Source organism: Neptunomonas sp., from assembly GCF_016744175.1.
Lineage (GTDB): Bacteria > Pseudomonadota > Gammaproteobacteria > Pseudomonadales > Balneatricaceae > Neptunomonas.
Genome location: NZ_JADGEV010000007.1, coordinates 57,672 through 112,715, shown reverse-complemented (window position 1 = coordinate 112,715; position 55,044 = coordinate 57,672). Strand labels below are relative to the sequence as shown.

Below are 55,044 nucleotides of genomic sequence, written 5' to 3'. Positions count from 1 at the left end.
GAATTGGCTGATGAGCTAGCTAATCGTGGTGTAGATGAGATTTTAAAAAAGGTTTAATGCAATATGCGTCAGATTATTCTCGATACAGAAACAACGGGGCTTGAATGGTCCCAAGGACATAATATTATCGAAATCGGCTGTGTTGAGATGCAGCGGAGAAAGTTGACAGGAAATCATTACCACCAATATACCAAGCCGGTCCATGAAATTGATAAAGAAGCGATGGCTGTGCATGGTATTACACATGAATTTTTGGATGATAAGCCCCGCTTCAAAGACATAGCTGACGAGTTTCTCGAGTACGTTCGTGGTGCTGAATTAATAATCCATAATGCGACGTTTGATATAGGTTTCCTTGACGCGGAATTAGGTCGTAACGGTTACGACGTTCGCATGGCCGATATTTGTACTATTACTGACTCCTTACGGTTAGCCCGACACAAGCACCCCGGGCAAAAAAATAACCTAGATGCACTATGTAAACGATACGGCATCGATAACTCACACCGTGAACTACATGGCGCTTTATTAGATTCGGAGATTCTTGCCGATGTATATTTAGCGCTAACCGGTGGCCAAACATCACTGTTGTTAAGTGATAGTGATGGCGATCAAGGCCAGGAAGGCGACGAGGTTGTCATTAAGCGGGTGGGGTCAGAGTCATTAAATTTGGCTGTTTTAGCTGCAACAGGTGATGAGCTTGTTGAGCATGAAGCATTTCTTAGTAGGCTTGATAAAAGTGCGGGCGGAGAGTGTTTGTGGCGAAAGGCTGTTGTTGAGCCGAATAGCTAACGAACAATAGAGCAATAAAAAAGCGGGCTAAATAGCCCGCTTTTTTTGTTGTGAAATAACTAGCCTAGCGCAATGTTAACTGCAATGTAGCCGACAATACTCATCACGACAGTGTATGGGAATGCCATAACTACCATGCGACCATACGAAAGGCGAATGAGTGGTGCTAGAGCAGATGTTAACAAAAACAGAAAAGCAGCCTGGCCGTTTGGCGTAGCAACACTTGGAATATTAGTTCCCGTGTTAATAGCAATAGCTAAGGCATCAAAGTGATCACGTGTAATTGTTCCGGCTTCTAGCGCAGCTGCCACTTCATTAATGTATACCGTAGCTACAAATACGTTATCACTAATGGCAGAAAGCAAGCCATTGGCTATAAAGAAGAAGCCAGGTTGATCTTTAAGATCCATCTCAAGTACAGCGTGGATGATAGGTTGGAATAGGTGTTGGTCATGTATAACCGATACTACGGCAAAGAACACAACTAAAAGCGCTGTAAAAGGTAATGCTTCTTCAAAAGCTTTGCCTATTTGGTGTTCTTCGGTAATGCCGTTAAAGGCGGTAAGTAATACGATGATGGTTAAACCGATAAGGCCTACTGCAGCTAGATGAAAAGCCAATGCTAATACAAGAAAAATAGACACGAGTACTTGAACCATAAGTACTGCTTTATCACGCAGCGTACGTTTTTTATCTTCTTCTGCGGCGAAGTCTTCAAGAATATGTCGTACTCTTGAAGGCAGTTCTACTCCATACCCAAATATACGAGTCTTCTCTAATACGAAGCAAGTAATTAAGCCTGCGATTAGAACCGGCATAGTGATAGGGGCCATTAAGACGAAGAACTGTATGAAGTCCCAGCCTGCTTTTTGCGCGATAAGCAGGTTTTGTGGCTCGCCAACCAGTGTACAAACGCCACCGAGAGCCGTTCCAACGGCACCGTGCATTAACAAGCTTCTTAGAAATGCACGAAAATCTTCGAGATCATTTCTGTTTGTTTCTTCAACAGACTCATCATCAGCATGGTCATGATCGTGATCGTAGTTCTTGCCGGAGGCCACCTTATGATAAACGGAGTAAAAACCAACACCGACGCTGATGAGTACCGCTGTTACCGTGAGCGCATCGAGAAAAGCTGATAAGAACGCAGCAGATAATGAAAACAACAATGAGAGCATTGCTTTGGATTTTACCTTTAAAAGAATAATGGTAAAGATCCATAGCAGCATGGTTTGCATAAAGTAGATGCCAGCTACCATAAACATCAACAGTAGGATGACCTCAAGGTTGCTGCTTACTTCATGATAAACTGATTCTGGTGATGCTAGTCCGATGACAATGGCCTCTAAAGCAAGCAGTCCACCGGGTTGTAGCGGGTAGCACTTAAGTGCCAGCGCTAGTGTGAAAATAAACTCAAAAATGAGTGTCCAGCCGGTAACAACAGGGCCTGCAACCATCAATAGGATGGGGTTTAAAATCAGAAAGCCAATAATGGCCTGCTTGTACCAGACGGGAGAATTTCCTAGGAAATTGCGCATTAGCGCCTGAGGAAAGGTGATGGTCATTTATTATTGTCCTAATTGTTAAACAGGTCGTTTACTACAAACGGATACTCAAATGTTGGTGTAGACTAGCAGTAGATTGATAAAACCTGAATAGTTATGCGTGATTATTGGCTAATTAATTCCGCATTATAGTTAGTTTGTGACATAGATCAGTTGGGGGCTGGTACTTGATAAACTTTTAAATAAGTATATCCCCCGATTTCTATAGGAAAATCAATGACAAAAGAGCAAGGAATGACAGTGAAAGGGCATTACGTTGTTGGCTCATCTGGGGCAATGTTTTTAAATAACGAAGGTGGGTACCTGCACGCCACATTAGATGATTTCTCAAAAGAGAACGTTGAGGCTATCTACCCAGTGGGTGACATGAGGGGAGAGCAAATCCATTTAGCTATTTTAAAACGTGGGTCTCCTATTTCTTTTGAAAAAGCAAATCTGAGAGGGTTGCTGTCTGTCTCCCAAGATGAGGCAGAATATGTGAACTTGTCACGGGCCGCGCAATTGATTATTTGGCATAATGAGCATCGCTTTTGTGGGCGCTGCGCAAATGAAATGCAGCATCATAATGCAGATCTGGCAAAGCATTGTGAAAAATGCTCGCTAGTTCAATACCCTCGCATATCGCCCTGTATTATTGTTTTGGTTGTTGATGGTGATCGTTGTATTTTGGCTCGTTCACCTCGTTTTAAACCTGGTATTTTTAGTACGCTCGCGGGTTTTATTGAAGCAGGCGAAACGGCTGAAGCGGCGGTTCATCGTGAGATTAAAGAGGAAGTAGGAGTTGATGTTGCTAATGTACGCTATATTCAAAGCCAATCATGGCCATTTCCGCACTCTTTAATGTTAGGTTTTTTTGCCGATTATGCAGGTGGGGAGTTAATACCTGATGGAGTAGAGATAGAAGAGGCTAACTGGTATCACCGAGATGCGATGCCTGACTTGCCTCCTTCATTTGCGATATCATCCGCACTTATTGAACGTTTTCTTCGGGGTGAAAGCTGAACTAGGTTTTGTTTTTAAATAACTTGCCTAGTTTTGTAGCGAGCATGACATTGCCTTCGGCGCGCAGTTGTCCCTTTAAGAATGCGCTCATGCCATCTTGCTCTCCTGTCACTACTTTAATAAAGGTGTTGGAATCCATAATCAATGTGATAGAAGGGTCTTGGTGCTCGCCGGGTTGGGTTGTGCATTCTTGTTCTTTTATAGAGATGTAGAAATCATCGTCATCTTCCAGTAGAAATTGGAAAATGGCGTTTAAGCTACCGGCGGCATCTGCTTGGAAGCGTGATGGTAGTTTTTCAATAACGCGGGCTACGGTAATATCTGAACTCATTATATATACATTCCTATCACGAAAAGTAGCGTACAGTGGATTCGTTAATTCGCTTTTATGGTACATTACCGCACTTAATACTGATAACTCTTTTTATGGAGAAACCTGTTGTCTGAATTTTTCTTTGAATACGGCCTGTTTGCTGCGAAAGCATTCACTGGATTAGTCGTGATACTGCTTTTGGTAGCAGGCATCATAATGGTAAGTTCGCGTAATCGCCGTGATGATCGAGATGGTGAAGTTGATGTCACCTCTATCAATGATCTTTACGAAGATATGAAAGATGCCGTTGAAGCGGCTGTACTCGATAAAGATGCTTATAAGCACCTGCTTAAACAGCAGAAGAAGCAAGATAAGCTAGAAAGTAAGCAGCGCAAGAAAGAAGCGAAAAATACACCAGCTCAAGAGCCTGAAGATAAAAAACGTGTCTATGTTCTTGATTTTGATGGTGATATTAAAGCCAGTGAAGTGGAATTGCTCAGAGAAGAAATATCTGCAGTACTGACGTTTGCTCGGCCTTGCGATGAAGTGGTTATTAGATTAGAAAGTGCGGGTGGTATGGTGCATACCTACGGCCTTGCCGCTTCTCAAATGGCTCGTATTAAAGACTCTGGGATACCCTTAACGGTATGTGTTGACCAAGTAGCTGCAAGTGGCGGCTATTTAATGGCTTGTTTGGCTGACCGCCTTATAGCAGCGCCTTTTGCACTTGTAGGTTCTATTGGTGTCATAGCTCAGGTCCCTAATTTTAATCGTGTGCTTAAAAAGCATGATGTTGATTATGAGATGTTCACCGCTGGAGAGTATAAGCGCACAGTCACAATGTTTGGCGAGAACACTGAAAAAGGTAAGCAGAAATTTATTGAAGAGCTTGAGGACACTCATGCACTTTTCAAAGAGTTTGTATCTGAATACCGCCCGCAACTGGACATAGAGAAAGTAGCAACAGGCGAAGTATGGTTTGGTAAGAGAGCCTTGGCTGAAGAATTAGTCGATGAGCTGTCGACAAGTGATGATTATCTGATGAGTGCTTGTGATAATGCGGATGTGTTTCGGGTCCGTTATGAAATGAAAAAGACACTTCAGGAGCGCTTGAGTGAGATGGCAATCCAAACTTCAGAGGGTGTTGTTTCAAAAATTTGGACGCGAGTGTCGAATAGCCGATTCATGACACGATAAATATAATTTTTCTATTGCTCATCTATGAGCTATATTTTTCTAATAGAGTGTTTTAAACAAGACGTGAAAGGAGGCATAGCTTGCAGCGGTCTAAAACGGCGAATCAAATATTAAAGGCTGCTGAAGCTTTGTTTTCAGAGCAAGGGTTTCCAGAAACGACAATGCGTCAGATAACGGCGGCTGCTGATGTGAATTTAGCAGCCGTGAATTATCACTTTGGATCCAAGCAGGGTTTAATCGAAGCTGTCTCTGAAAAGTACTTATCCCCATTTTGTGATTACATTGAAAATGCGGTGGTAGAGCGCTTGGGCGGTAGTTCGGATAAGACAGTTACATCCAATGAGTTGATGGAAATGGTTATGCGTGCCTTATTAGAGGTTAGGCAAGGTAACGCTCATGCTTTATCGATGTTTATGCGCTTGCTTGATCTCTCTTATATGAAAAGCCAAACTGTTCTGCGCGAATATATGTTTCATCAGTACCACGAAAAACTTGAGCGGTTTTTGACGCTATTGCGTGATGACGTTTCGCCGATGGAGGATGATGAGTTCTTCTGGCGTTTGCATTTTCTTATGGGATCAATGGTTTTTACTTTATCTAATTTTCAAACGTTAGCTTCAATTGAAAAGAATGAATTTGATAAGGAAGTAGAAATAGAGAATGTTCTGCATCGTATGATTCCGGTGCTTACCGCAGGGTTGCAGGCTCGCTCTGATAAAACTTATTTTTGTCGGCTTTGATTTGTTCTACATATGTCTTTGTTGTTGAATATTGAAAAACAGATTCTGACCTTGCGCTTACCTGGAAGTAGTCGAGACTATAATGTGTCGACTGCGCTTAACGGGGTTGGTGAAACCTCTGGTTCTGGCTGCACTCCACGTGGCTTGCATGCCATTCGGGCTAAAATTGGTGAGCAACAGCCTCTAAACGCGGTTTTTGTTGGGCGTCGATTCACGGGTGAAATCTATTCCTCATTACTATCTGATCAATACCCAAAGAGGGACTGGATACTTACGCGTATCTTATGGCTTAGTGGTAAAGAGCCCGGGCGAAACCGGCTAGGCGCTGTTGATAGTATGCAGCGATATATTTATATACATGGAACGCCTGATACTGAGCCAATGGGTGTTCCGTTGTCTCATGGCTGTATTCGTATGCGAAATGCAGATGTCATTGAGCTGTTTGATCTTGTAGTGGTTGGGACTGAATTATTAATTGAGGAATATTGATGTCTTCTGGGCGATTAATGTTGGATGTGCAAGGGTTGTCTTTGACTCCTGCCGAGCGAGATATGGTCCGTCATCCTGAAGCAGGAGGGCTGATATTTTTTGGTCGTAACTTTCAATGTAAATCACAATTGAGTGATTTGGTTGCTGATATCAAAGAACAAGCACCTGATATTTTATTGGCTGTTGATCATGAAGGCGGGAGAGTACAGCGTTTTCGCAACGAGTTTGTAAGAATTCCTCCCATGCGCGCTCTGGCTAAGCTTTGGACAATAGACACACAAAAAGCTCAGCAAGTGACAGAAGATATCGGCTGGCTAATGGCGACTGAGCTGGTTATGCATGATATAGACATTAGTTTTGCTCCTGTTTTGGACCTTGATTGGTCGCGTAGTGAGATCGTAGGTGATCGTGCATTTGGTAAAAATTCTGAGCAGGTTATTTCTCTTGCTAGTAGTTTTATGAGGGGGATGCATTCGGCGGGTATGGCGGCTACAGGAAAGCATTTTCCTGGTCATGGTTGGGTTGCTGCGGACTCTCATCTTGATATTCCCTGCGATGAACGTAGCTTTGAAGCCCTTTGTGCTGATGATATCAAGCCTTTTAAAGCGCTGATTGATCAAGGGTTAGACGCAATTATGCCTGCGCATATTATCTATCAGCAGTTAGATGATAAAACGGCAGGTTTCTCATCTTTCTGGCTTAAAAATATATTACGTGAACAGCTCGGCTTTACTGGGGTTATTTTTAGTGATGATCTGAGTATGCAGGGTGCTTCTACGGTTGGAGGCTTTGTTGAAAGGACGCAGGCGGCTCTTGATGCCGGCTGCGATATGGCACTTGTTTGTAATAATTCAGAAGGTGCCACGCAAGTGTTATCGTATTTAGATGGTTGTCAGGGGCTTTCAACGGTCCCTATTAGTACGATGAAGCACAAGAAACATGTCTTTGATGAGCAGCGGTTTGAGCGTGTTAAAGAGTTAATCTATCGGCTAGAGGCATAGTTTAGAAATGGATGTTAAAGAGACTATTAATAGTTTTAATGCTTGGTTGGTTCAATACTTCTCGTTAGGGAAAGAGAACGGCTGGATTTTAAGTGTCTTTGTTATTGTGCTGGTAACGCTTATTGCTGTGTTTGTCATGCGAAAAGTGTTTGTCCGTATGGCTACTCAGCTAGAAAAGACCAAAAATGTTTGGGATGATATTTTGCTTAGTTCGGCTCGGCGCCCAGCCATTATGATGATTTGGGTGCTTGGTGGAAGTTGGGCGTTTGATGTTATTGATGCTAAGACAGGGACGGTGTTGTTAGATGTTATCGAGCCCATTCGCAAGGTTGCAGTCATAGTATTATTGGGTTGGTTTCTTATTCGTTTCTTGCGCTCTGCTGAGAAAGCGTTGATTGATCCTGCAGGAATAGATACGACGCTTGATGCAACAACAGTTAGTGCCATGGGTAAATTGCTCCGATTGTCGCTAATCATCACCATTGCTTTGGTTGTACTTCAAAGTTTTGGTTATAGTATTTCTGGGGTGTTGGCATTTGGTGGAATCGGCGGCTTGGCGGTTGGTTTTGCTGCGAAAGATCTTTTGGCTAACTTTTTTGGCGGCTTAATGATCTATATGGATAGACCTTTTAAGGTCGGTGACTGGGTCCGCTCTCCTGATCAAAATATCGAAGGAACAGTAGAGGATATCGGATGGCGTTTAACACGCATCAGGACCTTTGATAAGCGTCCGCTGTATGTGCCTAATGCGACGTTCGCCAGCATTTCCGTTGAGAATCCTTCTCGTATGACTCACCGTAGAATTTATGAAACAATCGGCGTGCGCTATTGTGACCTTAAGACAGTAAAAGGTGTTGTTGATGACGTGCGTGAAATGTTACGCCAGCACCCTGATCTTGATCATACGCAAACGTTGATAGTTAACTTAAATAAGTTTGCTCCTTCTTCTCTCGATTTTTTTGTTTACACCTTCACTAAAACAACTAACTGGGTGCGTTTTCATCAAGTAAAAGAAGATGTGCTGTTAAAAATTATGGATATCGTTGAGCAGCATGGTGCAGAGGCTGCATTTCCTACCAGCACAGTTCATCTTATACCTGAGGGTGAATTTCAGGTTCCTTCGGAGGCTCTTCGTTAGGGGCTAGTTTGCTGTAAATTATCTGGTAAGGTTTTGTGATTTTTTAAAGGGCCGCAGGCCCTTTTTTTATTGCAGAGTTGGCGTGTTAGTTTAGTGGTGTTGCGTAAACAAGGATGCCAAATAACGGATGATCGATGTAATGCGCTTCTTTAGATTTCATGCGTCTCGGCTCGTCTAAGACAGCGGCAATAGTCTTTTGAAATCCATCCTCAAGTATTACGGAGCGGCGCAGTTGTAAGTCGGGTTTGAAGTGTAAATAATGTCCGCGATCAACTGTTATTGCGCCTTCAAGCTCGTAATGCCCGTCAGCCATCATGTTGCCTGCTTGGATGGCAACAGGTTGAGAATTTCTGCTTTTTCTTACGGGTTGGCTCCATGCTTTATGGTAGATGACGCGTAAGCCGCTTGTGTTGCGAATTCTTTTATCTGTACTTTTAAGCATAAAACTACCCGATGAGCGTTCGTTGTAGCCGCCGCCAGATAAGCTGATACCTGAAGCGGGTAGTTTGTCGGGCGTTGGCCAGTATTCGCTATAGGATGAGGCATTATCACGGCTAAAGATGAGGACTTCGATTCCGTAGACTGTTGCTGCTTGTGCGCTACTTTGTAAGGTTAGCGACAGTAGAACGAAACAAAAAGAGATCAGTTTTTTCATGGATGTACCTTACCCAGTTCTTTTAACAAGTTTTCAACAGCTTCAAAGCGTTGTTCAGTTTCTTCCATTTCTAAAGAGAAGCGGAGATGGCTGGCGCCTTCGAGCTTATAAATATTTTGTTGTTTTTGTACCAAGGTTACAAGCGTAAAAGGGTCAACTTTCGTTGCTTGATCGAATTCAAGACGACCACTTTTACTGCCCGCGTCCAGCTTTATAATGCCGAGTAGCTCTGCCTGTAATTTTACCGATGTTAGCCTGAACAGGTTCTTAGTCGATTCTGGTAGTAAGCCGAATCGATCGATCATTTCTATCTGAAGTTCCTTCAGCTCTAAATCATCTTTCGCACTAGAGATACGTTTATACATGATTAGGCGGCTATGTACATCGGGTAAGTAGTCGTCTTTTATTAATGCTGGAATGTGTAAATTGATTTCAGCTCCGTGGTGAAGAGGTCTGTCCATATTGGGCGTTTTTCCGTCTTTTATGGACTGAATCGCTTCTTCAAGCATTTCCATATATAGCGTAAAGCCAATGCCTTGAATTTGCCCACTTTGGTCGTCACCTAATAGCTCGCCTGCACCGCGTATTTCAAGGTCATGAGTTGCTAGAGTGAAGCCCGCACCGAGGTCATCAGCTAAGGCTATTGCTTCAAGTCGTTTAGTGGCATCTTTACTGACACTTTTTGAGGGCGGGGTGAGCATATAAGCATAAGCTTGGTGATGAGAGCGACCTACGCGGCCTCGTAGCTGGTGTAGCTGGGCTAAGCCGAACTTGTCTGCACGGTCAATAATAATGGTGTTGGCGTTCGGGATATCGATACCGGTTTCGATAATAGTGGTGCATAGCAATATGTTATGGCGTTTGTGGTAGAAGTCGGTCATCACTTGTTCTAGCTCGCGCTCGCGCATCTGGCCATGGCCTATGCCTATGCGTGCCTCTGGAACTAGTTCGGCTAATTCTTCTGCTGTTTTCTCAATGCTTTTAACTTCGTTGTGAAGGTAGTAAACCTGCCCTCCGCGTAAAAGTTCACGCAATATGGCTTCTTTAACAAGCGGGGCGTCTGACTCACGTACAAACGTTTTAACCGCCAGTCTTCGAGCTGGTGGAGTGGCAATAATAGAAAGGTCTCGCATGCCAGACATAGCCATGTTGAGTGTGCGAGGAATCGGTGTGGCGGTCATGGTGAGAATGTCGATCTCTGAGCGCAATGATTTAAGGCGCTCTTTTTGCTGTACGCCAAAGCGGTGTTCTTCATCAATAATAACTAGGCCTAAGTTTTTAAATGTGATATCGCCTTGTAGCAGCTTGTGTGTGCCGATGATGATATCGATTTGGCCTGTTTTTAGCTTTTCAATTGCTTCTGTTTGTTGCTTAGCGCTCTTAAAGCGTGAAATCAATTCGACTGTTACTGGCCAGTCAGCAAAGCGGTCTCTGAAATTTTCAAAATGCTGTTGGGCCAGTAGAGTGGTAGGGACAAGGATGGCTATCTGCTTTCCCGAGTTTGCCGCAATGAAAGCTGCGCGCATAGCGACTTCTGTTTTACCAAAACCTACGTCGCCACAGACTAGTCGGTCCATCGGTTGAGGCGAAATCATATCGCGAATAACGGATTGAATAGCTGTTTCTTGGTCGGGGGTTTCTTCAAAGGGAAAACCAGAAACAAAAAATTGATAATCTTCATCCGGATCGCTAAACGAATAACCTTTGCGGGCTGCGCGTCTTGCATAAATATCTAGGAGCTCTGCTGCGGTGTCGCGTACTTTTTCCGCTGCTTTTTGGCGAGCTTTGCTCCATTGCTCTGTTCCAAGGCGGTGTAGTGGGGCCAGTTCATCGCTGGAGCCACTATAGCGGCTAATAAGGTGCAGGGATGCGACAGGTACATAGAGCTTTGCATTATTAGCATAGGACAATGCTACAAATTCATTTGCTTGGCCATCAAGGTCAATTGTCTCTAGGCCAAGGTAGCGCCCAATTCCGTGGTCTATATGCACAACGGGGGCGTTGGGTGCTAGTTCAGCTAGGTTGCGGACGACAAGGTCTGTTTGCCCCTTATCTTTGGCGCGTCGTCTGCGTTGGAATACTTGTCTGCCGAAGAGTTGGGACTCCGAGATGACATGAATGCCGTCATCGGTGCTTAGTCCTCGGTTGATAGGGTATACCGTCAATGCGCAACTGATATCGCTATTAATAAAAGATTGCCAGTTTTCGATAACTACTGGCTTAATATTTGCTTTTGCTAGTAGTTCTTGAAGGGCTTCGCGTCGGCCTGCAGATTCAGCGCAAAATAACACCCTGTCTTTAGGACGCTCCACTAAGAAGCTGGTTAGTAAAGCAAGAGGAGATGATGACTGGGCATTGATCGTGAGCTCAGATGTTTCTTTATACGGAAGGTTTGATCTGCCGGCAGTGCCATCTGCTAAAGAGTCTGAGCTGAATTGAATACGTCGAAATTGCTTAAGGGCGCCAAAGAACTCATCTTTTGGTGTGAAAATAGCGCTGGGTGGTAAAATAGGGCGTTCGATATCATGCCGGCGTTCCTCATAGCGGCCATTAACATCATTCCAAAACTGTTGGCACGGCCTGTCAAGAGATCCATCGGATATTATCAAGGTTTCTTTGGGGAGGTAGTCAAAGAGAGTGGCGGTTTCTTTAAAGAAAAACGGTAGGTAGTACTCAATACCTGGCGGTGCAAAACCGTTGCTAACGTCTTGGTAGGTTGGGCAGCGGCGTTGATCAACATCAAATGTGCTACGCCAGTTCTGCTTAAAGCGTGAGATAGCATCTTCAGTTAGTGGGACTTCACGTGCGGGTAGTAAGCTAATTTTGTCGATTTTGTCGATAGATCGTTGAGACTCAGGATCAAATGTTCGCAGTGTATCGATTTCATCGTCAAATAGGTCAATCCTAAAAGGGGTATCCGCACCCATGGGGAAGAGATCAATGATCGACCCTCTAACTGCGTATTCTCCGTGCTCATTGACAGTATCAACTGCGCGGTAACCTGCATCGCTGAGTTGCTGTCTCAATTTGTCGATATTGAGTGATTGGCCTGTTTGCAGCAGTAATGAATGTGCTTGTAAAAAACTGGACGGTGCAATTCGGTGCATGAGCGTACTGATGGGTACGATAACTACGCCATGCTTGAGTTGAGATAGCTGTTTTAATGTGCTGACACGTGTGGAGGTAATATCTTGGTGGGGTGAAAACGTATCGTAAGGTAGTGTTTCCCAATCAGGAAAAGGAAGGATGTCGAGGTTTTGGGAGGCTGAATAAAAATGGATTTCATTTTCAAGTAAACTAGCCGTGTCACTATTGCGTGTGATGACTAAAGTAAGCTGTTGGTGCTGGAGTGCCGCTTTAGCAATTAACAATCCAGCTGCGCTTTGATGGACTTGGCCAACCCATTTGATATCACCTGGTTTTGTCGGTATTGGGAATATCAAATTAGTCACGAACCCTCTCCTATTTGGCTATGCTAAGAAGCCGCTTATATTACATGTTGGCTGAAAGAAGCGATATAAGTCCTTGAAAAATCATCCGGCTAAAGTACTAGGACTAGAGTGTTTGCCCGCTGGCGTATAAAAGGGGATAATGTTTCGCAAATTTTTAACGTGCGTTGAAGCAAAGTTGGAGAAGCCTGTGAGCCAAGATCAAGTATTCGCTGAATGGAAAGAACGCGAAGCGACAGCGGAAGCAATGATTCCTTTGATCGGTCGTTTGTACCGTGATCGTAATATCGAAACTTCTGTTTATGGTCGTCTGATTGTTAAGCGTTCTGTAATTGATGTGCTTAAAGCACACCGTTATGTACGCCAGATGGAAGCTCAAGAGCTGACCGTGCTAGAAACATACCCTGTGCTTGAAGCACTTGAGTCTCTAGATGTGAGCGGTGCTCATGTTGATGTCGGTAAAATGGCAGCGCAGTTCCGTGAGAGTGGTAATGGCCGCACCATGAAAGAGTTTCTTGAGGAGCAGCTTTCCTCAGTTATTGGTGTAGAAGATCGTCAAGGTACTGATGTTGTGCTTTACGGTTTCGGTCGTATCGGTCGTTTGTTAGCACGCTTGCTAATAGAGCGCACTGGTGGTGGTCAGTCTTTGCGCTTGCGTGCGATAGTTGTACGTAAAGGGAAAGCTGATAATGACCTAGAGAAGCGTGCTAGCCTACTGCGTCGTGATTCTGTTCATGGCTCTTTTAAAGGTACGATTCAGATAGATGAAGAAAATAACACACTGATTGCTAATGGTAATGAGATTAAAGTTATTTTTGCCAACGCTCCGGATCAAATTGATTACACCGAATACGGTATTAAAAATGCTATCGTTATTGATAATACGGGTATGTGGCGTGACAAAGAAGGTCTGTCTTTACACCTTAAATCAAAAGGTGTTGCGCGTGTTTTGTTAACGGCACCTGGTAAAGGTGTTAAGAATATTGTGATGGGTGTTAACCATCATGATATCGAAGATGAAGACTTGGTTCTGTCTGCAGCGTCGTGTACTACTAATGCAATTACGCCTGTTTTGAAAGCGGTAAACGATGTTTACGGTATCGAGAATGGTCATGTTGAAACAGTTCATTCTTATACAAACGACCAAAACTTGATCGATAATTACCATAAAGGTGATCGTCGTGGCCGCGCTGCTGGTCTTAACATGGTTATCACTGAGACGGGGGCAGCTAAAGCTGTTTCTAAAGCATTACCTATCATGGAAGGCAAGTTGACGGGTAACGCTATTCGAGTACCAACACCGAATGTCTCAATGGCAATTTTGAACCTTAATCTTTCAAAAGAAGTTGATCGTGATGGTTTGAATGACTACCTTCGTGAAGCGTCATTGCACTCTCCATTGCAGAAGCAGATTGCTTATAGCAACTCTCCAGAAGCTGTGTCGAGTGATTTTGTTGGGTCGCGTGCTGCGGGAATTGTTGATGCGCTTGCAACTATCGCAACAGGTAATCGTTGTGTGGTCTATGTGTGGTACGACAATGAATTTGGCTATAGCTGCCAGGTAATTCGTATGGCTCAGAAGATGGCTGATGTTACTTTGCCTGCTTTCCCGAAGGCGAATAAATAGTTGATATTTGTCAGGAAAAAAACCGCTTAGTGCGGTTTTTTTTGATTTTTTATTTGATATAACTAAATAGAATTAGCTTATAATAATTACGTCTAGGTGATTTGCCTAACTAAGCCCAAGGTAGCAGCGGTTTACGCAAGTCTCTTTGTAGATATAGGGTGTGACGCTCAGGTATACTTGGAATGTTTTTAGGTGGGGTTATTCGTTTTCTTAAATAAGAAGATCAGAAGTGGGTTTTTTAGCAAAAAGCTAAGCAGATTCATTTATCTGACGTGAAGGAAACTAGATCTCGAAAAATTTAATCGTGATTGGGTGAGGTGTATGATCAAGATCAATAAAGGTCTAGATCTACCGATAACGGGTTCTCCGACACAGGCTGTTAAAAGCGCTGTAGCGGAAGTTCGGTCGGTCGCCGTGATTGGGCCAGACTATGTTGGTTGTAAACCAACAATGGCCGTCAAGGTGGGTGATCGAGTGAAACTCGGTCAAGTGGTCTTTTCCGATAAGAAAACTGAAGGTGTTCACGTAACTGCCCCTGGTGCTGGTGTAGTAACTGAAATCAATCGAGGAGAGCGTCGGGTTCTTCTATCGGTTGTTATTGAGCTGGATGCCGAAGAAGAAGTGATAGAATTTGCACGTTATGACGCTGATAAGTTAGCAGACGTGACGCGCGATCAGGTTGTTGAAAACCTCCAAGCTTCTGGCTTGTGGACGGCGTTTCGTACGCGTCCATTTAGTCGTGTGCCTGCAGGATCAACTGTCCCTGTTTCTATTTTCGTAACTGCAATTGATACTAATCCTTTGTCGCCGGATCCTTCGTTATTCATTAATGAATATGCTGATGATTTCGCCAATGGTTTGAAGTTGCTAACTAAACTGCCTGAGAAAGCCGTTTATCTGTGCAAGGCTCCAGGTACAAAAGTACCGAGCGTTGATGGTGTTACTGTTGAAGAGTTCGACGGTCCTCACCCTGCAGGTAATGCGGGCACTCATATTCACCATCTTGACCCTGTGTCTCGGACAAAAACAGTCTGGACTATTGGCTACCAAGATGTAGTTGCGTTAGGTAAGTTATTTACCGACGGGCGACTATTTGTTGAGCGCTTTGTGTCAGTTGCTGGGCCGCATGTTAATAAATCTTCTATTCTTAAAACCCGTGTGGGCGCTAAGTTAGAAGAGTTAACCGTGGGTCTGTTGCCTACTGGCGAAAACCGTTTAATTAATGGTTCAGTTTGGAATGGTCGGACAGCTAAAGGTCCGTTAGCATATCTGGGACGGTATGCAAATCAGGTAACCGTGTTGACCGAAGGAAATAAACGTGAATTTCTTGGTTGGGTAATGCCCGGCGCTAATAAATTCTCTGTTCTGAACGTGTTTACATCGTTCCTCTCGTCTGGCAAAAAGTTCGATTTCACAACCACCACAAATGGTTCTGAACGAGCAATGGTTCCTGTGGGGCAGTTTGAAGAACTGGTTCCGCTGGATATTTTGCCAACTCAATTGCTACGTGCGCTAGTCACTGGGGATATCGTTGCTGCAATGCAGTTAGGTTGCCTAGAACTCGACGAAGAAGATCTGGCTCTTTGTACTTTTGCTTGCCCTGGCAAGTACGAATACGGACCAATCCTTCGCGATAATCTGACGCGCATAGAGAAAGAAGCCTAAGAGAGGCAGCGTATGAGTATCAGAAATATACTTGATAAAATGGAGCCGCATTTCCATAAAGGCGGCAAGTACGAAAATTGGTATGCGTTGTTTGAAGCGGCAGATACCATTTTTTATACACCTGCAACTGTTACCAAAACAGCGGCACATGTGCGGGATGGTATCGATCTTAAGCGTATGATGATCCTGGTTTGGATGTGTACTTTTCCAGCAGTTTTTGCGGGCTTGTATAACGTCGGTTACCAAGCAAATACAGCAATGGCTGGAATGGGTCTTACTGAGGCTGAAGGCTGGCGTGGTGCGATTGCCGGTGCATTATCTGGGTTTGACGCAAGTAGTGTGTGGGATAATCTTATCCACGGGGCTGTTTACTGGCTTCCTATTTATGTAACAGTCTTTATTGTCGGTGGCTTCTGGGAAGTATTGTTTGCTATGAAGCGTGGGCATGAAGTTAACGAAGGTTTCTTCGTGACCTCAATCTTGTTTGCATTGATTCTTCCACCAACGATTCCACTATGGCAAGTAGCCCTAGGTATTAGCTTTGGTATAGTTATCGGTAAAGAAGTGTTTGGCGGAACAGGTAAAAACTTCCTGAACCCTGCGCTAACTGGCCGTGCATTCCTGTTCTTCGCCTATCCAGCGCAAATGTCTGGTGATGCTATATGGACAGCTGTTGATGGTTTCTCAGGAGCAACGCCATTAGGTTTGGCTGCAGCGGGTGGTGTTGACGCCATTCTTGCGCAAAATCTTACATGGATGGATGCGTTCTTAGGACAGATACAGGGCTCTGTAGGTGAAACCTCCACTATCGCAATTATGATAGGTGGTGCTGTATTACTGATAGCAAAAATTGCTGCATGGCGTATTGTTGCTGGTGTGTTTGCTGGCATGGTTGGATTGTCTGTATTGCTGAATTTGATTGGTTCAGATACTAACCCGATGTTTGCTTTACCGTTCTACTGGCACTTTGTGTTAGGTGGATTCGCATTTGGTATGTTCTTTATGGCTACCGATCCGGTTTCAGCATCGATGACGAATACCGGCAAGTTCTACTTTGGAGCACTAATCGGCATCATGGTGGTGTTAATTCGTGTAGTTAACCCAGCATTCCCAGAAGGGATGATGCTAGCGATTCTGTTCGGTAACTTGTTCGCACCATTGATTGACAACTTTGTCATTCAGGCGAACATTAAACGGAGGATGGCACGTAATGTCGGCTAATAACGATACTATCGGTAAAACGATTACCGTCACCGTATTACTTTGTGTGGTCTGTTCTGTCATTGTATCTGCTGCAGCGGTTCTTCTTAAGCCACAGCAGATTGCGAACAAAGAGTTAGACAGAAAGACAAACATTCTGGCAGCGGCTGGTTTGATGGACTCTTCAAAAACGGTTGAGGAGCTTTTCTCTCAGATCACAACGAAAGTGATTGATTTGGAAACAGGCAAATTCACTAGTGAAGTTGACGCAGCAACATTTGATGCGCGTAAAGCTTCTAAAGACCCTGCTCTATCAAGCGCACTGGATCGTAAGATTGATATAGCATCAATTAAGCGTCAGGCTAAATACCAGACTGTCTACTTGGTTGAGACTGAAGGGAAGCTTGAGAAAGTTATCCTGCCGGTTCATGGGTATGGCTTATGGTCGACACTGTATGGATTCCTTGCTTTAGAAGGTGATCTTAATACAGTCGTTGGTTTAGGTTTTTACTCTCATGCTGAAACGCCTGGGCTGGGCGGCGAAGTAGATAACCCTCTCTGGAAGTCGCAGTGGCCGGGCAAGAAAGTTTATGCTGATGGCGCTATGGAACCATTGTTGGGCTTGATTAAAGGTAAGGTGAACCCTGATGCTGCAAATGCAGCTCATCAAATCGATGGTCTTTCCGGTGCGACGCTTACCAGTGATGGTGTGTCTCGTATGGTGAAGTTCTGGATGGGTGAAAACGGGTATGCGCCGTTTCTTACTAACCTGAAAGCTGGAGGGGTGTAATCATGTCTGAAACTAGAGATATTTTGACGGGCCCTATCGTCAGAAATAACCCGATTGCATTGCAGATTCTTGGTGTGTGTTCCGCTTTGGCGGTAACAACGAACATGAATACTGCGTTGGTAATGACGCTAGCGGTAATCGCAGTAACAGCATTTTCAAATATGTTTGTGTCTATGATTCGTAATCATATACCCAGCAGTATTCGTATTATCTGTCAGATGGTTATTATCGCATCGTTGGTAATTGTTGTTGATCAGATTTTGAAAGCGGTAGCTTATGATGTGTCTAAGCAGTTATCAGTTTTCGTGGGGTTGATTATCACGAACTGTATCGTAATGGGTCGTGCTGAAGCCTTTGCCATGAAAAACCCTCCCGGGATCTCTTTCATGGATGGTATTGGTAATGGTTTGGGTTATGGTGCTGTGCTGATGTTTGTTGCTTTTTTCCGCGAATTATTCGGATCAGGCAGCCTGTTTGGAATCGAAATTCTTCCATTAGTCACTAATGGTGGTTGGTATCAGGCGAATGGTATGATGTTGTTGCCGCCAAGTGCTTTCTTTATCATCGGCGGATTCATCTGGATTATACGTGCCTATGATAAAAAGCAAGTAGAGGCTCCTGAGTTCATCATGTCGCCAAACTCTAAGAAGGGGGCTGTATAATGGAACAATATATCAGTCTTGCTATTAGGGCTATCTTCGTCGAAAACATGGCGCTGTCCTTCTTTCTTGGGATGTGTACTTTTCTGGCTATTTCAAAGAAAGTGCAAACCGCTATTGGTCTGGGTATTGCGGTGATTGTCGTACTTGCGATCACTACACCTATCAATAACTTGCTTTATAACGGCTTGTTGCGTGAAGGCGCATTGTCGTGGGCGGGTTATCCGGAAGTAGATCTGAGCTTTTTGGGCTACATCTCTTATATTGGCGTTATCGCTGCGATCGTACAGATCCTCGAAATGGTATTGGATAAGTTTTTCCCAGTACTATATAACGCGTTGGGAGTGTTCCTTCCTTTGATCACTGTAAACTGTGCCATTATGGGTGCTGCTCTCTTCATGGTAGAGCGTGACTATAACTTTGGTGAGAGTGTTGTTTACGGTGTCGGTGCGGGTGTTGGTTGGGCGTTGGCAATTGCTGCGTTGGCGGGTATTCGTGAAAAATTGAAATATAGCGACGTTCCAGAAGGATTACGTGGCCTGGGCATTACCTTCGTTACTGTTGGTTTAATGTCTCTCGGTTTCATGTCTTTCTCTGGTGTGCAGCTGTGATTCTGCTCAGACGTGATCAACAAAAGGATGGATTAAGCCTATGAATGCTGAAATCGTTCTCGGTGTTGTCATGTTTACCGTTGTAGTGCTTGCACTTGTAGCGGTAATTCTGGCAGCCCGTTCAAAATTGGTAAGTTCTGGTGATGTGACTATTCACATCAATGATGATCCAGAAAAAGCGATCACAGTGCCTGCGGGCGGTAAGCTTCTGCAGACACTCGCAAACGTTGGTATCTTTGTGCCATCGGCTTGTGGTGGTGGTGGTACATGTGCGCAGTGTAAATGCCAGGTTCTTGATGGTGGTGGCTCTATGCTACCAACGGAAGAGTCTCACTTTACAATGCGTGAAGCAAAAGATGGATGGCGCTTGTCATGTCAGGTTGCTGTAAAGCAAGACATGAACATTGAGCTTGAAGAAGAGATCTTTGGTGTTAAAAAATGGGAATGTACGGTTGAATCAAACCCTAACGTTGCTACTTTTATCAAAGAGCTAACATTGCGATTGCCTGACGGAGAGAATGTAGATTTTCGTGCAGGTGGTTATGTGCAATTGGAAGCGCCTGTTCATGAAGTTCATTATAAAGACTTTGATATTGAAGAAGAATATCGTGGTGACTGGGATAAATTTAACCAGTGGAAGTATGTTTCTAAGGTAACTGAGCCAGTTATCCGTGCATACTCTATGGCAAATTATCCTGAAGAGGTCGGTATTGTTAAGTTCAATATCCGTATCGCTTCTCCGCCCCCAGGTAAAGATGATCTGCCTCCGGGTCTTATGTCTTCTTATGTGTTCAGCCTTAAGCCGGGTGATAAAATCACTGTATATGGTCCGTTTGGTGAGTTCTTTGCAAAAGATACTGACAATGAAATGGTCTTCATCGGTGGTGGTGCCGGCATGGCGCCAATGCGTTCGCATATTTTCGATCAGCTCAAACGATTGAAATCTACACGTAAGATTTCGTTTTGGTACGGTGCTCGTTCATTGCGTGAGTGTTTCTACAATGAAGAATATGATCAGCTTCAGGCTGAGAATGAAAACTTCAAATGGCACTTAGCTTTGTCAGACCCTCAACCAGAAGATAACTGGGATGGTATGTCGGGCTTTATCCATAATGTGTTGTATGAAAACTATCTTAAGGACCATGAAGCGCCTGAAGATTGTGAGTTCTACATGTGTGGACCGCCTATGATGAATGCCGCAGTTGTTCAAATGCTGGTAGATTTAGGTGTGGAGCGCGAAAATATCTTGCTTGATGACTTTGGTGGTTAAGCCTTGATAGATGCACTTTATCGTGCCGCTAAATGGCCGGCAGCATTGCTGCTGGCCATTTTGTTTTTAGCGGGCTGTAGTGAAAACAAACAGAAAATTGAAATCGTTTCCTTCTCAGGGGTAACGATGGGTACTACATACACCGTAAAATGGGTGGGTGGTAATGAGGCTCAGATAAGCGCTATTCGTAAGGAAGTAACAACGGCGTTACTCAGTGTTAACCAAGCTATGTCTACTTATATAGCAGATTCTGAGTTATCACTTCTTAATCAGTTGCCGGTAGAAGGTGAAGTAGAGCTAAGTGATTCATTATTCTTTGTATTAAGCCTGGCTCAACGTATTAGTAAAGAAACGCTAGGTGCTTTTGATATTACAGTTGGGCCACTCGTTAACTTATGGGGCTTCGGGCCAGATGGGCGTGCATTAAGAGCACCCACTGATAGTGATATTTTGCTCTTACAGGAATCTATAGGATTTGAAAATTTAGTGCTTAGCAGTACTCCACAAAAAGCGTTGAAGAAAACCGCTTTATACATAGATCTTTCCGCTATTGCGAAAGGCTATGGTGTTGATGTCTTGGCTAGCATTATGGAAAAAAATAATATACGTGATTATTTGGTAGAGATTGGTGGTGAGCTAAGAGCTCAAGGCCATAAGCCGAACAATCAGGACTGGAAAATAGCGATTGAAAGCCCTGTGAAAGGTGAACGAAAAGTACAAAAGGTGCTCAGTATAAGTAATACCGGGATTGCTACTTCAGGTGATTATAGGAACTACTTTGAAGAAGAGGGTATTCGCTATTCTCATACAATTGATCCCAATACGGGTAAGCCGATTGCGCACAGGTTGGCTTCTGTTACGGTGTTGATGCCTACCTGTGCGGAAGCAGATGCAATGGCTACGGCCTTCATGGTTATGGGTGAAGAGCGTGCATTTGAATTTGCAGTTAAGCATGATGTTGATGCTTTTTTTATTATAAAATCTAATCAAAATTTTATTGAAAAAATGACACCGGGTTTTGATAAACGCTTGGTGAAGTGAGGTTTATATGGGTATTTTTATTTTTGTTTTTGCGGGATTGATGTTAATCATTTTGGCTATGTCGGTAGGCGTTATTATGGGAGGAAAACCAATCGCTGGTTCATGCGGTGGCATGGCTAATCTGGGTATGGATACGGCGTGTGATATTTGTGCGGGTGATAAGTCTATTTGTGAAGACGAAGACGAAAAAAATCGTCGTATCGCTGAACTGGCAAAATCAACAGATCTAGCTTATGAAGTTAAGTCTAAAAGCTGATTGTTGTCTGTCCCGTTGTGGCTTATTCTGCACTATGTGGTCCTAAGTAACTGACAATAAAAGTATAAAGATAAACTAAGGGGATATTGATGGCTGTTTATGACTATGACGTTGTCGTGATTGGTTCAGGTCCGGCAGGAGAAGGAGCGGCAATGAATGCTGCTAAGCACGGACGACGTGTTGCGATTGTTGAAGAGCAAGATTCTGTTGGTGGTAACTGTACACATAAAGGGACTATTCCTTCAAAAGCGTTACGTCACGCGGTTAAGCAGATCATCGAGTTTAATACTAACCCAATGTTTAGAGACATTGGGGAGCCGCGCTGGTTCTCTTTTTCAAAAGTGCTGAAACGCGCTGAAAAGGTTATGTCTAATCAAGTTATGTTACGTACTAATTTTTATGCACGTAATCGCGTTGATGTATTTTTCGGAAGAGCCGAGTTTGAGAATAATAACACCATCATAGTAAAAGAAACGGCGAAAGGTGATGAGACTCTGCGCGCCAAAAGTGTAGTTATTGCTTCAGGGTCACGCCCGTATTGCCCACCAGACATTGATTTTACCCATCCGCGTATTTATAACTCAGATACCATCCTTAAGTTAAGTCATACACCGCGAACATTGATTATTTATGGTGCTGGTGTAATCGGCAGCGAATACTGCTCTATTTTCAGCGGTCTTGGTGTAAAAGTTGATTTAGTCGATACTCAGGATCGTTTATTGTCATTTCTTGATGGCGAAATATCTGATGCACTAAGTTATCACCTTCGAAATACAGCTGTTAAGATTCGCCATAACGAAGAGTATGAAAGCGTAGTGGGTGATGAGCACGGTGTTATTCTGAACCTGAAATCAGGTAAGCGTATTCGTGCAGATGCTTTTCTTTGGTGTAATGGCCGAACAGGGAATACGGATAACATGAACCTTGAGGCGAGCGGGCTCAAGGCTAATAGCCGTGGTCAGTTGACCATCGACAAGCATTATAAAACTGACGTGGAAAATATTTATGCCGTCGGTGATGTTATTGGTTGGCCAAGTCTCGCTTCTGCTGCCTTGGATCAAGGTCGATCTGCTGCTGCTGATTTGGTTGGGGCTGATAATTTTCGCTACATCGATGAAGTACCCACAGGGATTTATACTATTCCTGAGATTAGCTCGTTAGGTAAAACTGAAGAAGAGCTAACAGTTGAGCGAGTTCCTTATGAAGTTGGGCAAGCTTTCTTCAAAGACACTGCGCGTGCGCAGATTTCAGCTCAGCCTGTGGGCATGTTAAAAATCCTATTTCATCGTGAAACGTTGGCTATTCTTGGTATTCACTGTTTTGGTGATCAAGCGTCTGAGATTGTACATATCGGGCAGGCTATTATGCGTCAAGAGGGCGAAGCAAATACGATTGAGTATTTTGTTAATACTACGTTTAATTACCCTACAATGGCTGAAGCGTATCGTGTTGCTGCCATTGCTGGTTTGAACCGTATTGCCAATTTGTAAAGGTATTCTGATAGTAAAAAGGCCGAGCTAATTAGTCTCGGTCTTTTTTTTGGATATCGTTCTGATAAAAGCTGTCTTCATAGTACTTGCCTTTGATGTCTAGCTTGTTTTCAATAAAACGATTAAAGCGGCTCCATATTAAAAATGCAGGTGTCATCATGATTCCGATGGCTAGCATAAGGCCACTGCCTTCATAGCCTTCGGGCATTTGAAGGGTTACCCAGTCAATAAATCCTAGGTGGCGGCAGAGTAAATACCAGCCTATTAAAAAGGCAAATCCTACACCTGTGGCTAAATGATGGAGCGTGTTACTGCTCATGGTAAATTATTTCCTGTAAAGATGAATGCGTAAGCTTGGTAAAAAAGGTTCGGGGTCAATAAGACTGTCTGAGCGTTGAGCCCGGCTGCGCACTGCCGGCGGAGTACTTGTCAGTAAATTATGCTCGGGTAATTTCTCTATTTTCAAGAGAGGAACAAGTATAGGTAGGGGGCAATTTTTTGCAATACGCTGCCAGCTATCATTCCCTTTTTTCCATGCTATGTTAGCACGCACAACAGGCACTTGGTTTTGAATCTGCGCTAATATTGTTTTTTTGTGCAATGGCGAAAGTTTTTCTATTTGCCTAACAATGTGTGGTTGAGCAGTATCTAGTTTTAGTAGCATTTGCATTGCGCTTTCAGCCGTAAATTTCTTAATACTACGCCCACTGTTGTACCAGCTGAATCTTATATTGTGGGGTGTGGAATCGACTAATGGTATGTGTCGGTAGCACTGTTTCAAGTGGATGCGCCCTAGCCCATGATAGTTCAGTGTGATGGCCAATGCTCTTGAGCGGTGTTGTAGTTGTTCAGACGCGGTGTTTAATTCAGATTTTGTCAGTTGGCCAACGCTTGCTCTAAGCTGATCCTTCTTTGAATTTAAATTTATAGCAGCGTCAATAATGGAAGTGCTTGCACCGACTAATCCGTAACTAGATTGTGTTCGACGACCATCGGTATCATCGGTATGCCAAATATTGGTGTAATAATGACGAGCTTTTAGCAGTAATTGGTGCTGCGGTAGATCACCATTGCTTTGGCAGGGGAGTGATACGGGGAGTTCTGAAGAGGATAGTTGCTGGTCGAAGTCATGTAAGGACTCAGCGAACTGCTCAAAAGAATTAACTATATCAGTAAGTAAGGCAGGGGTGATTGCCATCTTCTTTACAGACTGTCTTCTGCGATGCGAGGTGGTTGAGTTTGTATTACTCTCTGCGCGATTAACATCCTACAATTTTCAGGCATGCGGTAGAAGGATATTGCTATATGATTATTTTCCTCGTCCTTAATGATTCGCTGAACTTTAGCGTAAAGTAATACTCCTAATAGAGGATTTGAAAAAATCAGTTTGATTTCTAAATAGTCTCCGACACTGTAGAGATTATCTAACGTTTCAAATTGCATCCCCCCTTCGCTTAAATTGACGGATTGTTTTGTTAGCCGCTCAATTTTTAAGCCACTGTTGGCAAGGGTGCGAGTTATTAATTCAATTTTTTTTGTGTGTAGGGTAAATAGTTTTGCTAATAAGGGTTGAGATTCATAAAGCTGAACTAGCAAGTCGGTTTGTTGTTTGTCAATTTCTTGAACATCGGAAAGCAATTCAAAATAAGGAGATACTTCAAATTGGGCAGGTTTACTAGATTGCTCCGCTTCTTCGGGGGTGACCTTTTGTACTTCTAAAGCGACATTTTTTTCGACCCTATAAAATTGCCTACGCTCCTGGCTCATAGTCACCTCCTATTCACTTATATGTGGCTAGAGTATAGCGGAGATTTTCTTAATATTGTTAGAGTTACTAACCCAACTGTGATTTAATCCGCACCCATGTTTAGACCCTTTTCTTTATACGTCGGCTTGCGGTATACCGCAGCGAAACGCAGCAACCATTTCATCTCATTTATCTCCTTGGTATCAATGCTAGGGCTGATGTTAGGGGTTGCTGCACTAATTCTTGTTTTGTCTGTAATGAATGGCTTTGACCGTGAGTTAAAAGACAGAATCCTTGGTATGGTTCCACATGCAACAATTACCGGTTACGAGGCGCCGATACCCAATTGGCAGCAGTTAGCATCGACTGTAGAGCTGGACTCAAGAGTTGTCGCGACAGCTCCTTTTATTAATGCGCAAGGAATGCTGACGCACGCAGGGCAAGTTCGTGGCGTAATGGTTCAAGGGGTTAACCCTGTTGCAGAAAGTAAAGTATCTATTGTCTCTGATCACATGCTGAACGGCGAATGGAGTAACCTGAAAAGCGGTGAGTTTGGTGTGGTTCTGGGTGATTTGTTAGCGCGTTATTTGGGAGCGCGTATGGGGGATAAAGTCACCTTGGTGTTGCCTGAAGCCTCTATAAGTGTTGCGGGAGTTACGCCTAGACTAAAGCGCTTTACTGTCGTAGGTATCTTCTCGGTTGGTGCAGAACTTGATAGTTCTCTTGCCTATATTCATATTGATGACGCTGCACGCTTGAAGCGTATTCGCGAAGGTGTGGAAGGCGTGAGGGTGACATTTAAGGATCTATTTACAGCGCCAGCAGCAGCCAGAGAGATCACATCTACACTCGATGGGTACTATCTTGTTTCAGATTGGACACGCACTCACGGTAATCTCTTTCAAGCTATTCAAATGGAAAAGAAAATGATTGGCTTGCTACTGTTTTTAATCGTGTTTGTCGCTGCTTTTAATATTGTATCTACGCTGGTAATGGTCGTTACAGATAAAAAGTCAGATATCGCAATATTGCGTACGTTGGGAGCAACCCCGGGCATGATTATGCGTATTTTTATGGTCCAAGGAATTGTAATAGGATTTGCGGGCACATTATTTGGTGCAGGTCTTGGTGTACTTTTAGCGCTTACGGTAACAGACTTGGTAGCGTGGGTTGAGCAGGTGTTAGGTATTCAATTTTTATCATCAGATGTTTACTTTATTAGTTACTTGCCATCACGTTTAGATTGGAATGATGTGGGTGTAATTGGCGGCTCCGCTTTATTGATCAGCTTCTTGGCAACGCTTTACCCTGCGTGGAAAGCATCTAGGACTCAACCAGCAGAGGCTTTACGTTATGAATAATGAGTCTGTTATGGTTTGCCGTGATGTTGGTAAGACATATGTGGAGGCTGGAGCTCCTTTAGAAGTGTTGAAAGACGTTTCTCTGAATATCATTAAAGGAGAAAGAATTTCAATTATCGGCACCTCTGGATCTGGGAAAAGCACTTTCTTGAATATTTTGGGAGGACTAGAAGCCCCAAGCCAAGGAGATGTGTGGGTTGGAGGTGAGTCTCTCTACGATGTATCAGAAGAAAAAAGAGCACAAATTCGTAACCGCCAGCTAGGGTTTGTTTATCAATTTCATCACCTGCTACCTGAGTTTGATGCGGTCGAAAATGTTGCTATGCCATTGCTACTGGGCCGTGTTGATATTAAAGAGGCTCGTAGCCGTGCAAAAGAAATGCTTAATGCTGTTGGTTTGTCTGCTAGGTTGTCGCATAAACCTGCACAGCTGAGTGGAGGGGAGCGTCAGCGCGTTGCCATTGCTAGAGCTTTGGTAACAAGGCCAGCATGTGTGCTGATGGACGAGCCAACGGGGAACTTAGATAACAACACTGCTAATGATGTGCAGCGTTTGATGGATAGTTTGAACCAAGAATTTCAAACCTCGTTTATCATTGTGACACACGATTCAGAGTTGGCTCATAGAATGGATAGAGTCTTAGAGTTGCGTGACAATGGTTTGTATGAGGTGTAACTGTATTTGTTTAGTTGTTTCTTCTTTTTGACCATGTTTTTCGCACATGCCAAATCCATAAAGAAGAGACTGTAAAGTAAGAAATTACGCTGAAAACAACGCCGCAAAACAGTGAGCCAGTTAAAAGTGGCCACCATATAGCAGAAAGGTCATGTGATAGAGCTTTATAAGTAAACTCTAATTCCATTTCAAGAATAGGCGTGCCAAGTAGGTAAGTTCCAACTACATAGCTGAAATAAAATATTGGTGGAATCGTAATTGGGTTTGTAATCCAAACTAGGCCAACTGATATAGGTATATTGCTGCGTATAAAGAGAGATAGGATCGCAGCAATGATCATTTGCATAGGTACTGGCAAAAAAGCACAAAAAACACCAACGAGAAAAGCCTTGGCGACAGACTTGCGCGTCAGGTGCCAAAGCGCTGGGTCATGTAAATGACAGCCTAGCCAGCTAAGATGTTTGTGATTACGTAGCGATGACTCATTTGGCATAAACCTTTTGATAAGCTTCCGAGGCATAGGAAGTATACTTCATCAGAAAAAGATAAACGTATTATGCACAGCGTAGCTGTGTAAGCCAACATAGAGATCAAGGATGATCATATATATTGTAGGTTTTTTCGTAATAGCTTGGCTCTCCTCTTTACCGTCCCTTTATTGGCTGCTTGGTTTTCCTATTATATGGGCCGTCTTTTTTTACTGCGCACGAGCATTTCATCTGCCCTTATTGGCATTTATGGCAAGCTGTATTATTTCGGTGTCGTATGGGCATACACAGCTAATGCACCGCTTGCAGCCATCAGATGCTGCTTCTACATGGCGTGTGAAAGGTGTCGTTGTCGGGCTTCCTGAGCAGCGAAGTAAGCATATAAAATTTTACTTACATGTAAACAGTATTGAAAACTCTGTACAGGCTTCGCCCCTGCATAAACCGCGCCTAATAAGGTTGAGTTGGTATCATGCTGATGAGTTGTTTAAACCTGGTGACTTACTTCAGCTCGAGGTGAAGTTGCGCCCCCCTCATTCGTTATGGAATCCAGGTGGTTTTGATTATGAGCAATGGGCTTTAGGGCGGGGAATTGATGCGGTTGGGTATGTAAAAAAGTCATCTGGCCACACGTCTGCTCTTGGTGTGTCGATAGATTTGTGGAGATTTGAGTTTGTTTCTTGGCTTGGCAGCCGCTTTCATGATGAACCGGTTGTTTTGTCAACACTAAAGGCGTTGTTGTTGGGTGATAAAAGTAGTTTGAAGGATTGGCAGTGGTCTTTGCTACGTAACACCGGTACTACTCACTTAATGGTTGTAAGCGGGTTGCATATTGGTATTTGTGTTGCTTTTGGCTGGTGGTTTGGGCGTGCTGGTGCTGCTTTAATGTATGGAGGTCGGGAGTCCACGACTCCTCGTCACTGGTTTTCGGTTATTAGTGCTTTATTACTTAGTGGTTGTTATGTCGCGATAGCTGGCTTCAGTGTCCCCACACAGAGGGCGTGGATCATGGCTGCGGTTTTGCTTGGAGGGCAGCTTGTTATGCGCCGCCCGAGTGTGTGGTTTCGTTGGTGGTTGGCGATGGCTATTGTATTAACTTTACAGCCGCTAGCGGTACATGATATTGGATTTTGGTTGTCATTCTCAGCGGTCGCTACTTTATTGTTCCTTGTCACTATTAGACAACACGCTATGTGGCCATCATTAATTAAAAGCCAATGGTGGATAGGGCTAGCATTAAGTCCATTGATGTTTTTGTTCTTTGGGCAAGTCTCTGTCAGTGCACCTTTTATAAATATTCTAGCTATCCCATTTTTGTCAGTACTTCTTTTGATGACAATTCCATCGATGCTGCTAGAAATTATAGATGTGGATTGGGGGATAGAGCTTATTAGTGTATTGATACAGCTTTTATGGGCAGGTTTAGCATGGGTGGATGGTGTAAGTGAGCATTGGGTTGTTGATTTGCAGGCGCCTAGTAAGCTAGCTTTTGTGTTTGCAGCTTGTGGTGTGATTATGGTGCTCCAGCCGGTAAGCAGTAAGCTGAAAGTGTTAGGCGTTATGTGTTGGCTCCCGATGTTTTCACCACCTATCAAGGTAATCCCTGAGGGACGAATGAGCGCCGTTGTTTTTGATGTGGGGCAGGGTACATCTGTTTTCATAAGAACAAGAGGGCATAGCCTCTTATATGACACGGGTGCTGCGTACCCGAATGGTAATACCGCTTTTGAGAGGTCCGTCCTGCCCTATTTGAAGCTCCAGGGAATTCAATTGTTAGATAAGCTAGTTGTTAGTCATGATGATAATGATCATGCAGGTGGTGTTACTGCCGTAATGAAGGAAATGAAAATTGGTGCATTAGAAAGTGGGATGCCAAATGCTCTTCAAGGTGATGCTCAGCGCTGCCAGACGGGTGTCAGTTGGCTGTGGGACAGTGTGGAGTTTCGTTATATTCACCCTGCGCCTAGGGAGGGTGCAACAGATAATGACCGATCATGTGTGTTAGAGGTGCGAAGTAATGGGTGCAGTTTATTAATAACAGGGGATGTTAGCAGTCGTATTGAAGAAGAAATAGTTACCAGTAATACTTTGCCTGTTCACTGGCTGGTAGCAGGGCATCATGGTAGTAAAACATCGACAGGGTCAGTTTTGCTGGATGCGTATCAACCAGAAAGTGTAATCATATCTGCAGGTTTTCTTAATCGATATGGTCATCCTCATAGCAGTGTTGTTTCTCGTGTCCGAGAAGGTGAGAGTAATATTTATCGTACCGATCAGCAGGGGGCAATAATTTTGAATGAAACGGCTGAAGATGAATGTCGTGTCCAAACATGGCGGCAAAAAGAAAAACGTTATTGGACAACCAATTGAGAGCATATTCCAATGGATTTCAGTATGTTAAAGTAGCTCGATTCTAAAGGAGAACTAAACGTGTTTGAATTGATCGCATCAGGTGGTTGGCTAATGATTCCTATCATTGGTTGTTCGGTATTAGCGCTGGCTATTTGTATGGAGCGGTTGTGGGAGCTGCGAGCAAGTAAAATTGCTCCCCCTGATTTAATGAAGAATGTATGGGGTTGGCTCAAAAGCGGCGCAATGACTGCAGAGCGAATGAAAGAAGTCAAGAGAAGCAGCCCTCTCGGGCGGATTGTAGTTGCTGGGCTTAATAATGCCCGTCATGGTCGAGAGATTATGAAAGAAAGCATTCAGGAAGCTGCAACTCAAGTTATTCATGAATTAGAGCGTTTTTTGACTGCATTGGGCACAATTGCGGCCATAGCTCCTCTGATTGGTTTGCTGGGAACCGTTATTGGTATGATAAAAGTGTTTACTGAAATCATGATCCAAGGAACAGGTAATGCATCTGTATTAGCGGGGGGAATCTCTGAAGCACTTATTACTACGGCATCAGGGTTAGCCGTTGCCATTCCTACCTTAATATTCCATCGACACTTTCAACGTAAGATAGATTCCCTTGTTATTGAAATGGAGCAGCAGGCTGTTAAGTTGGTTGAGGCTGTTCATGGCGAGCGTGATGTTGATCATGATAAATAGCGGAGATTTATTGTGAAATTTCAGCGCCAAAATAGGGAAGAGGTAAATGTAAATCTTACTCCGCTAATCGATGTGGTGTTTTTGTTACTTATTTTTTTTATGGTATCTACTACGTTTACAAAAGAGAGCCATCTTGAGATTGATTTGCCGCAAGCATCTGAAGAAGCCACGGTGCAAGACGCAATCAAAGCGATAGAAATTATTATTGATGAAGAAGGCCAATATAGCGTTAATGGTGCCCCATTAGTCAATACTCAGGAAAAAACGTTGCGCCAAGCAATGCTTAAGCTAATCGAGGGCGATGACAAGCCTGCGTTAGTTATTACAGCTGATGCTAAAACTCCTCATCAATCAGTAGTGACGGCCATGGATGTGTCTGGGAAGCTGGGTTTTGAGAAGCTTAGTATTACCACAAAGCAGTCTGCAGAATAAATGAGTGCACTTGAAAAGGCTTGGTACGATGGTTCTCGTTGGCCATTGCTGCTTTACCCTATAGAAAAACTATTTATTGCAGTTTCAGGGGCTCGCCGTACAAAACAAGAATCAAAGCAATGGCGCGCTCCGGTGCCTGTTATTGTTGTTGGTAATATTAATGTTGGTGGGACAGGAAAGAGTCCGCTGGTCATCGCCTTAATTAGGCAGCTACGTGATATGGGGTATCATCCAGGCGTCGTGAGCCGAGGGTATACAGCCTCTCCTCCCAAATATCCATTTAGTGTACTCCCAAGTTCGATGTCGAAAGAGGCGGGCGATGAGCCGTTGATGATTGTGAGGCGCATGAAAGTGCCGATGGTGATCGACCCAAATCGAGTTGATGCATGTAAGGAATTACTGAAGGTACATGGCTGCGATATAATTATTAGCGATGATGGCTTGCAGCATTATGCGATGGGACGTGATATCGAAATAGCGGTAATTGATAGTAATAGGGGGGTAGGTAATGGGCACTGCCTTCCCGTGGGTCCCTTGCGTGAACTGCCCAGCAGGCTAAAAGAAGTTGATATGGTCGTCGTCAATGGCGACGGTGGTTTTGCTTATGAACAAGCTTTTAGCATGCAGCTGTTAGCCACTGAGTTGGTAGAGATTAATAGTGGTGCAAGCCAAGATATCTCTATGTTAATAAAGACTAATGTTAATGCAGTGGCAGGTATAGGTAATCCAGAACGGTTTTATAGTACTTTAGATGAGCTAGGTTTTACTTTTGCTAAACATAGCTTTTCTGATCATCATTTATTTAAGGAAATGGATATTACATTTGATGATGGCCTTCCTGTTATTATGACAGAGAAAGATGCGATGAAATGCAAAGGGTTGAAAACTAAAAACAGGGTTTACTTCTTGCGGGTCGATGCGCAATTGCCAATTCGGTTTACTCAGCAATTAAGTGAGCTGCTAAGAAATTACAAAGAGAGTGATATTAATGGATAAGCAATTATTAGATATTTTGGTCTGCCCTGTTTCGAAAGCACCAGTAGAATACCATGCTGAAACTAACGAATTAATCTGTCGTACTAGCGGCTTAGCCTACCCTGTTCGGGATGACATTCCTGTTATGTTAGAAAGTGAAGCAAGAACATTAACGTCAGACGAACGATTGAAAGAAAAATAGGATATATCAATGGGATTCAGCGTAATAATACCTGCTAGATTTGCCTCGAGTCGATTACCTGGTAAGCCGCTCGTGGACATTGCGGGCAAACCTATGGTACAGCATGTATATGAGCGTGCACTGAAAAGTGAAGCTGAGCGTGTCATTGTTGCTACAGATGATGAGCGTATTGCTGAGGTTGCTTCAGGTTTTGGTGCTGAAGTATGTATGACAAAGGCTGATCATCCGTCGGGTACCGATCGATTGCAGGAAGTCGTGCATACTTTAGGGTTTTATGCGGACGATATTGTTGTCAACGTACAGGGTGATGAACCATTAATTCCACCTCGGGTTATTAACCAGGTTGCGCATAATTTAAAAGCAGAGCCTGATGCAGGAATAGCAACATTATCTGAGCCTATTGAAGACATTACTAGTTTAATGAATCCTAATGTAGTTAAAGTCGTAACCGACTATCGTGGCATGGCAATTTATTTCAGTAGAGCACCTATTCCTTGGCCTAGAGATGAGTTTTCTATTAGCCAAAATGAGATGCCCTCCAGCTATAAATGGCAGCGCCATATTGGTATTTACGCGTATCGTGTGAAAATGCTAAATGAGTTTGTGCGTTGGTCACCTGCACCTATTGAAGAAACCGAATGCTTAGAGCAGCTTCGGGCTATGTGGAATGGGGCTCGAATACATGTTGAAGTGGCTGATGAATTGCCGCCTGCTGGTGTTGATACGCCAGAAGACCTAGAGCGTTTGCGTGAGTTGTTTAAGTTGCAATAAGCGTTATTGATAAAATGTTGCAGCTTTTTGCGTTTTACTTATTGGCAATGCTTTTGGTCTAACATTTACTGGGCGCTTAATTAAAACCTTAATAAGGAATAATCATGCAGAACACGGCTAGATTTAAGACTTTTGTTCAGGAGTTTACTCGTTTAATTGATGTTGTTGGTCGTGATGAGCAAAAAATCTTTATAGCTGGCAAGGCTCTTCTTCAAAACCTTATTCGCCATGATGACTGGTTACCAGAAGAGTTTTCCGAAGCATCTCCTAATCAATATCAGCAGTTTCTATTGCACTGTGATCCATTGGAGCGCTTCTCGATAGCGAGTTTTGTATGGGGGCCAGGGCAATTAACACCTATTCATGATCATACTGTATGGGGAATGGTAGGCGTTATGCAAGGTGGTGAAATTTGTGAAGAGTTTGCTGTCGATCAAGAAAGTGGGCAGCTTGTTGCTGCCGGTCAGCATACATTGCATGTCGGGGATGTTGATTTAGTTTCCCCTGCTGTAGGTGATATTCATCGAGTCTCAAATGCTTTAAGTGATGATGTGTCTATTAGTATTCATATATATGGCGCCAATATTGGTGTGGTTAGCCGACATACCTATGAGGCCAACTCACAAGAGGTACAGTCTTTTATTTCGGGTTACACAAACCCAGTTTTGCCCAATATTTGGGGTTAAGGCTAATGAGTCAAGAAAGTGTGAGTATTGGATTGAGTAACCCGAAGAGCCCAACGAATGTGGGGGCTGTTATGCGTGCAGCGGGTTGCTATAGAGCAAGTTCGGTTTTTTACACGGGGGAACGCTACTCCCGTGCGGCGAAATTTAATACTGATACCAAAAGTGTGCGCAATAATATCGCTCTAATGGGAGTTGATTGCTTGTTAGAGCATGTGCCTGCTGGCTCAAAAATTGTTTGTATTGAGTTGGTAGAAGGGGCGACTGCATTACCCGAATTTCAGCATCCTGATAAAGCATATTATATTTTTGGACCTGAAGATGGCTCATTGGATCAGCAAGTTGTTGATTGTGCTGATGCTGTTGTATATATCCCGACGGTGGGGTGTATGAATTTAGCGGCTACTGTCAATGTTGTGTTGTACGACAGGCTTGCTAAATCCTCTTCGGTTGTTGCAGGCGATGAATTAATCCGACAAAGCAGAGATACTAATAATAAAGTAAAGATTAGTGCTTTGACTACAGGGTGAAGCTGTATATAATTACCCTAGCTTGAAAGTTCGACTTATATTTATGTGTTCCATTTCGATGTTCTTTGTTGAGTGCTCGTTCTGTTTTCATAAGTAATAGCAAAATTTCCAGCTTCATAGCCTTAGCATTAAGCGACGGCATCCATGATTCATGAATTAACAGGATATTATTATGTCTACAACTACTGGCACAGTAAAATGGTTTAACGAAGAAAAAGGTTTTGGTTTCATCGAGCAGGAAAACGGTCCAGACGTATTTGCTCATTTCCGTGCTATCGCTGGTGACGGTTTCAAAACTTTGGCTGAAGGCCAAAAAGTTGAGTTTACTGTTACTCAGGGCCAGAAAGGTCTTCAGGCAGAAAACATCGTAGCACTTTAATGTGCTATGCAGCCTATGTTGATTTGATATAGGTTGCTCTTCCATTTATTTGGAAAGAGAAAGTAGAGGGTAAGCTTAATTGTCTTACCCTTTTTTTTTGTTTGTTAATTAAGTTAATTAAGTTAATTAAGTTAATTAAGTTAATACAAGTTCATTGGCAATTCGTTTGAGTTTTTTTGTTTGCTGGTTTGGGTAGAAGAGCGTATATGCTACCTTTTTGCTTCATTTCTCCTGCTAGTTTTTCAGCTCTGCTTCCTCTCCCAAAAAACATATCTGCCCGCACTGGGCCATTAATGGCACCGCCAGTATCTTGTGCGAATACCAAGCGTTGGTAGGGTTCTTCAGTGCCTGGTAATGTTGTGCTTACCCAAAGTGGAGTGCCTAATGGGATGATTTTTCTGTCTACGGCAGCGCTACGTTCTGGTGTGAGTGGGACATTAAGAGAGCCTCTAGGGCCAAACTCTAGGTCGTGCCTCATTGTAAAGAATACATAGCTAGGATTTTGGTTTTTTAATGCTTGAGCTTTACCCGGGTTTTCCTTCAGCCACTGATTGATTGTATCTAAAGAAACTTCTTTGCGTGTTAACGCGCCTGTTTCAATCAGTTTTTTTCCAATGGCGACATAAGGGTGGCCATTTTGGTTTGCATATCCTACGCCAACCATACTTCCATCTTTTAGCTGTACTCGGCCAGATCCTTGTATGTGTAGAAAAAAAGCTGCATCGGGATCATCAACCCAAAGTAACTCTTCCCCTTTAAGGGGGGAGTTTTCTTGGTCTATTTCTGCACGTGTGTAATAAGGAATAACAGTATTACCAACAGTGCGACCACGAACGCGTTTTCCTTTTAGTTCCTTGAAGCGTGAATCAAGCTTAATTATTAGCATGTCTTTTGGTGTTTGATATAGAGGATAATTGTACTGATGGCTTGGTTCTAAGCTGCCCTTGAGTGTTGGTTCATAATAACCTGTTATCAGCCCTTCATTTACTCCTGCCGTACCTATGATGTTATGAGGAGTGAAGTTGTCTTCTATGAAGCGGCGAAGCTCTTCGTCTGATGATGATGTTAGAGATTTTGCTGCAGAGCAAATATTATTCCATTCGGGTGTTTTTTTACTGAGTTTTGGGCACTGGCTAAATAATGCAGGAAGCGCTTCTTTAAAAGAGTCCTGTTGCCAGCCATTAAGTTGATTCCAGCAGATAGCTTTATTGATGCCTGGTGGCTGTGGTGTGCTTGAGGTGCAGCCGTACAGTAAGAAAGTTATACAGCTGGCGGTAATTATTTTGGGTGACAGTATGCGGCAGGCCACGCGGGTAAGCATGTGTATATTCCTATAAATCTATCTTAGGCCTGCATCTTGCTTGCTTATTAAACGCTATGCAATAGCGAGCGCAAAAACAACTGGTTGGTTGCCGGCTTTGGTAAGGCGCTTTGTCTATTTGTGTTGTTTTAGCCTGCATGGATACAGGGCTTGTGCGTATTTTAGTGAGCTCAGAGCTTGCAGAAAAAGGACATTATGTTTGCCGTAACTACTTAGGTGGGGCAACTCATGGCCGTTTTTATATTGATATTCTAAGAGGTAGCTAATAATGATAATTGAACAGAGTATGGTCACGATGAGTGCTGAGCATCATAAATCTGAATCAATCAGTTATGTACGGCGGGATAACCTTACCGATTTTGGAGAGCGCTTTACGTTAGCACAGTCTGCTTTACAGGGGGTGCCAGTTCCTGAGGATCAATTGAGTAAGAATGATAGCTCAACAGCACCATCAATTTTAATAATGACTAATCATGGCTTGGAATTTAGAGAGACGCAGAATGAAGAGGCTGCAGAACTGCAGCAAAGTTATACGCAAGCGCGGTTGTTCAAAGCTCTGTTTGAAGCGATTACGGGAAAAGAATTGCCCGTAATAGAGGATGTGCTATCGAGTAGCGAAGGGCTGAGTGCTGATTCTTATGTTGCAGGTAGAGTGCAAAATTCTGCTGCGACAGCGTTTCTGTCTGAAGAAAAAACAATTCAGTTGACTGTTAGTATCTCAGAATCGGTTGAGGAGCATGAGCTAACACGTTTTAGTGCGGCAGGAGTTGTGAAAACAGCAGACGGGGCAGAGATATCGATAAATCTTGATATGTCTATGGAGCGCCAGTACTCGGCAACACGAGAAATGAGCTTTTCGCAGGAAGTTAGGTTTAAAGATCCGTTGTTACTTAATTTTGATGGACAGGCTTCTGAGCTTTCCGAATCCTCATTTGAATTTGATATTGATGCTGATGGAGAGGTGGAGTGGTTAAGTTATCTAGAAAGTTCAAGTGGATGGTTGGGGTTAGATAAGAATGACAACGGTGTTATAGATGATGGTTCTGAATTGTTCGGGGGGCTTACTGGAAGGGGGTTTGAAGAGCTTCGCCAATACGATCAAGATGCAAATGGTTTCATTGATGAAGGCGATGAGATTTTTAAAGACTTATTAGTATGGAACAAAACACTAGAAACAGATGAGCTTCTCTCATTGGCGGAGAGTGATGTTGGTGCAATTTTTACAGGCTCTGAAGAGACACCTTTTGATTTAAAAGGTAAAGATAACAGGGTGCTGGGCAGGGTGGCTGAGACCGGTTTTTATATAGCTGAATCAGGAGGGGTTGGCTCTGTGCAGCAAGTAGATATGGCGGTGTAAGCTTGAGTGAATGTTTCAGGCCTAACGTGAAGTTGTGTACCTGAAAAGCAGATAATCCGGTAAACTCCTTTTGATTGTAATCATAAGGAGTTTTTATGTCGGGTCTATTCAGACGGATGTGCATTTTAGTCTGCTCTAGTGTGGCATTGACGGTACCTTTGCTGACCGCAGCTGAAGAAAATAGGGTGGGTCTTGAGCAAATGAAATTGGCTACTTCAGTTGGGGCTCGCTGTTCGGGGTTCTATGATGGCATGTTTGCTCTGTTGCACAATTTATCTCAAGGGAGTGATGTGCAAGCATTAGGTGTCGTTAAAGGGAATTGGGAAGGGCTAGATAAGCGCTATGTATTTCGACAATCTACATCTGCAATGTTGATGACGGGTATTTTCATTAAGCAGATGAACCAGAAGTTCACGTCTGAGCAACGTTTTTCTTTCCAAAGCTTTAGTCAAGACTATGTATCAAGTCGAAAAGCAGCAATGAGCTGGAAAGATGATGAAAATTACAACACTGAGTTGGGGCAGCAGCGACAGCAGTGCGAGCATATTTTGCAAATAGCTATGCGTAACGGTACTTTAAATAAACAAATGATAGATGGTGCGATGCAGAAAAGGTCTATAGCCTTAGGTGTTGATCTTCAAGCTACAGATTAAAATACGGCAGCTGCCATAGGGAACTGCCGTTTCTTATGGCTTAAGCGAAATGCTTAGCTTCTTCACGGCGAGCATGAGTTGCACCAACGCGACACCCATAAACACCTACCTCACCTTTCCAGCGCGTCCATTCTGCGAACTGGCTGATTGCATCAAATATTTGAGCAATTGAAGATGTTTTTTCTTCTAGCGAGTTGTCGAATGCGCCCATTGCTTGCAGTTCTTCTGCAATACGACGGTCATCATCAGCAATACCAGTGAATTTCATACTCATGATTTAACTCCAGTCAACGATTTTCTTAGACTAAAGTTTACGCCTTTATTGTGCGCCGCACAATAGAAAATTCGTTGTTATTTTAGACCTTCTGCTAATAGAGCATGAATGCCTTCTATATCTTTCTCAGAAAGCTTATCCTCAGGGATTGTATCTTTCAGTCCTTGATTTAAACGGTCAAAAAACTGCTCGGGTTGGTTGTCAGTGTCGGCGATAGCAAGGCTTACATGGCCGAGTAAATAGCTTGAATAAAAGCGTCGGTCATCATCGCCTTGTAGTTCTTGTTGAAGAAGCCAATTGTAAAGTGCGTCACCATTGGTATTTGGCATATTAGAAAGTTTCCATGGATTTTAATTTTAGGGCGTAAACTTTACCATCGCCTTCAATTTGTTTGAGTTTGATAATCATGTAGTCGAGCGAGGGGGCGTACCATATATAGGTTTTTCGGGAAGCTTTTGGGCCTCTATCCATTTCAACTTTAATCGTATCAAATTCGCCTAAAGGAGATTGTATTTTTTCTGAGCCGATAATTTTAAAGTCGTACTCTTTGAGGCGGCCACCGTCGGCTATTTTATAATTAAAGGGGCCTTTCTTTCCTGCTTTAAGGTCTAAGCGCATTTGTAGCTGATAGCTTAGCTTATCTTGGGTATTGGTAGGAATTTCCATTTTCCAGGGTTTATCGTCGACATTATTTTTAACGCTCATTCCAGGCCAGTTAAATGCTAATTTTGCTTCTCTTTTCTTTCCTAAAACTAGCTTTTTGTAATGATATTTTTGTGGCACCACGGAAGAGTCGTTGAAGGTTACTGTGCTTTTCTCGTCTATGGAGGCAATAAAGGCGCTAGCATAAGTGCGAAATAGCCACTGACCATCGGGAGCGCTTGACAATGAGCGTTCCACTTCTCCTTTTAGAGCGATTCCGGCATCCCACTCGGATGCATAGATGGCTTTAAAGGGGGGAACTGGAGGAATCTTGCTTGCCGCTGCTTGTGTTGAGGTGAAAAGCGCTGATACAAGCAATACCCTAAATAAAGAAGGCATAATAATGGTCCTTAAATAAGCTTAAGCTTCGTACCCTAGTCTGAAACCAGAATTGTCTAAAAGTTCATCATCTAGATGTATCCCGTTTTCTGAAAAATGAACTCGGTTCGCACAAATCCATTCAACAGCTAAAGGGTAAGCGACATGCTCGCGCTTATGGACTCTGTTTTGTAAGCTTTCTTCATTATCTTCAGTAACGATAGGTACAACTGCCTGAACAAGTAGAGGGCCGCCATCAAGTTCTTCTGTGACAAAATGAACTGTACAGCCGTGTTCTTTATCGCCCGCTGCAAGTGCGCGTTTGTGCGTATGCAGACCTTTATATTTAGGTAGTAATGACGGGTGTATGTTAAGCATGCGTCCAGAAAAATGTTGTACAAAAGCAGGTGAAAGAATCCGCATAAACCCGGCAAGAATTACAAGATCTGCTTGGTGTGCATCAATGCATTGGCGTACTTCATCATCAAACATTTCTCGTGAGGCGAATGCCTTATGGTCGATGTGCGTCGTTGGGATTCCTGCTTTTGTTGCGCGCTCAAGCCCGTATGCGCAGGCTTTATTGCTTATAACCTGTACGATCTGGCCGTTTATACGGCCAGAGTCGATTGCATCCATTATGGCTTGCAGGTTAGAGCCGCTTCCCGAAATCAGTACTGCAATCCGTTTCAGGGACATGGTTTTACTCCGCGTCGCTTAACTCTACTTGCTCTTCACCATCTTTGGCAGCATCTATACGGCCAATAACCCATGCATCCTCACCAGTCTCTTTAAGAAGATTAATGGCTGTATCAGCATGATCAGCGGGGACGCAGATTACCATACCTACACCGCAGTTAAATGTGCGATACATTTCACGCGATTCAACGTTGCCAGCTGATTGAAGCCACTGGAATACGCCAGGTAATGTCCACGAGTCGGTATTGATTACGGCTTTAGCGTTATTGGGTAATACGCGTGGAATATTTTCAAGTAAACCACCGCCCGTAATATGAGATAATGCATTTACTTGGCCATTCTTTAATAGGTTAAGTACAGACTTAACGTAGATGCGAGTGGGTTCAAGTAAGGCGTCTTTTAGTTTGCTGCCTTCGATATCCTGATTTAGATCTGCATCAGATACATCAATGATTTTTCGAATCAGAGAATAGCCGTTTGAATGAGGGCCAGAAGATGCCAATCCAATGAGTGTATCGCCAACACTAACTTTACTACCGTCAATGATGTCAGACTTTTCAACAACGCCTACGCAGAACCCTGCAAGATCGTAATCATCGCCTTCATACATGCCTGGCATTTCGGCAGTTTCGCCTCCAACCAAAGCGGCGCCAGAAAGCTCACAGCCTTTGCCTATGCCGGTGACGACATCAGCAGCCATGTCGATGTTGAGTTTGCCTGTAGCGTAGTAGTCGAGAAAAAATAGAGGCTCAGCACCTGCAACAATAAGATCGTTGACGCACATGGCGACTAAATCAATACCTATTGTGTCGTGTTTTTGCAACTCCATAGCAAGGCGCAATTTTGTGCCAACACCATCAGTCCCAGATACAAGAACAGGCTGTTTATAGCCCTCAGGGATTTCGCACAGTGCACCAAAGCCGCCGAGACCACCCATGACCTCAGGGCGAGCTGTGCGTTTTGCAATATTTTTAATTCGATCAACTAATGCATTTCCTGCATCAATATCAACGCCAGCATCTTTGTAACTCAGGGGTGTTTGGTCAGAACCAGTAGACATGCAATGCAACCTTCCAGACAGGGTGAAATAACAGTGAAAAAATATGCGCTGCATTCTAACAGGTTGCGGGAGTGGCGGCTATTGTATGTTAAAATTTTCAGTTTGAAAAAAGCGTTTGGTGAAATCACAAGGCATGCAAATCATTCGTAACTACGTTGTTATCTTATTTATAGCGTTGAGTATCTTTACAGCGCCGTTGGCTCAAGCGCAATTAATAGAAAATTTATATCGAACTGAGCTGATAGTGTCTGATCGATTAACACGTCCAGATGAGGCTTCTTTGCGGCTAGGGCTAAAGCGAGTGTTGGTAAAGGTTAGCGGTACAGCATTAGCTACACATATTGTGGATGAGGTGGTCACTGAACCTAAGCGTTATTTAAGAGAGTTTCAGTTTGAGTCTACTTTTCAGGTTCGAACTGATAAACAGGGTAATGATTACCTTGCACAACGTTTATTGTTGATATTTGATCGTGCGGGAATAGTTCAGTTACTACAAGCCAATAAAATGGTTCCTTTAGGGAAGTATAGGCCGCGATTACTTGTGTGGTTATTGGGTGATGAGGATGCCGAGTTAGTAAGGCTTAGGAATGACCTAGAAGATTATGCGCAGAGGGTCCAATTTCCTATGCAGTTATTAGTAGCAAAAGAGTTAGGCCTTAATAAGAGAGAGCAAAGTGGTAAGCCTTTGTTTGAGAAAATACGCACTCGTTCTTTAGCATATGGAACAGCACTAATCATTGTTGTCTTTTCGGATCCGGTTAAAGGATTAGGTTGGTCAGTAATTGATAAATCAGCGTTGAATAAAATCAAATGGAAGTTTTTGGAAGGCGCTTTATCAGAGCAGATATCACTCACTTTTACTGCGTGGATTGAAGCGTCAGGAATAAAAATTGATGATGCAAATAATTTCAATGTAAATTCTCACCAGATAACAGTGACAAGAGTTAAAAATCTGGCAGACTATGCAGCAATTATGGAATATATCCGAGCGTTGCCTTCCATTGAGTCAATACAGGTCACGTCAATGAATAATCAAACTTTGACTTTGAGTTTTCAGAGTCAGCTGGATAGTTCTGCACTATCACGTTTGCTTAGCTTGGATCGGCGCATGTTGTTAATGCGGCCCTTGGAAGTAGAAGTAGCTGATTCTTTACGTTGGGGCTGGTTTGGTACACGAGGTAGGTAGGTTTTAATGGATAAATTTCTGACTTCACAGCGTGTCTTTTTATTGCTGATTGTTATCATCGCAGGGTTTTTATTATATTTATTAGGGCCAATCTTGTCGCCATTTCTAGTAGGGGCGCTGTTGGCTTACTTAACAGATCCACTTGCTGATCGGCTTGAGGATGCTGGAGTAACGCGCACAGTGGCGGTAGTTATTGTATTTGTCATTCTCACCACTTTAGTTACTCTTTTGATACTGTTATTTATACCTAAGCTGAGTCATCAAATTCAAGTGGTGATTCATCAGGTCCCTGCTGTTATTGCGCTTTTCGAAGAGAAGGCTATTCCAGCGATTCAGGCATTTTTAGGGGACGGTATATCGTTTGGTGATATGGAGTCATTTAAAAAGCTTGTTGCGAGCCATTGGGAAAAAACGGGTGACATTATGGCGCAGGTTGCTTCCGGAATTACTCGTTCTGGTTTGGCTGTTGTCGGCTGGATTGCGAACCTAATGCTTATACCGGTAGTGACATTTTACTTATTGCGTGATTGGGACGTAATGATGGAAAAAATTGAGCGCTTATTACCACGAAGTATTGAGCCTGTTGTTTCTCGTTGGGCAAAAGAAAGCGATGAAGTTTTAGGTGCTTTTATCAAAGGGCAGTTGTTAGTGATGATGACACTCGGTGTTGTCTATACGCTAGGTTTGTGGATGGTTGGGCTAGATTTGGCGTTATTGTTAGGAATGCTTGCTGGCCTAGCAAGTATTGTTCCTTACATGGGTTTTTTAGTCGGCATAGTGGCAGCAAGTATTGCTGCTTATTTGCAGTTCCATGATCCTATTATTTTGTTGTGGGTTTTTGCTGTTTTTGGTGTGGGTCAAGCATTGGAGGGGACAGTCTTAACACCTTTGATGGTGGGTGATAAAATCGGATTACATCCAGTGGCAGTAATTTTTGCCATTATGGCGGGGGGGCAGTTATTTGGTTTTGTTGGCGTGTTGATAGCGCTTCCTGTTGCTGCTGTTATTATGGTATTTTTGCGTCATGTTCATGATGGGTATAAAAACAGTCATTTGTATGGTGATACTCCCGTTGATCTAATAGAAGATGAACTATTGCAAGAACAGGATGTAGGCATAGATGAACAGCGCTAGTGCGCCACAGCAGCTTCCTTTGGGTGTAACTCTTAGGGATGATGCACGATTTGAGAATTACCAAACGGGTGATAATGGGCTCGTATGCGAGATGCTCCGTCAGTCGGCAGTAGGTGAAGGCGAGCCTTTTTTGTATATTTGGGGCGCTCAAGGAACGGGTTGCTCTCATTTATTACAAGCAGCATGTCATGCTGCGGAACCTAGAAAAAGAACCGCTGTTTACCTTCCGTTGAATGAGTTGTTAAGTTTAAGTCCTGTTATTCTTGAAGGGATGGAGCATTTAGACCTTGTTTGTGTCGATAACGTGGAGGCTGTTGCAACATTGCCCGAATGGGAAGAAGCTTTGTTTCACTTGTATAACCGGATTCGCCAAGAACAAAACACGTTGATCGTTGCTGCACACTCTGCTCCTAGACAACTGAGTATCAACTTACCAGATCTGGTATCTCGCCTTAGTTGGGGGGCTGTTTTTAGTGTCGTGGCGCTTCATGATGAAGATAAAATCCAAGCCATACAGTTACGTGCAAAAATTCGAGGCATTGATCTAGCAGAAGATGTGGCTCGTTATCTTGTTCATCATGCTAGTCGAAGTATGAATGACCTTTGCCTCATGCTTGATCGTTTGGATAAAGCATCTCTAATGGCGCAAAGAAAAGTCACTATTCCATTTATAAAGCAAGAAATGAACTGGTAACTTTTATTAGTGGTTAGTCATTTAGGTCTTTATTCTCCCGTTTTGATAATTATTAAACACATATTGATTACCAGTAAGGATTGGCGTTATGTCTAACGATGAGAAAAATAAAAAACGTGATTTTTTATTACGTGATAAAGAAGAGCAGCAGGCATTTTTGGAGCAAACATGGTGCGACAAATGCCAAGAAGCTGATTTAGGTATGCATACACCGCTTGAGTATGAACTAGATGGCACTATCTATATTGAAGGGACTTGCTCAAAGTGTGGCGAGCAAGTCTTTACTGAATTAACTGATGATGAGCTTTAGTTAATTATTCCTATTGGTTTTTAATGATAAGGCTTTGATGTGTCGGCATTTGATAATCGTTTTGGTGGCTCCCGTCGTTTATATGGCATAGAGGCTGTTGAGCGCTTCCGTGATTCTCATATATGCGTAGTGGGAATTGGTGGTGTTGGTTCTTGGGTTGCTGAAGCATTAGCGCGCTCGGGTATCGGTGAAATCACATTGATTGATCAAGATGATATTTGTGAAACAAATATTAATCGACAAATCCATGCTTTAGACGGCTCTATTGGGCAATCAAAAGTATCGGTAATGGCTGACCGCATACGGTTAATTAACCCAGAATGCCTTGTTCATGAAGAGCATGCTTTTGTTAACAGTGAAAACATCCCTGATTTAATGCAGGAGTGTTTTGATTATGTGGTTGATGCAATTGATAGTGTTAGAGATAAAGCAGCGCTAATTTCGTACTGTAAGCGTGCCAAAATCCCTATGGTAGTCGTTGGTGGCGCAGGAGGGCAGCTTGATCCTGTTTGTGTCAGTGTGGCGGATTTGTCTAAAACTTATAATGACCCACTGGCGGCTAAAGTACGCTCAGTATTGAGGCGTCATTATGGATTCAATAAAAACGGGAAAAAGTTTGGCGTCGAGTGCGTGTATTCGACAGAACAACTGCGTTACCCACAACCAGATGGTACGGTATGCGGTCAGAAAATGATGTCTGATGGGCAAACTAAATTAGATTGTGATGGTGGTTTTGGTGCGGGAGCGGTCGTGACTGCTTCATTCGGGATGGTGGCAGCATCAAGAGTCCTCAATAAAATTAGACTAAAGGTAAGTACTGCCTAGATTTATTAAAGCTTAACAAAAACTGAAGATAAGACTATAATTCATCATAATTATTGAATTTAGTTCGTTAGCCGTCGTTTTGAACGAATGATGCTGAAGATGTGAATTTACGTCATTTAGCTATTTTGAGAGACTTAATATGCTTCGGTTCAACCACACTTACCATATGCCACGCGCTACTGCTGGGGGCTTTAAAGGGGTCCCCACAAGCAGTATTAACACGTATTGCCTTCTTGACCACAGTGATACTATCAACGATGTTGTCACTGAATCCGAATTGCGGTTGCTTGCTGAATGGTCTGTGCCTGACTTGATTCATATTTTAAACCAACCTGAAGAAAACATTGATAAGCATGCGGATGATTATGTACGTTTTCATGAGCGTGCAGGACGTGTTATTGAAGCTTTATTAGGTAATGTGAAAACGGATTTATTAACCGTGCGTTTTGGTGTCGGTGGAATCGTTTCAGATTTAAATGTTCCGTTTGAACTAAATGAAGAGTTTTTGAGAAGCTTATGGCGACATGAGCGACCTATTAGTCATTGGGTACGAAAAGAATACAATGATTTGATGAGTGTCGCTGTTTTAGGCCGTCCTTATGCTTTGGCTGCTGCGTCGATCGATGTACAGCAAATCAGTGGTATGACGCGAATAGTAGCTATTGAAAATCAATGTTATGACGCATACCTTCGTCAGATTTATTTACGAGCCTTTAACCTTTATGGCGTTTTTCCGCTTGCTCATGATGAACTGGGTATCAGAGGCGTTGATCCTTGGATGCAGGTGGCTGCGGGTAAAGATATATCACCCTCTGCATGTACTGGAAGGCAGCTGCAGTTGTTTGCGCGTCGACAGTTTAGAGATTTTAAGGTTCCATTTGAAGTTTATTCAATTCTAAAACATCTCCCGCTACGACTGGGTATTTCTGAAAGGTTGGCTTTAACTGACTGGGCTAGTTTGTTGCAAGAAGAGTTGTCTGCTTCATGGCTAAGAGGCGAGTCTGGAGACTGGATTGAAAAAGCATTGAATTCAATCACCGACTCAGAAAGCTCAGATGCTCAAGGTTACATGTTCGGAGCGTAACCCTGCTGTTTTTTACTAGTGATTTATTATCGTCATTGTTACGTTATCTTATGTCGCTGTGCTGTTGCTGTTAACGATCTGAGACTCTTCCGCGCATTTCTTTAGTTTTACCTCGCTTGCTTTTGCTATCTAGCCTTCTTGTTTTGGAACCTTTGGTGGGTTTGGTAGGTTTTCTTGCTTTTTGTGGCGTTGTTGCACTTTTAATCAGTTCTAGTAAGCGTGCTAAAGCTGCGTCTTTGTTTTTCTCTTGAGTGCGGTATTGCTGTGCTTTAATCACAACGACACCTTCTTTGTTGATTCTTTGGTCGTTTAGATTGAGCAGCTGTTGTTTGTAATAGTCTGGTAATGACGAGGCTGCGATATCAAAACGAAGATGAATGGCGCTAGATACTTTATTGACATTTTGTCCACCGGCTCCTTGCGCACGAATGGCTGTTAATTCAATTTCATCGTCAGGAATCATGACATGATTAGTTATTTGGAGCACGTAAGCTTGCCTTTAAGAGGTACATGAGATTTGATGACTGATTGTTAATTGCATTCTCCAAGCCGTTTTCCGCTCCATGATGTTTTCATCTCCATTTTCATGCCTTGCATCGACATTGTCATTGTCATGTTGCCCTTCATGCTCGCATTATTTACCTTCATGCTGCCATGGCCTACCATGAGGTTGCCTTCTACGCTGCAGCTCATATCCCATTTAATGTTTTTTCCGCTCACTCGGACACTATCAGCTTTGCAAGTGCCGCCACTTTGTTTTGCGAAGTGTTCAGCGCTGATTGTTTTCTCACGAATACACTCAATATCTTTACTAACAATAGGTTGTGGCATCATTGGCATTGAGGCTTTGCTTGTTATCTCCCATTTCCCTGCATTAAATGGCAGACTTTCTGCCGCATGAGCTTGGCTAGTAAAAGGGATTAAAGCGCTGGCTATATACAGGGGTAGAAGTAATGCTTTCATGGTATTTCCTTATTTTTACTTATCGTGTTGCTGAATTTTACTAGATAGTCGGCAAAAAATCCCAGCCTGCGTTACAGGCGGCTAATAGAAAATTAGTATTAGATTGTATTGCGACCAATTAGCGACAGGTTATATCGGTTTGCGTATAATGGCGCGTCTTTTTTGTCTGAGTTCGGAGAATCGCTATGTCTCATACAGTTGTGTGCGCCCTTTATAAATTTGTTGTGCTTGATGACTACCAGGAACTGCGTGTGCCTTTGTATGATGTTATGAAAAGTAACGGAGTCCGAGGTACGTTACTGCTCGCTCAGGAAGGGATTAATGGCACCGTTTCTGGAACGAGAGAAGCGATAGATGCACTATTAATTTGGCTAAAATCTGATGAACGTTTAGCGGATATTGATTATAAAGAATCTCTACATGAGCGTCAGCCGTTTAAGAGAACTAAAGTAAAACTCAAAAAAGAAATAGTTACTCTAGGCGTTGAGGGCATTGACCCTAGAAGAGTGGTAGGAACGTATGTTGAACCCAAAGACTGGAATGCATTAATTAGTGATCCGGATGTAGTGCTGGTTGATACCCGTAATAACTATGAGGTGCAAGTAGGTACATTCCGAGATGCTGTTAATCCACAGACTGATAGTTTTCGGGAATTCCCAGAATATGTTAAGCAGAACATGAGCCCTACAAAACAGAAAAAAGTAGCTATGTTTTGTACAGGCGGTATTCGTTGTGAGAAATCAACTGCTTATATGAAAGAGCAAGGATTTGATGAGGTTTATCATCTTAAAGGCGGCATTTTAAAATATTTGGAGGAAGTTCCGCAGGAAACATCGTTATGGGAAGGCGAGTGTTTTGTGTTTGACGATAGGGTTACAGTTAACCATCAGCTCCAAAAAGGCCAGTATGATCAATGTAACGCATGTCGTATGCCGATCACAGAAACAGATAAATCCAGCGATCAATACGTATCCGGTGTTAGTTGTCCGCATTGCTACGGCAAACACAGTCCCGAACAAATTGAGCGTTTTGCTCAGCGTGAGAAACAAATGCAGTTAGCGACAGAAAGGGGTGAAGGCCATATCGGTGATGCGGCGGTGATGACGATGCAAGAACGTCGTGACGCTAAACGCGTTGCTCGAGAGCGTATGTTAGCAGAACAAAAAAAATGTAACGGATAACTGCTTGTTAGGAGCTCCGGAAAATTTTTAATGACTTAGTATGAATAAGTTCGCCCTGTTTAAGGAGTTCAATGCAGATTTATAGGTTGCTGGGCACGGTTAATACCTCGCTTGAAAAATGTTACTTAGTAGAAAAATTAACCTTGTTAGGGTGGGTGGTATTAACTCAGAATGAAAATGATGTGTTGCTTAAGAAAGATAAAATTCAATTAAGCATTGAAGGTGAGAGCACGCTTTTATTAAACGCAAGTTTCAAAGGTAAGCCAGAAGATATATCTGAAGTTATTCAATGCTTGGATAGCTATGCTGACTACTATGCATTAGATTTATTTGGTGATTCTGCGCGTCTTGTTAGACGCTTTATTAAGTGAAGGGCGAAAAACGTTAGATTATTTTTAAATAACTGATAACAAGCCTCTTCAGCTGTGCTATAACTTTTAGAAAGTAATTTTAGTTTGGAGATGTAAATGACGGACCCTGAAGATCAGCAGCAGCGTCGCTTCGAGTGTTTGTTATCGGCTGTCGATCAGATAGTCGTAAGCTTAAGTAGCGCCGGTGAAGTGCTTAGAGTTAATGCTGGGGGGGCTACATGGTTAAACGCTGACGCCATGCTTAGAAGAACTTTTTCTTCATTATTTGCAGATGAAATTGCTGCATATATATCAGGTATGATCGAGCAAGCTGTACGCAGTAATCAACCTCAAAAATTAACTATTTCTATGAAGCCAGAGCACTCAATTCATTGGCGTGAGCTTGGTTTAGATAGCGCGCAAGTTTGGGATACTACGATAGTTGCTGTGAGCGACACCGAGTTGATGTGGGTAGCGCGAGATGTTTCATTGTCTAAGCGTAATGAGCAAAAGCTTTTTAAGCAGGCGCAACGTGACCCCTTAACGGGCGCGTATAACCGTAGGTCTCTCCTGACCATTCTTGATCATTCTGTAGCACAAGCACAGCGTTACGATTGGGTGTGTTCCTTCTTATTGATTGATGTTGATAATTTCAACCAGATAAACGATCAATACAATTGGGATGTTGGAGACAAAGTGCTACAGCAGTTCGTTAAAGCTATGCATGGTTTTCAGCGTACGGCAGACTTTTTCGCTCGTTTTTCTGATGACAGATTTGTTATGTTTTTACCGGAAACGAATAGGGAGCAAGCTTTGCTTGCAGCAGAGCGTGTGCGCAAGTTGGCTGCTGAACAACAAGTGCCTTGCATCGCAGCTGACGGAAGTGAGAGCTTTTTGAACTTTACTGTGAGTATTGGTGCTGCTTCATTAATCAATGAGCAGGACACGCCTGAAAGTATTTTAAAAAGAGCGGAAGAGAATTTATTTATAGCAAAACAGAGTGGCACTAATCGAATCGAAGGAGAGTCCAGCTAGTACTTTTGGATGCTTGTCGCTTAGATTATTAAACAATGTTCTCTGGCGTTCTTCTCCGGCGCCAGATCGCTCCACCTGAAAAGATAATCAATGCAACCCAAATCATTGCGAATGTTACAAAATCGCCCTCGTCAAAGGGTTCGTTTAAAATAAGAACCGCGCTTAATAACTGAAGTGTGGGCGCAAGATAGGTCATAAAACCAAGCAGAGTAAGACTAAGCCTGTGCGCAGCGGCTGAAAAAGCTAGTAAAGGTAGCGCTGTAAGTACCCCTGCAAGTACGAGTAATACCCCATCTATATTGAAGCTAAAATGCTGCTCTCCTTGTATCGTTAGCCATATCCAGTAAAGGACCGCAAAAGGGAGTAGAAGTATGGTTTCAAGCATAAGTCCTGTGACTGTATCAACTTGTGTTTTTTTTCGCACTAGCCCATAAAATCCAAAGCTAAAGGCTAACGTTAGAGCAATCCATGGGAACTCCCCCATACCGAAAACTTTGTAAGCGACGCCTAATGACGCTAATAGAATGGCCACTTTTTGATAAACAGCCAGTGATTCTTTAAAGAAAAGAACGCCTAAACATATCGCAACCAGTGGGCTGATAAAATATCCTAGGCTAGCATCAACAGCACGGTTTACGCTGACCGCCCAAATATACAGGCACCAGTTCGCAGCAATCAAAAGCGAAGAGCAGAAAAGTGCTAACAATAAACGGCGATTTAATAAGGCTGCTTTCGCTCGAGACCAATGTTTGGTCAGGGTAAGAATGATGGCGACAAATAGAAAAGACCAAACAACGCGGTGCAGTAATACTTCGGTGGCTGGAATGTGTTTTAACAGGCTGAAAAAGAGTGCAAAGCCGCCCCACATAGAATAGGCAAATAGGGCAAGCAATAAGCCGCGGTTAGACTCTGTCACAGTGAGCATCCCTTTGATTAAAAACGAATTCTAACAGCAATGTCTAATACAGCAAGGAAACAGATTGTTGTCTAAAAGTGCTTTAGACAAATTGTAATATGAAAAAGTCGTACCGTGTAGGAGAGGACACACCTCGCTTGTGCAAGCGAGGTGTCTCGATTATAACGTAATGATGTCAGGGTGACGTTTTAAGCAATCAATCATTGCTTGCATCTCAGTCTCGGTCCCAATGGTGATACGTAAGTGGTTATCAATACCTGGACGACTGAAGTGGCGAATTAAAATTTGGTTAGTCCTAAGAAAACCCATCAATTCGGCAGCTGCTATATAGCGATGTGATGCAAATACAAAATTTGTCTTGGAAGGAATAATCTTAAAGCCTAAGGACTGCAGTTGTTGGTTAGTCCATTCCCGCATTTTGATGATTTTTTGAGTGGTTTCGACAAAGTAGTCATCATCTTTAATAGCGGCAATGGCGGTTACTTGCGCAAGCATATCTAATGGGTAAGAGTTGAAGCTGTTTTTAACACGCTCCAAGCCTTCAATCAATTCACTGTTACCGATTGCATATCCAACACGCATTCCCGCTAATGAGCGAGATTTAGACAGCGTTTGAATAACTAATAAATTCGGGTACTGATCAACCAGTTTGATAGCCGTTTCTGCGCCAAAGTCCACGTAAGCTTCATCGACGACAACGACGGTTTCAGTGTTTTTCTTTAGCAGTGCTTCAATTTTTTCTAGCGTAAGTGCTCTGCCGGTAGGGGCATTAGGGTTCGCAAAAATAATACCGCCATTGGTTTGAGCATAGTCGTCTAGAGCAATGCAGAAGTTATCTTGTAAGGGTATATGCTTTGCTTCAATGCCATAGAGGTTGCAGTAAACATCATAAAAGCTATAAGAGATGTCCGGCATTAGTAGCGGTTCAGACTGGCGGAAAAAAGCCATAAAAGTATGCGCTAGTACTTCATCAGAGCCATTACCCACAAAAACTTGCTCAGTTTTCACATTGAAATAATTAGCCAATGATTGCTTAAGAGCTGATGCGTCAGGATCGGGGTAAAGACGTAGACGGTCAGTATCAAACTGCTGGATTGCTTCTACCACCATGGGAGATGGCGGGAAGGGGTTTTCATTGGTGTTCAGTTTAATAATGTTGCTACCCTTTGGCTGCTCACCCGGTACATAGGGAGTCAGGTTTTGGATCGCTTCACTCCAGTATTTGCTCATGGCAATCACTCATATATAGTGCTGGGGAGCTATTATGCTGCCCGTTAAACAGGAGAGCGGAGCATAGCAAAAAAGCGACACGCTGAACATTGACTCAGGGGTAGTTTTTATTTTTCTAGTTTTCAGTTTCGTTTCAGTTTCAATCTTTAAAGTAAGCCACGTCAAGCAATGATGACGTAGCGATAAAGTACGTAGCAGTGACTCCGTAAGGTTGATGTAGTTGCTGATGGTAAATAAGGTTTGGTGGTCTAAACTCTAGATAACCTAAACTATTGAGAAAATTAGCTTTAGTTGTATGTACATAGTTAAAACGGGACATGCATGAAATAGAGTGAAGTAAAAAAACTAACTCATAGTAACTAAAAACAAAAAATAATTTGGAGCATTTAAAATGAAAAAAGCAAGCTTAACGACAGCATTACTTATTGGAGCATCAGCCGCTATTTTAAGCACAGGTGCGGTTGCAGGCCCTAACAGTCAGCTTAAAGTTTCTGAAACAGCTTCTGCTGAAGTTCAGGCTAAAGTTCAGGGTTGGTTGGCAGGAGACAAGCTTCGTGGCCGTAAAGATAAATGTTTTGGTATTGCCTTAGCAGGTGAGAATGATTGTGCTGCCGGTGCTGGTACAAGCTGTGAAGGTACATCAACTAAAGATTTTCAGGCTAATGCTTGGACATATGCTCCTAAAGGTACGTGCGAGTCTATCGTAACACCTGGTGGAACAGGTTCTCTTGAAAGTTAATGAACAAACCCCGCTTCAGCGATCTGTCTGTGCTGATGCTAATTTAGGTGCCGGCCTGGGTTTAAAGGCTGAGCACCTTGATGATATTTTGGCATTACAGTGTGAGAAAAATGCTTTAGCTGGTAGTCAATTGTGGTTTGAAGTTCATACCGAAAATTATTTTGTAGCAGGTGGCCCTCGATTAGCTTACCTCAGGGCCGTCCGCGAGAACTTTGATCTTAGTTTTCATGGCGTGGGAGGCTCTCTTGGCTATGACCACCAATCTATGCCAGAGCATATTAAGCAGGTAAAAGCGCTAATAAATGAGTTTCAACCTGCGCTTGTCTCAGAGCATGCTGTTTGGTCTCGTGCTGGTGGAGCATATTTTGCTGACCTGATGCCTTTGCCAAGAACTGAAGATGCGCTTCGGTCTTTAATTGAAGGAGTGGATAGATACCAAGCAGGTATTGGGCGACGTATTTTAATCGAAAACCCTAGCAATTATCTGGATTTCATTAGCGAGATGGATGAACCTCAGTTTTTAGTAGAGGCGGCTCAGAGAAGTGGATGTGGGCTGTTAATTGATATCAATAACTTGTATATCAGCAGCAAAAACACAGGTATTGACGCCCGGCATTATTTGTCAATGATCCCTGCTGATCTGGTGGGAGAGATTCACATAGCGGGCCATGACCCTGACCCTGAATTAGGTCAAGCTTTATTAATTGATAGCCATGCCTCTGAAGTAGATATGTCGGTATGGGCGCTGCTAGAGCATGCTCTGTCTATATTTGGACATAAGCCTGTTTTGGTTGAACGGGATGCAAATATACCGCCGTTTGCCGAGTTGATGCGTGAGCGCCAAACAGCACAAGTCTATTTAGATCAGTTGAAAACTAATGTGTTATCTGTCGATGCATGCGTAAAAGGAGGCCGCTAATGGCTGTAAGCTCTTACATTGATGCTTTTTCCGTTTACTTGCGAACAGGTGATGTGAGTAGGATGAACGACTTTTGTATTAACGTTGAAGACTTAAAGCGTATGTCTGTCTACCGTAATGGTTTTTACAAAGGCTGTATTGATGCATTAGCTGCAAATTTTCCTATGTGTGAGAAATCGATAGGGAGTGATAATTTTAAAAATATAGCTCGACTTTATGTCGATCATTACCCGCCAGAAAAAGGCACCTTGGTAGGTTATGGACTGAACTTTCCTGACTTTGTAGAGGATTTTATTGCCGAGTTAGAAAAGCAGCCTGAGGAGCTAAAGCTATCGTCAACCTTGGTTGATTTGGCGCTTTTAGATTATGCATGGTTACTGAGCTTGATGAGTGCTGATGCTACTCAGGCTCTGACAGCTGAAAAAGTCACGTGGCTTATGAATGAAGGCTGCGATTTTACTCAGTCAGTAGTGCAATTAAACGCCAGTGTTGGTCTTCTTCGGGTAAGTGTTGGCACGTTAGATGAGTGGATTGGATTAAAAACTAACTCAAATGAAGTTGCTCAACAAGAGATCAGTATCAGCGAATCAGCGCTAAGTGATAAGTCGTCATTTTCTGATCTAGTGATGTTTTGGCGTGTGCACGGTTCGGTACAGGTACGTGCTCTTTCTGCTCCTGAGTGGGCCGTTATGCATGCTTTGCATGGAAAGGGTGGAGTGCTGGAAGAGGCGTTTGATGCAGCTTTAATGCTGGATCCCAATTTTGATGTGAGTGATTTTTTTTCAGCCTGTATACAAAATGAAATATTAGAAACTGATATGGCCCGGTCTGAGTCGTAAATAATAAATAAGGAATGAGTATGGGTATGGTGTACAAGCTCAGAGAGCTATATTTGAAAATGGGTCAACAGTTAACACGGTATATAGAGCCGCTGGCATTGTTTTTCCTCCGTTTTATGGTTGCTAAAGTATTTTTAGACTCAGGGCTGAGTAAGTGGGATAGTTTTTTAAAGTTCAATGTCGATAAATATGATCTATTTATGTATGAGTTCTTTTGCCCCGATCCGGTAAGGGACGGCGCGTTACAGCTTTGTAACCCTGAAACGCTGGAGTATGTGGAAGGCTCGTTTGTGGTGAGAATGATTGAGCTGTTGGCTGTTTTTGCTGGAATCGCGGAAGTCGTGTTGCCCGTATTGCTCATCATCGGTTTGCTATCTCGTTTTGCTGCGTTTGGTCTTATTGGGATGACAATGTTTATCCAATTAGCAGTGTTCCCGACATGGGACCATTGGATTAACCCTGCATCATGGTGGGCCGTGTCGTTATTGGTTATTGTTGCTCGTGGCCCTGGATTTTTGTCTATTGATAGATTACTTGGTTTAGATGCAAAGCCAACGCTAGCTAAGTGATTTCATGAACGGATAAAAGCACCTGACATATCGTTGTCTGGGTGCATTTTTTCGATTGTGTTGTTAAGGCATTTTATTAAAATAATCTATGTAGAGAGTAAGCCGCGCCCGGTTAACACTTCTTTTACAGCAAACATCCCATTAAGAGCAGCAGGAAAGCCTGCGTATACCGACATTTGCAAAACGGTTTCTTTTATTTCTTCAGGAGAACAGCCCACATTTAATGCTGCGTTGATGTGAACTATTAATTGAGGTCGGCAATTACCCATTGCTGTTAGTGCTGCAACGGTGGCTATTTCCCTTGATTTTAAATCTAAACCTGGTCTTGAATAGATGTCACCGAAAGGATACTCAATAGTGTAACGTGCCAAGTCGGGGCAAATATTCTGCAGGCTTTGGATGACATTATGTCCTGCTTCTCCATCAATCTCTTCCAGTTTA

At 43.1% G+C, this 55,044-nt stretch carries 64 protein-coding genes (2 of these 64 running past the window's edge); 45 read left to right on the top strand and 19 right to left on the bottom strand.

The window, feature by feature from the left end; translation table 11 throughout:
* Positions 1 to 57, top strand: partial view of a ribonuclease HI gene (gene rnhA, locus QZZ55_RS04910; RefSeq protein WP_293265926.1) — the 3' portion only. The gene continues 387 nt to the left of window position 1, outside the view; 57 of the gene's 444 nt are visible here — the last part of the coding sequence; its start codon lies off the left edge, out of view; the stop codon is at positions 55 to 57.
* Between the two features lie 6 nt (positions 58 to 63).
* Positions 64 to 792 (top strand): DNA polymerase III subunit epsilon, encoded by a 729-nt coding sequence (dnaQ, locus tag QZZ55_RS04905; protein WP_293265924.1) that lies wholly within the window; start codon positions 64 to 66, stop codon positions 790 to 792.
* 59 nt (positions 793 to 851) lie between these two features.
* Here dnaQ and nhaB read toward each other — a convergent pair whose 3' ends face one another.
* A complete protein-coding gene (nhaB, locus tag QZZ55_RS04900; RefSeq protein WP_293265922.1) occupies positions 852 to 2,357 on the bottom strand; it encodes a sodium/proton antiporter NhaB in 1,506 nt (501 codons plus the stop codon).
* A gap of 216 nt (positions 2,358 to 2,573) precedes the next feature.
* On the opposite strand from nhaB, the gene nudC reads away from it, so the two are divergent.
* Positions 2,574 to 3,359 (top strand): NAD(+) diphosphatase, encoded by a 786-nt coding sequence (gene nudC, locus QZZ55_RS04895; RefSeq protein WP_293265920.1) that lies wholly within the window; start codon positions 2,574 to 2,576, stop codon positions 3,357 to 3,359.
* A 1-nt stretch (position 3,360) separates the two neighbouring features.
* Here nudC and QZZ55_RS04890 read toward each other — a convergent pair whose 3' ends face one another.
* Positions 3,361 to 3,690, bottom strand: a complete 330-nt coding sequence (locus QZZ55_RS04890; protein ID WP_293265918.1) for an SCP2 sterol-binding domain-containing protein — start codon at positions 3,688 to 3,690, stop codon at positions 3,361 to 3,363.
* A gap of 108 nt (positions 3,691 to 3,798) precedes the next feature.
* Between QZZ55_RS04890 and sohB the strand changes: the two genes are divergently transcribed.
* The 5 genes from sohB (at position 3,799) to QZZ55_RS04865 (ending at position 8,237) form a co-directional block, all read left to right on the top strand.
* The gene (gene sohB, locus QZZ55_RS04885) at positions 3,799 to 4,869 is read left to right on the top strand and encodes a protease SohB (protein WP_293265915.1); all 1,071 of its coding nucleotides are present in this window, start codon (positions 3,799 to 3,801) and stop codon (positions 4,867 to 4,869) included.
* An 80-nt stretch (positions 4,870 to 4,949) separates the two neighbouring features.
* Positions 4,950 to 5,609 carry a TetR/AcrR family transcriptional regulator gene (locus tag QZZ55_RS04880; protein ID WP_293265913.1) on the top strand — a complete coding sequence of 220 codons (660 nt, stop codon included), beginning with the start codon at positions 4,950 to 4,952 and terminating at the stop codon, positions 5,607 to 5,609.
* Positions 5,610 to 5,621: 12 nt separating this feature from the next.
* Positions 5,622 to 6,098, top strand: coding sequence for a L,D-transpeptidase (locus QZZ55_RS04875; protein WP_293265911.1), 477 nt, complete (start codon positions 5,622 to 5,624; stop codon positions 6,096 to 6,098).
* The gene (gene nagZ, locus QZZ55_RS04870) at positions 6,098 to 7,099 is read left to right on the top strand and encodes a beta-N-acetylhexosaminidase (RefSeq protein ID WP_293265909.1); all 1,002 of its coding nucleotides are present in this window, start codon (positions 6,098 to 6,100) and stop codon (positions 7,097 to 7,099) included. Before QZZ55_RS04875 ends, nagZ begins: the two co-directional genes overlap by 1 nt.
* Before the next feature lie 7 nt (positions 7,100 to 7,106).
* Positions 7,107 to 8,237 carry a mechanosensitive ion channel family protein gene (locus QZZ55_RS04865; protein ID WP_293265907.1) on the top strand — a complete coding sequence of 377 codons (1,131 nt, stop codon included), beginning with the start codon at positions 7,107 to 7,109 and terminating at the stop codon, positions 8,235 to 8,237.
* A gap of 85 nt (positions 8,238 to 8,322) precedes the next feature.
* On the opposite strand, the gene QZZ55_RS04860 is transcribed toward QZZ55_RS04865, so the two are convergent.
* On the bottom strand, positions 8,323 to 8,892 hold the full coding sequence (locus tag QZZ55_RS04860) for a CsiV family protein (RefSeq protein ID WP_293265905.1): 570 nt from the start codon (positions 8,890 to 8,892) through the stop codon (positions 8,323 to 8,325).
* Entirely contained in the window at positions 8,889 to 12,344 is a 3,456-nt protein-coding gene (gene mfd / locus QZZ55_RS04855; protein ID WP_293265903.1) for a transcription-repair coupling factor, read from the bottom strand. The genes QZZ55_RS04860 and mfd overlap by 4 nt, the downstream gene beginning before the upstream one ends.
* A gap of 187 nt (positions 12,345 to 12,531) precedes the next feature.
* On the opposite strand from mfd, the gene QZZ55_RS04850 reads away from it, so the two are divergent.
* The 10 genes from QZZ55_RS04850 (at position 12,532) to sthA (ending at position 22,950) form a co-directional block, all read left to right on the top strand.
* Complete coding sequence (locus QZZ55_RS04850) at positions 12,532 to 13,968, top strand: glyceraldehyde-3-phosphate dehydrogenase (RefSeq protein WP_293265901.1); 1,437 nt, start codon at positions 12,532 to 12,534, stop codon at positions 13,966 to 13,968.
* 321 nt (positions 13,969 to 14,289) lie between these two features.
* Entirely contained in the window at positions 14,290 to 15,633 is a 1,344-nt protein-coding gene (locus QZZ55_RS04845) for a Na(+)-translocating NADH-quinone reductase subunit A (protein WP_293265899.1), read from the top strand.
* Positions 15,634 to 15,645: 12 nt separating this feature from the next.
* On the top strand, positions 15,646 to 16,854 hold the full coding sequence (locus QZZ55_RS04840) for an NADH:ubiquinone reductase (Na(+)-transporting) subunit B (protein WP_293265897.1): 1,209 nt from the start codon (positions 15,646 to 15,648) through the stop codon (positions 16,852 to 16,854).
* Positions 16,844 to 17,623, top strand: a complete 780-nt coding sequence (locus tag QZZ55_RS04835) for a Na(+)-translocating NADH-quinone reductase subunit C (protein WP_293265895.1) — start codon at positions 16,844 to 16,846, stop codon at positions 17,621 to 17,623. The genes QZZ55_RS04840 and QZZ55_RS04835 overlap by 11 nt, the downstream gene beginning before the upstream one ends.
* A 2-nt stretch (positions 17,624 to 17,625) precedes the next feature.
* Positions 17,626 to 18,285, top strand: a complete 660-nt coding sequence (locus QZZ55_RS04830; RefSeq protein ID WP_293265893.1) for an NADH:ubiquinone reductase (Na(+)-transporting) subunit D — start codon at positions 17,626 to 17,628, stop codon at positions 18,283 to 18,285.
* Entirely contained in the window at positions 18,282 to 18,893 is a 612-nt protein-coding gene (gene nqrE / locus QZZ55_RS04825; protein WP_236591140.1) for an NADH:ubiquinone reductase (Na(+)-transporting) subunit E, read from the top strand. Before QZZ55_RS04830 ends, nqrE begins: the two co-directional genes overlap by 4 nt.
* A 40-nt stretch (positions 18,894 to 18,933) precedes the next feature.
* Positions 18,934 to 20,163 carry an NADH:ubiquinone reductase (Na(+)-transporting) subunit F gene (nqrF, locus tag QZZ55_RS04820; protein ID WP_293265890.1) on the top strand — a complete coding sequence of 410 codons (1,230 nt, stop codon included), beginning with the start codon at positions 18,934 to 18,936 and terminating at the stop codon, positions 20,161 to 20,163.
* 3 nt (positions 20,164 to 20,166) lie between these two features.
* On the top strand, positions 20,167 to 21,204 hold the full coding sequence (locus tag QZZ55_RS04815; protein ID WP_293265888.1) for an FAD:protein FMN transferase: 1,038 nt from the start codon (positions 20,167 to 20,169) through the stop codon (positions 21,202 to 21,204).
* Between the two features lie 7 nt (positions 21,205 to 21,211).
* A complete protein-coding gene (gene nqrM / locus QZZ55_RS04810; RefSeq protein ID WP_293265886.1) occupies positions 21,212 to 21,460 on the top strand; it encodes a (Na+)-NQR maturation NqrM in 249 nt (82 codons plus the stop codon).
* Positions 21,461 to 21,549: 89 nt separating this feature from the next.
* Positions 21,550 to 22,950, top strand: a complete 1,401-nt coding sequence (gene sthA / locus QZZ55_RS04805) for a Si-specific NAD(P)(+) transhydrogenase (RefSeq protein WP_293265884.1) — start codon at positions 21,550 to 21,552, stop codon at positions 22,948 to 22,950.
* 31 nt (positions 22,951 to 22,981) lie between these two features.
* Here sthA and QZZ55_RS04800 read toward each other — a convergent pair whose 3' ends face one another.
* The 3 genes from QZZ55_RS04800 to QZZ55_RS04790 are packed head-to-tail and all read right to left on the bottom strand — an operon-like array spanning position 22,982 to position 24,717.
* Positions 22,982 to 23,269, bottom strand: coding sequence for a hypothetical protein (locus QZZ55_RS04800; RefSeq protein ID WP_293265882.1), 288 nt, complete (start codon positions 23,267 to 23,269; stop codon positions 22,982 to 22,984).
* Between the two features lie 6 nt (positions 23,270 to 23,275).
* Positions 23,276 to 24,148: a hypothetical protein gene (locus tag QZZ55_RS04795; RefSeq protein ID WP_293265880.1), complete on the bottom strand. Its 873-nt coding sequence runs from the start codon at positions 24,146 to 24,148 to the stop codon at positions 23,276 to 23,278.
* Positions 24,149 to 24,153: 5 nt separating this feature from the next.
* Entirely contained in the window at positions 24,154 to 24,717 is a 564-nt protein-coding gene (locus tag QZZ55_RS04790; RefSeq protein WP_293265878.1) for a PilZ domain-containing protein, read from the bottom strand.
* Positions 24,718 to 24,813: 96 nt separating this feature from the next.
* Between QZZ55_RS04790 and QZZ55_RS04785 the strand changes: the two genes are divergently transcribed.
* Together QZZ55_RS04785 and lolD are read left to right on the top strand one after the other, a co-directional pair.
* A complete protein-coding gene (locus QZZ55_RS04785; RefSeq protein ID WP_293265876.1) occupies positions 24,814 to 26,058 on the top strand; it encodes a lipoprotein-releasing ABC transporter permease subunit in 1,245 nt (414 codons plus the stop codon).
* On the top strand, positions 26,051 to 26,734 hold the full coding sequence (lolD, locus tag QZZ55_RS04780) for a lipoprotein-releasing ABC transporter ATP-binding protein LolD (protein ID WP_293265874.1): 684 nt from the start codon (positions 26,051 to 26,053) through the stop codon (positions 26,732 to 26,734). The genes QZZ55_RS04785 and lolD overlap by 8 nt, the downstream gene beginning before the upstream one ends.
* A gap of 10 nt (positions 26,735 to 26,744) precedes the next feature.
* Here lolD and QZZ55_RS04775 read toward each other — a convergent pair whose 3' ends face one another.
* Positions 26,745 to 27,227, bottom strand: coding sequence for a DUF2062 domain-containing protein (locus QZZ55_RS04775; RefSeq protein WP_293265965.1), 483 nt, complete (start codon positions 27,225 to 27,227; stop codon positions 26,745 to 26,747).
* A 103-nt stretch (positions 27,228 to 27,330) separates the two neighbouring features.
* Here QZZ55_RS04775 and QZZ55_RS04770 point away from each other — a divergent pair, with 103 nt between their 5' ends.
* The 9 genes from QZZ55_RS04770 (at position 27,331) to QZZ55_RS04730 (ending at position 34,248) form a co-directional block, all read left to right on the top strand.
* A complete protein-coding gene (locus QZZ55_RS04770; protein ID WP_293265872.1) occupies positions 27,331 to 29,592 on the top strand; it encodes a DNA internalization-related competence protein ComEC/Rec2 in 2,262 nt (753 codons plus the stop codon).
* 60 nt (positions 29,593 to 29,652) lie between these two features.
* On the top strand, positions 29,653 to 30,276 hold the full coding sequence (locus QZZ55_RS04765) for a MotA/TolQ/ExbB proton channel family protein (RefSeq protein WP_293265870.1): 624 nt from the start codon (positions 29,653 to 29,655) through the stop codon (positions 30,274 to 30,276).
* Between the two features lie 12 nt (positions 30,277 to 30,288).
* Complete coding sequence (locus QZZ55_RS04760; RefSeq protein WP_293265868.1) at positions 30,289 to 30,708, top strand: biopolymer transporter ExbD; 420 nt, start codon at positions 30,289 to 30,291, stop codon at positions 30,706 to 30,708.
* A complete protein-coding gene (gene lpxK, locus QZZ55_RS04755) occupies positions 30,709 to 31,704 on the top strand; it encodes a tetraacyldisaccharide 4'-kinase (RefSeq protein ID WP_293265866.1) in 996 nt (331 codons plus the stop codon). It abuts the gene before it with no gap.
* Positions 31,697 to 31,885: a Trm112 family protein gene (locus tag QZZ55_RS04750; protein WP_293265864.1), complete on the top strand. Its 189-nt coding sequence runs from the start codon at positions 31,697 to 31,699 to the stop codon at positions 31,883 to 31,885. Before lpxK ends, QZZ55_RS04750 begins: the two co-directional genes overlap by 8 nt.
* Before the next feature lie 9 nt (positions 31,886 to 31,894).
* Positions 31,895 to 32,656 carry a 3-deoxy-manno-octulosonate cytidylyltransferase gene (gene kdsB / locus QZZ55_RS04745; protein ID WP_293265862.1) on the top strand — a complete coding sequence of 254 codons (762 nt, stop codon included), beginning with the start codon at positions 31,895 to 31,897 and terminating at the stop codon, positions 32,654 to 32,656.
* Between the two features lie 104 nt (positions 32,657 to 32,760).
* Positions 32,761 to 33,342, top strand: coding sequence for a cysteine dioxygenase (locus QZZ55_RS04740; protein ID WP_293265860.1), 582 nt, complete (start codon positions 32,761 to 32,763; stop codon positions 33,340 to 33,342).
* A gap of 5 nt (positions 33,343 to 33,347) precedes the next feature.
* Positions 33,348 to 33,869 carry an RNA methyltransferase gene (locus QZZ55_RS04735; RefSeq protein WP_293265858.1) on the top strand — a complete coding sequence of 174 codons (522 nt, stop codon included), beginning with the start codon at positions 33,348 to 33,350 and terminating at the stop codon, positions 33,867 to 33,869.
* A gap of 172 nt (positions 33,870 to 34,041) precedes the next feature.
* Positions 34,042 to 34,248: a cold-shock protein gene (locus QZZ55_RS04730; RefSeq protein WP_028468790.1), complete on the top strand. Its 207-nt coding sequence runs from the start codon at positions 34,042 to 34,044 to the stop codon at positions 34,246 to 34,248.
* 151 nt (positions 34,249 to 34,399) lie between these two features.
* Here the strand turns inward: QZZ55_RS04730 and QZZ55_RS04725 are convergent, their stop codons facing one another.
* Positions 34,400 to 35,569 carry an MltA domain-containing protein gene (locus QZZ55_RS04725; RefSeq protein WP_293265853.1) on the bottom strand — a complete coding sequence of 390 codons (1,170 nt, stop codon included), beginning with the start codon at positions 35,567 to 35,569 and terminating at the stop codon, positions 34,400 to 34,402.
* A gap of 110 nt (positions 35,570 to 35,679) precedes the next feature.
* On the opposite strand from QZZ55_RS04725, the gene QZZ55_RS04720 reads away from it, so the two are divergent.
* The 3 genes from QZZ55_RS04720 to QZZ55_RS04710 all read left to right on the top strand — a co-directional run bounded on the left by QZZ55_RS04720 (position 35,680) and on the right by QZZ55_RS04710 (position 37,579).
* Positions 35,680 to 35,835 carry a hypothetical protein gene (locus tag QZZ55_RS04720; protein ID WP_293265851.1) on the top strand — a complete coding sequence of 52 codons (156 nt, stop codon included), beginning with the start codon at positions 35,680 to 35,682 and terminating at the stop codon, positions 35,833 to 35,835.
* A 2-nt stretch (positions 35,836 to 35,837) separates the two neighbouring features.
* On the top strand, positions 35,838 to 36,926 hold the full coding sequence (locus QZZ55_RS04715) for a hypothetical protein (protein WP_293265849.1): 1,089 nt from the start codon (positions 35,838 to 35,840) through the stop codon (positions 36,924 to 36,926).
* Positions 36,927 to 37,021: 95 nt separating this feature from the next.
* Positions 37,022 to 37,579, top strand: a complete 558-nt coding sequence (locus tag QZZ55_RS04710) for a hypothetical protein (protein WP_293265847.1) — start codon at positions 37,022 to 37,024, stop codon at positions 37,577 to 37,579.
* A 40-nt stretch (positions 37,580 to 37,619) separates the two neighbouring features.
* Here QZZ55_RS04710 and QZZ55_RS04705 read toward each other — a convergent pair whose 3' ends face one another.
* The 5 genes from QZZ55_RS04705 to purM form a co-directional block, all read right to left on the bottom strand.
* Complete coding sequence (locus QZZ55_RS04705; RefSeq protein ID WP_293265845.1) at positions 37,620 to 37,853, bottom strand: hypothetical protein; 234 nt, start codon at positions 37,851 to 37,853, stop codon at positions 37,620 to 37,622.
* A 77-nt stretch (positions 37,854 to 37,930) separates the two neighbouring features.
* Positions 37,931 to 38,182 (bottom strand): YfcL family protein, encoded by a 252-nt coding sequence (locus QZZ55_RS04700; protein WP_293265843.1) that lies wholly within the window; start codon positions 38,180 to 38,182, stop codon positions 37,931 to 37,933.
* 1 nt (position 38,183) lies between these two features.
* The gene (locus tag QZZ55_RS04695; RefSeq protein WP_293265841.1) at positions 38,184 to 38,894 is read right to left on the bottom strand and encodes a DUF3108 domain-containing protein; all 711 of its coding nucleotides are present in this window, start codon (positions 38,892 to 38,894) and stop codon (positions 38,184 to 38,186) included.
* Positions 38,895 to 38,915: 21 nt separating this feature from the next.
* Positions 38,916 to 39,569, bottom strand: coding sequence for a phosphoribosylglycinamide formyltransferase (gene purN / locus QZZ55_RS04690; RefSeq protein ID WP_293265839.1), 654 nt, complete (start codon positions 39,567 to 39,569; stop codon positions 38,916 to 38,918).
* Positions 39,570 to 39,573: 4 nt separating this feature from the next.
* On the bottom strand, positions 39,574 to 40,629 hold the full coding sequence (purM, locus tag QZZ55_RS04685) for a phosphoribosylformylglycinamidine cyclo-ligase (protein ID WP_293265837.1): 1,056 nt from the start codon (positions 40,627 to 40,629) through the stop codon (positions 39,574 to 39,576).
* A gap of 133 nt (positions 40,630 to 40,762) precedes the next feature.
* On the opposite strand from purM, the gene QZZ55_RS04680 reads away from it, so the two are divergent.
* The 6 genes from QZZ55_RS04680 to QZZ55_RS04655 all read left to right on the top strand — a co-directional run bounded on the left by QZZ55_RS04680 (position 40,763) and on the right by QZZ55_RS04655 (position 45,862).
* Positions 40,763 to 41,815, top strand: a complete 1,053-nt coding sequence (locus QZZ55_RS04680; RefSeq protein WP_293265835.1) for a DUF2066 domain-containing protein — start codon at positions 40,763 to 40,765, stop codon at positions 41,813 to 41,815.
* 6 nt (positions 41,816 to 41,821) lie between these two features.
* Positions 41,822 to 42,949, top strand: coding sequence for an AI-2E family transporter (locus QZZ55_RS04675; RefSeq protein WP_293265833.1), 1,128 nt, complete (start codon positions 41,822 to 41,824; stop codon positions 42,947 to 42,949).
* The gene (gene hda / locus QZZ55_RS04670; protein ID WP_293265831.1) at positions 42,936 to 43,643 is read left to right on the top strand and encodes a DnaA regulatory inactivator Hda; all 708 of its coding nucleotides are present in this window, start codon (positions 42,936 to 42,938) and stop codon (positions 43,641 to 43,643) included. The genes QZZ55_RS04675 and hda overlap by 14 nt, the downstream gene beginning before the upstream one ends.
* Before the next feature lie 88 nt (positions 43,644 to 43,731).
* Positions 43,732 to 43,953 (top strand): hypothetical protein, encoded by a 222-nt coding sequence (locus tag QZZ55_RS04665; protein ID WP_293265829.1) that lies wholly within the window; start codon positions 43,732 to 43,734, stop codon positions 43,951 to 43,953.
* Between the two features lie 39 nt (positions 43,954 to 43,992).
* Positions 43,993 to 44,778, top strand: a complete 786-nt coding sequence (gene tcdA, locus QZZ55_RS04660; RefSeq protein WP_293265827.1) for a tRNA cyclic N6-threonylcarbamoyladenosine(37) synthase TcdA — start codon at positions 43,993 to 43,995, stop codon at positions 44,776 to 44,778.
* Between the two features lie 139 nt (positions 44,779 to 44,917).
* On the top strand, positions 44,918 to 45,862 hold the full coding sequence (locus QZZ55_RS04655; RefSeq protein ID WP_293265826.1) for a hypothetical protein: 945 nt from the start codon (positions 44,918 to 44,920) through the stop codon (positions 45,860 to 45,862).
* Positions 45,863 to 45,932: 70 nt separating this feature from the next.
* Here the strand turns inward: QZZ55_RS04655 and arfB are convergent, their stop codons facing one another.
* On the bottom strand, positions 45,933 to 46,349 hold the full coding sequence (gene arfB / locus QZZ55_RS04650; protein WP_293265824.1) for an alternative ribosome rescue aminoacyl-tRNA hydrolase ArfB: 417 nt from the start codon (positions 46,347 to 46,349) through the stop codon (positions 45,933 to 45,935).
* 44 nt (positions 46,350 to 46,393) lie between these two features.
* Complete coding sequence (locus QZZ55_RS04645; protein WP_293265822.1) at positions 46,394 to 46,825, bottom strand: DUF3617 family protein; 432 nt, start codon at positions 46,823 to 46,825, stop codon at positions 46,394 to 46,396.
* Between the two features lie 185 nt (positions 46,826 to 47,010).
* Here QZZ55_RS04645 and QZZ55_RS04640 point away from each other — a divergent pair, with 185 nt between their 5' ends.
* From QZZ55_RS04640 to QZZ55_RS04630, 3 genes are all read left to right on the top strand, one after another.
* Positions 47,011 to 48,006, top strand: a complete 996-nt coding sequence (locus QZZ55_RS04640) for a rhodanese-related sulfurtransferase (protein WP_293265820.1) — start codon at positions 47,011 to 47,013, stop codon at positions 48,004 to 48,006.
* 71 nt (positions 48,007 to 48,077) lie between these two features.
* Positions 48,078 to 48,377: a hypothetical protein gene (locus QZZ55_RS04635; protein WP_293265818.1), complete on the top strand. Its 300-nt coding sequence runs from the start codon at positions 48,078 to 48,080 to the stop codon at positions 48,375 to 48,377.
* Between the two features lie 96 nt (positions 48,378 to 48,473).
* Entirely contained in the window at positions 48,474 to 49,391 is a 918-nt protein-coding gene (locus QZZ55_RS04630; protein ID WP_293265816.1) for a GGDEF domain-containing protein, read from the top strand.
* Positions 49,392 to 49,419: 28 nt separating this feature from the next.
* On the opposite strand, the gene rarD is transcribed toward QZZ55_RS04630, so the two are convergent.
* Both rarD and hisC read right to left on the bottom strand, forming a co-directional pair.
* Positions 49,420 to 50,307 carry an EamA family transporter RarD gene (gene rarD, locus QZZ55_RS04625; RefSeq protein WP_293265815.1) on the bottom strand — a complete coding sequence of 296 codons (888 nt, stop codon included), beginning with the start codon at positions 50,305 to 50,307 and terminating at the stop codon, positions 49,420 to 49,422.
* A 159-nt stretch (positions 50,308 to 50,466) separates the two neighbouring features.
* Positions 50,467 to 51,537, bottom strand: coding sequence for a histidinol-phosphate transaminase (gene hisC / locus QZZ55_RS04620; protein WP_293265813.1), 1,071 nt, complete (start codon positions 51,535 to 51,537; stop codon positions 50,467 to 50,469).
* A gap of 391 nt (positions 51,538 to 51,928) precedes the next feature.
* Here hisC and QZZ55_RS04615 point away from each other — a divergent pair, with 391 nt between their 5' ends.
* Genes QZZ55_RS04615 through QZZ55_RS04600 form a run of 4 tightly spaced genes read left to right on the top strand, consistent with a single transcriptional unit; the run spans position 51,929 to position 54,603 of the window.
* Positions 51,929 to 52,276 carry a DUF2282 domain-containing protein gene (locus tag QZZ55_RS04615; RefSeq protein WP_293265811.1) on the top strand — a complete coding sequence of 116 codons (348 nt, stop codon included), beginning with the start codon at positions 51,929 to 51,931 and terminating at the stop codon, positions 52,274 to 52,276.
* Complete coding sequence (locus QZZ55_RS04610) at positions 52,266 to 53,195, top strand: DUF692 domain-containing protein (protein ID WP_293265809.1); 930 nt, start codon at positions 52,266 to 52,268, stop codon at positions 53,193 to 53,195. Before QZZ55_RS04615 ends, QZZ55_RS04610 begins: the two co-directional genes overlap by 11 nt.
* Positions 53,195 to 54,034, top strand: a complete 840-nt coding sequence (locus tag QZZ55_RS04605) for a DNA-binding domain-containing protein (RefSeq protein WP_293265807.1) — start codon at positions 53,195 to 53,197, stop codon at positions 54,032 to 54,034. The genes QZZ55_RS04610 and QZZ55_RS04605 overlap by 1 nt, the downstream gene beginning before the upstream one ends.
* A gap of 26 nt (positions 54,035 to 54,060) precedes the next feature.
* Positions 54,061 to 54,603: a DoxX family protein gene (locus QZZ55_RS04600; RefSeq protein ID WP_293265805.1), complete on the top strand. Its 543-nt coding sequence runs from the start codon at positions 54,061 to 54,063 to the stop codon at positions 54,601 to 54,603.
* Between the two features lie 86 nt (positions 54,604 to 54,689).
* On the opposite strand, the gene QZZ55_RS04595 is transcribed toward QZZ55_RS04600, so the two are convergent.
* A protein-coding gene (locus QZZ55_RS04595) for a carboxymuconolactone decarboxylase family protein (protein ID WP_293265803.1) crosses the window boundary here: on the bottom strand, positions 54,690 to 55,044 show its 3' portion. 32 nt of this gene lie beyond the right edge of the window; only the last 355 of its 387 coding nucleotides appear in the window; the start codon falls outside the window, past its right edge; its stop codon occupies positions 54,690 to 54,692.

What these genes read in the sequence shown, in the direction of transcription:
- QZZ55_RS04875 (WP_293265911.1), top strand. Translation starts at nt 5,622, where the DNA reads ATGTCTTTGTTGTTGAATATTGAAAAACAGATTCTGACCTTGCGCTTA.
- QZZ55_RS04785 (WP_293265876.1), top strand. Translation starts at nt 24,814, where the DNA reads ATGTTTAGACCCTTTTCTTTATACGTCGGCTTGCGGTATACCGCAGCG.
- QZZ55_RS04775 (WP_293265965.1), bottom strand. Translation starts at nt 27,227, where the DNA reads ATGCCAAATGAGTCATCGCTACGTAATCACAAACATCTTAGCTGGCTA.
- QZZ55_RS04845 (WP_293265899.1), top strand. Translation starts at nt 14,290, where the DNA reads ATGATCAAGATCAATAAAGGTCTAGATCTACCGATAACGGGTTCTCCG.
- QZZ55_RS04740 (WP_293265860.1), top strand. Translation starts at nt 32,761, where the DNA reads ATGCAGAACACGGCTAGATTTAAGACTTTTGTTCAGGAGTTTACTCGT.
- QZZ55_RS04615 (WP_293265811.1), top strand. Translation starts at nt 51,929, where the DNA reads ATGAAAAAAGCAAGCTTAACGACAGCATTACTTATTGGAGCATCAGCC.
- hda (WP_293265831.1), top strand. Translation starts at nt 42,936, where the DNA reads ATGAACAGCGCTAGTGCGCCACAGCAGCTTCCTTTGGGTGTAACTCTT.
- QZZ55_RS04860 (WP_293265905.1), bottom strand. Translation starts at nt 8,892, where the DNA reads ATGAAAAAACTGATCTCTTTTTGTTTCGTTCTACTGTCGCTAACCTTA.
- lpxK (WP_293265866.1), top strand. Translation starts at nt 30,709, where the DNA reads ATGAGTGCACTTGAAAAGGCTTGGTACGATGGTTCTCGTTGGCCATTG.
- purM (WP_293265837.1), bottom strand. Translation starts at nt 40,629, where the DNA reads ATGTCTACTGGTTCTGACCAAACACCCCTGAGTTACAAAGATGCTGGC.
- nqrF (WP_293265890.1), top strand. Translation starts at nt 18,934, where the DNA reads ATGAATGCTGAAATCGTTCTCGGTGTTGTCATGTTTACCGTTGTAGTG.
- QZZ55_RS04750 (WP_293265864.1), top strand. Translation starts at nt 31,697, where the DNA reads ATGGATAAGCAATTATTAGATATTTTGGTCTGCCCTGTTTCGAAAGCA.
- purN (WP_293265839.1), bottom strand. Translation starts at nt 39,569, where the DNA reads ATGTCCCTGAAACGGATTGCAGTACTGATTTCGGGAAGCGGCTCTAAC.
- QZZ55_RS04735 (WP_293265858.1), top strand. Translation starts at nt 33,348, where the DNA reads ATGAGTCAAGAAAGTGTGAGTATTGGATTGAGTAACCCGAAGAGCCCA.
- QZZ55_RS04835 (WP_293265895.1), top strand. Translation starts at nt 16,844, where the DNA reads ATGTCGGCTAATAACGATACTATCGGTAAAACGATTACCGTCACCGTA.
- sthA (WP_293265884.1), top strand. Translation starts at nt 21,550, where the DNA reads ATGGCTGTTTATGACTATGACGTTGTCGTGATTGGTTCAGGTCCGGCA.
- QZZ55_RS04725 (WP_293265853.1), bottom strand. Translation starts at nt 35,569, where the DNA reads ATGCTTACCCGCGTGGCCTGCCGCATACTGTCACCCAAAATAATTACC.
- QZZ55_RS04700 (WP_293265843.1), bottom strand. Translation starts at nt 38,182, where the DNA reads ATGCCAAATACCAATGGTGACGCACTTTACAATTGGCTTCTTCAACAA.
- QZZ55_RS04695 (WP_293265841.1), bottom strand. Translation starts at nt 38,894, where the DNA reads ATGCCTTCTTTATTTAGGGTATTGCTTGTATCAGCGCTTTTCACCTCA.
- QZZ55_RS04605 (WP_293265807.1), top strand. Translation starts at nt 53,195, where the DNA reads ATGGCTGTAAGCTCTTACATTGATGCTTTTTCCGTTTACTTGCGAACA.
- QZZ55_RS04790 (WP_293265878.1), bottom strand. Translation starts at nt 24,717, where the DNA reads ATGAGCCAGGAGCGTAGGCAATTTTATAGGGTCGAAAAAAATGTCGCT.
- QZZ55_RS04730 (WP_028468790.1), top strand. Translation starts at nt 34,042, where the DNA reads ATGTCTACAACTACTGGCACAGTAAAATGGTTTAACGAAGAAAAAGGT.
- QZZ55_RS04715 (WP_293265849.1), top strand. Translation starts at nt 35,838, where the DNA reads ATGATAATTGAACAGAGTATGGTCACGATGAGTGCTGAGCATCATAAA.
- dnaQ (WP_293265924.1), top strand. Translation starts at nt 64, where the DNA reads ATGCGTCAGATTATTCTCGATACAGAAACAACGGGGCTTGAATGGTCC.
- QZZ55_RS04645 (WP_293265822.1), bottom strand. Translation starts at nt 46,825, where the DNA reads ATGAAAGCATTACTTCTACCCCTGTATATAGCCAGCGCTTTAATCCCT.
- QZZ55_RS04655 (WP_293265826.1), top strand. Translation starts at nt 44,918, where the DNA reads ATGCTTCGGTTCAACCACACTTACCATATGCCACGCGCTACTGCTGGG.
- QZZ55_RS04705 (WP_293265845.1), bottom strand. Translation starts at nt 37,853, where the DNA reads ATGAGTATGAAATTCACTGGTATTGCTGATGATGACCGTCGTATTGCA.
- QZZ55_RS04635 (WP_293265818.1), top strand. Translation starts at nt 48,078, where the DNA reads ATGCAGATTTATAGGTTGCTGGGCACGGTTAATACCTCGCTTGAAAAA.
- QZZ55_RS04665 (WP_293265829.1), top strand. Translation starts at nt 43,732, where the DNA reads ATGTCTAACGATGAGAAAAATAAAAAACGTGATTTTTTATTACGTGAT.
- QZZ55_RS04890 (WP_293265918.1), bottom strand. Translation starts at nt 3,690, where the DNA reads ATGAGTTCAGATATTACCGTAGCCCGCGTTATTGAAAAACTACCATCA.
- QZZ55_RS04840 (WP_293265897.1), top strand. Translation starts at nt 15,646, where the DNA reads ATGAGTATCAGAAATATACTTGATAAAATGGAGCCGCATTTCCATAAA.
- QZZ55_RS04830 (WP_293265893.1), top strand. Translation starts at nt 17,626, where the DNA reads ATGTCTGAAACTAGAGATATTTTGACGGGCCCTATCGTCAGAAATAAC.
- QZZ55_RS04770 (WP_293265872.1), top strand. Translation starts at nt 27,331, where the DNA reads ATGATCATATATATTGTAGGTTTTTTCGTAATAGCTTGGCTCTCCTCT.
- QZZ55_RS04640 (WP_293265820.1), top strand. Translation starts at nt 47,011, where the DNA reads ATGTCTCATACAGTTGTGTGCGCCCTTTATAAATTTGTTGTGCTTGAT.
- QZZ55_RS04675 (WP_293265833.1), top strand. Translation starts at nt 41,822, where the DNA reads ATGGATAAATTTCTGACTTCACAGCGTGTCTTTTTATTGCTGATTGTT.
- QZZ55_RS04680 (WP_293265835.1), top strand. Translation starts at nt 40,763, where the DNA reads ATGCAAATCATTCGTAACTACGTTGTTATCTTATTTATAGCGTTGAGT.
- QZZ55_RS04795 (WP_293265880.1), bottom strand. Translation starts at nt 24,148, where the DNA reads ATGGCAATCACCCCTGCCTTACTTACTGATATAGTTAATTCTTTTGAG.
- kdsB (WP_293265862.1), top strand. Translation starts at nt 31,895, where the DNA reads ATGGGATTCAGCGTAATAATACCTGCTAGATTTGCCTCGAGTCGATTA.
- QZZ55_RS04630 (WP_293265816.1), top strand. Translation starts at nt 48,474, where the DNA reads ATGACGGACCCTGAAGATCAGCAGCAGCGTCGCTTCGAGTGTTTGTTA.
- nagZ (WP_293265909.1), top strand. Translation starts at nt 6,098, where the DNA reads ATGTCTTCTGGGCGATTAATGTTGGATGTGCAAGGGTTGTCTTTGACT.
- nhaB (WP_293265922.1), bottom strand. Translation starts at nt 2,357, where the DNA reads ATGACCATCACCTTTCCTCAGGCGCTAATGCGCAATTTCCTAGGAAAT.
- QZZ55_RS04710 (WP_293265847.1), top strand. Translation starts at nt 37,022, where the DNA reads ATGTCGGGTCTATTCAGACGGATGTGCATTTTAGTCTGCTCTAGTGTG.
- QZZ55_RS04600 (WP_293265805.1), top strand. Translation starts at nt 54,061, where the DNA reads ATGGTGTACAAGCTCAGAGAGCTATATTTGAAAATGGGTCAACAGTTA.
- nudC (WP_293265920.1), top strand. Translation starts at nt 2,574, where the DNA reads ATGACAAAAGAGCAAGGAATGACAGTGAAAGGGCATTACGTTGTTGGC.
- QZZ55_RS04865 (WP_293265907.1), top strand. Translation starts at nt 7,107, where the DNA reads ATGGATGTTAAAGAGACTATTAATAGTTTTAATGCTTGGTTGGTTCAA.
- nqrM (WP_293265886.1), top strand. Translation starts at nt 21,212, where the DNA reads ATGGGTATTTTTATTTTTGTTTTTGCGGGATTGATGTTAATCATTTTG.
- QZZ55_RS04800 (WP_293265882.1), bottom strand. Translation starts at nt 23,269, where the DNA reads ATGAGCAGTAACACGCTCCATCATTTAGCCACAGGTGTAGGATTTGCC.
- lolD (WP_293265874.1), top strand. Translation starts at nt 26,051, where the DNA reads ATGAATAATGAGTCTGTTATGGTTTGCCGTGATGTTGGTAAGACATAT.
- hisC (WP_293265813.1), bottom strand. Translation starts at nt 51,537, where the DNA reads ATGAGCAAATACTGGAGTGAAGCGATCCAAAACCTGACTCCCTATGTA.